Here is a 55,098-nt window from a genome sequence, read left to right on the forward strand (position 1 = left end):
AGCTCGGGTGGGCCGTCGACGTCGCCGGGCTCCGCGCCCGCCGCGACGCGGGCCGGTCGATCGGCCGGCCGCACGTCGCGGCGGCCGCGTTCGACCACCCGGCCAACGCGGAGCGCACCGAGGCGGAGGGGCTGGAGACGTCGACGGACCTCCTCGTCGCCTACCTGATCGACGGTGCGCCGGCCTTCCGCACGCGGACCACCCCGACGGTCGAGGAGGCGATCGCGGCGATCCACGCGGCCGGCGGGGTCGCCGTCTGGGCCCACCCGTTCTGGGACGTGATGGACGGCGAGGAGGTCCGCTCCACCCTCGAGCGCTTCAAGGCGATGGGGCTCGACGGCGTCGAGGCGTTCTACCCGAGCTTCTCGGAGGAGCAGACGCGGCTCCTCCACGCCGAGGCCACGCGCCTGGACCTGATCACGACCGGGTCGGCCGACTTCCACGGCCCCCGGCACCCGAACTTCTCGCGCTTCCGGGACTTCTCCCTGCGCGGCCTCGAGCCCCGGTGGGGCGCGCTGGCCGACTGGTTCGACTAGCCCCAGCGGCTGAGGTCCGCGGCGCCCGCGTCCCACGACGCGCTGCGGGTGACGCCCTCGCGCCGGGCGGTGCGGCCCCAGGCGCTCTCGACCGGGGCCTCCTCGACCGCGACGGCGGTGTCGCGGAGGAACTGCTCGACGGCGGCCACGAGCGCGGCGGCCTCCTCCGGCGTCGCCGAGGCGGGGACGTCGATGCGCGGGGCTCCGTCGGAGGACATGCGCGGAAGCGTAGCCGCCCGGGGCCGCGACCGGCCCGCCCGGCGCGCGCGATCCCGCCGACGGGCGGGGTCCGACCGCGGACGGACCCGTCGGCGTCGCCCGGTCCGGACCCCGGACGCCCGGGCGGTGGCCCGCACCCTGAGGACGCTACGCCCGCAGGAAGCCCCGGACCACGTCGATGTGGTCCGGCAGCGGCAGCAGGAACGAGTCGTGCCCCCACGGCGACCGGACGTCCCGTCGCTCGACGGGGACGCCCGCGGCGGACAGCGTCGCGGCGATGCGGTCGCCGTGCTCGGGCCCGAAACGCCAGTCGCTCGTGAACGTCTCGACGAGGAACCGCGTCCCGGCCTCCCGGACGCGGTCGAGCCGACCCGCGGCGTCGGGGGCGTGAAACGGCGCGAAGTCGTCCATCACCTTCGACAGGTACAGGTAGCTCAGCGCGTCGAAGCGCTCGAGGAACGCGGTCGCCTGGTGGTCGAGGTAGTGCTCGACCTCGAACGACGGCGCGAACCAGTCGTGGCCGTCGCGCGGCGGGGTCGCGCGCGGGCCGTCGATGGCCGATCCGACCCCGCCGACCCGGCGCCGGCGCCCGAACTTCGTCGCGAGCGCCTCCTCCGACACGTAGGTCACGTGCCCGAGCATCCGGGCGGCGGCGAGGCCGGCCCGCGGGATCCGCCCCGTCCCGACGTAGCGCCCGCCCGCGAAGTCCGGGTCGCGCAGGATCCCCTCGCGGGCGGCGGTGGACAGCGCGAGGTTCTGCGCCGTGAGGGCGGAGGAGGCGCAGACGACGACGGCGCGCTCGACCTCCTCCGGCGCCTCCAGCGCCCACTCGAGGACCTGCATGCCCCCGAGCGACCCGCCGACCGCCGCCGCGACCCGGTCGACGCCGAGGTGCCGCACCAGGGCGCGCTGGACGCGGACGAGGTCGGCCACGGTGAACGCCGGGAAGTCCAGGCCGTAGGCCTCACCGGTCGACGGGTCGGTGGAGCTCGGGCCCGTCGTGCCGCGGCAGCCGCCGAGGAGGTTCGCGCAGACGACGAACCAGCGGTCCGTGTCGATCGCCCGGCCGGGTCCGACGAGGGCGTCCCACCAGCCGCGCCGCTCCGGGTCGCCGTGGTGCCCGGCGGCGTGCGCGTCGCCCGTCAGCGCGTGGCAGAGGACGACCGCGTTGGACGCCGCCGCGTCGAGCGTCCCGTAGGTCTCGTACGCGACCTCGACGGGGCCCAGACGGGCCCCGTTGTCGAGGACCAGCGGGGCGTCGGGCGTGAACAGGACGACCCGCTCGGTCCCGGTGCGACCGAGGCCCGGGCCGAGGTCCGGGGCGGACCCGTCGCCGCCCCCTCCCGTGATCGTCCCGTGGGTCACCGGCGTCCGGCGTCAGGTGGCGACGACGGCCGCGGCCTGCGACTTGGCGAGCGCCTGGTCGAGGTCGGCGCGCAGGTCGTCGATGTGCTCGATGCCGACCGACAGGCGGACGGCGTCGGGCGTGACGCCGGCCGCGGCGAGCTCCTCCTCGTTCAGCTGCGAGTGCGTCGTCGAGGCGTTGTGGATCGCCAGCGACTTCGCGTCCCCGATGTTCGCCAGGTGCGAGAACAGCGAGAGCGACTCGATGAACGTGCGGCCGGCCTCGAAGCCGCCCTTCACGCCGAAGGAGACGAGCGCGCCGCCACCGCCGCGGAGGACCTTCTTGCCGACCTCGTGGTAGGCGTTGCCCTCCAGGCCCGGGTGGTTGACCCAGGCGACGGCGTCGTGGGACTCGAGGTGGCGGGCGACCGCCAGCGCGTTCTCGTTGTGGCGCTCGAGCCGCAGGCTCAGCGTCTCGACGCCCTGGAGGATCAGGAACGCGTTGAACGGCGACAGCGCCGCGCCGGTGTTGCGCAGGAGCACCGTGCGGGCGCGCAGCACGTAGGCGATCGGCCCGGCGGCCTCCGTCCAGACGACCCCGTGGTACGACGGGTCGGGCTTCGTGAGGCCCGGGAAGCGCTCCGGCTGGGCGGACCAGTCGAAGTTCCCGGAGTCGACGATCGCGCCGCCGATGGACGTGCCGTGGCCGCCCAGGAACTTCGTCAGCGAGTGGACGGCGACGTCGGCGCCCTGCTCGAAGACGCGAGCGCCGACGGGCGTCGGGACGGTGTTGTCGACGATCAGCGGCAGGCCGGCGGCGTGCGCGGCCTCGGACCAGCGCGGGATGTCGAGCACGTTGAGCCGCGGGTTGCCGATCGTCTCGCCGAAGACGAGCTTCGTCCGGTCGTCGGCCAGACGGGCGACGGCGTCCGGGTCGTCGGCGTCGGCGAAGCGGACCTCGATGCCGTACTGCGGCAGCGTGTGCGCGAAGAGGTTGTAGGTCCCGCCGTAGAGCTGGGAGACCGAGATGATGTTGTCGCCGGCGTTCGCGATGTTCAGGACGGCGTAGGTGACGGCCGCCTGCCCCGAGGCCGTGACGAGCGCCGCCGGGCCGCCCTCGAGCTGCGCGAGCCGCTGCTCGAGCACGTCCCACGTCGGGTTCATGATCCGCGTGTAGATGTTGCCCGGCGTCTTCAGCGCGAAGAGGTCGGCCCCGTGCTGGACGTCGTCGAAGACGTACGACGTCGTCTGGTAGATCGGCACCGCGCGCGCGTTCGTGGCGCCGTCGGGCTCCTGCCCACCGTGCAGCGCGATGGTCTCGGGGTGGTACTGGGGCTGCTCGTCGCTCATCGGTGCTCCGGGGGTCGCTGGCGGGGCGCCACGGGCGTCGGGAGCCGCGGCGTGGCAGGCAGCCTAACGCCATCCGGGGCCCAAACACCAGAAATCAGGTCACATATCTAGTGTTTAACGCGGCCGGCACCGCCACGACGCGTCTCAGCGCACCTGGACCTTCGACGCGTACGCGCGGAGCGCCGCCGTCATCACGTCGGCGTAGGCCTGGTTCCCGGGCACGTTCGGGTGGATCGAGGCCGTCGCCGGGAGGGTCGGGGCCAGACCGATCGGCGTCCCGGGGTCGACCAGCTGGACCGTGTTGATCCACGGCGCAGCGCTGCCCGCGCCGTGCCCCTCGAACGCCGCCAGGACCTCGGTCGTGACCGGGTGCAGGCCGGCGGCGCGCGCCGCCGCGGCGACCTCCTCGTCGACCTGCGTGGCCCACACGTTCGCGAGCTTGCGCTCCGCCTGGGTGAGCGTCGTCGCGAACACCGCGTCCAGGGGCACCGCGGCCTCGGTGAAGAGCTTCGGGTACCCCGCGACGAGCACGTCGGCGCCCGGCGCGACCTGCCGGACCTGGGCGAACGTCGCGTCCAGGTTGCGGCGCACCTCGCCGCGGATCAGCGCCGTCTCGGTCTCGGCGTCCTTCGTGCAGTCGCCGGTCACGCAGCGCGTGAACTGCGGGACGAAGCGGGCGTCGTTGCCCCCGATCGAGAACGTGACGAGCGCGGGACCGGGCATCGCCCGCAGGCCGACGCGGACGCGGTCCAGCTGCGTGCCGCCGATGTCCGGGATCTGCGCGACGCCGCCGTCGCCGGAGAGCCGCACGTTCTCCGTCTTGGCGCCGCTGCAGGCGATGAACTGCGGGACCGGCACGAGGTCGCGGGGGATGAGGTTCGCCCACATCCGGCCGGAGCGCGCGCACGGCTGGTCGTCGTAGGGCTGTCCGACGCCGGTGCCTGCGGAGTACGAGTCGCCGAGCGCGTAGTAGGCGGCGTAGCCCGGCATGCCGGGGGCGCGGACCTCGACCGGGACCGACGGCCGGGCCTCCGCGCCGCCGTCCATGGCCACGACGCGGTAGCGCAGCCAGCGACCCGCCAGCCGGGCCGGCGCGGTGTCCGCGAGCGTGCGCGCCGTCGACGGCCTGCCGATCCGCTCCACGTCGCCGCTGAGGACGTCGACCCGCTCGACGCGGTAGCGGGTCGCGCCCTTCGAGGCCGGCCACTGGATGGTGGCGCCGTCGCCGGCGGGCGTGGCGCCGACGCCGGTGACGACCGCGGGGATCTTCCCGAGCGCCCGGACGATCACCGTCGGACCCGGAGCACCGAACGCGCGGCCGGTGGTGCGGAAGCGGATCCGGTAGCGGTACCGGTGACCGGCCTTGAGGCCCTTGATCTTCACCGTGTTGGTGCGGACGGTGGCCACGGTCCTGTAGCGGCGCGATTTCGAGGCGAGGTCGCGGCCCTCGACGCGCGTGGCCGTCACGCCCTTGCCCGCCGGGCGCATCCAGGTGAGCTGGACGGCGTGCGGCGTGTTCACCGGCTTGGCGAAGACGCCCCGGGGTGCGGAGGACGCGACGGACGGCAGGGCCAGCAGGAGGGCACCGGTGAGGACCGCGCCGGCGGCCGCGACGCGTCGTGCGTCGGTCCCTGGGAGCGGGGACCGCTCATCGCCGTCCGGACCGACTCGGGTTGAACGACGGGGGGCACACGATGAACGCACCGGCTCACCCTAGTGCGCGTCCCCGAGCCGTGCGCCGCATCACACAGCCGGCCCAGGAGACCGCCTTTCCGGCGTCAGCGCCCGTCCGAGGTCCGGGCCCGTCCGGGGTCAGCGCCGGCCCGGTGGGGCACCCGCGAGCGCCGCGTCAGCAGCCCGGGTCGTCGTCGCGGTAGATGACGCGGGTCCACGAGATCCGCCGGGCGGGGGTCGTCGCCGTCGCCGGGACGATGAGGCTCACGATCTGCCCGACGGCACACTCGTCGCCGTCGCCGAACGGCACGTCGATCGCCAGTCCGCGGCCCACGGCGGCGGCGTCCGCGGCGGGGACGGTCGCCGCCAGGACCGTGTCGCCGTCGGGGCGCAGCTTCATCGCCGGGTCCTTGTCCGTCTCGCCGGTCGCCGGCTCCACCGTCGGAGCGTCCTCGTCGTGGCCCGGGACCGCGAGGACGACCCGCCCGCCGGCCGTGACCCATGCGGCGACGCGGTACGTCCCGGCGAGTGCGACGACCCGGTCCGACCGTCGGCTGGTCGTCGCGGTGCGGGGGACGGCCGCCACGTGGTCCAGCCATCGCGACCGCTTCCCGCCCGGGGACTCCAGGTCGAAGGCCGAGACCCGGTCCACCCCACCGCCGGACCTCGGCGACCGCGTGGTCCAGATCGCCGTGCCGTCGGCCAGCCGTGCGGCGTCCCCGGCGTGCCAGGCGCCGATCCGGAAGGCCTCCCCGCCGGAGCAGCCGCGAAGGACGGTGCCCTGGTGCCACATCCGATCGCGGTGGTCGCGGGCGACCGTCCCGGGCTTCGGCGCGCAGGAGCGGACGGCGGACGCCTGACCCGCGCCGGCGGACGTCGCGAGGCCCCCGAGCGTCGCGACCACCGTCAACACGATCCCGCTCCGAAGAGGGCGGCGACCTCCGACCCCACGCTCCCCCGACATGCCCGACTCCCCCTCCGCTCGACCCATCGGAACCCGACGGTAGCCGCAGCGTCCGCCCGCGCGGCGGACTTCGGGGTCAGCACCTGCGGGCGGGCGCCCTCGGTACTACGGCAGCGGGGCGAGCAGCTGCAGCCCGGGGTGGTCGGTCCAGACCTCGGCGCCGGTGAGGATGGTGCGTGTCACGTTCGCGAACGACTTCGAGGCGAAGATGTGCATCACCCGGCCGTCGTTGAAGTCCTGCAGCGCGTCGGGCTTGGCGAACTGCGCCGCCGGCTCGGGATCGAGGTTCAGGTCGGCGCCGACGAACATCAGCGGGTTGCGGTTCACGAGCAGCGCGTCCAGCTGCGCGCGGAGCTCCTTCGCCTGCGCGCGCTTCACGCCGGTGGGGTCGAGGTGCGTGGTGCACACGAGCGCTCCCGACGAATCGGCGCACGTGAGCAGGCGCTTCTCGGGGTTCCCCTTCGCCTGCGCCGCGTACGCGTAGCGGTACGGCGACGTCAGCGTGCGCTGCGGCGCGGCGAGGATCGCGTTGCCGTACTCCCCGCGGTTCCCGCGACCACCGCGGCAGACGGACTTCGGACCGGCCTGGGTGAAGACGTGGTGGTAGCCGGTCTCCTTCGCGATCGTCCTGACCGACTTCGAACAGATCTCGTTCAGCGTGAGCAGGTCCGGCTTGCGCGCCTTGACCGTGGCGATGATGCTGCCCGTCGCGGTACCGCGCTTGTTCTCGCACTTCTGCGCCCGGTCGCAGGCGTTGAGGTGGATGAGCGGCGTGAACCGGCCGGCGGCCGACGCCGGGGACGCGGCGACGACGGGTGCGAGGGCTGAAGCCAGCGCGAACGCGGCGGCGACGCGGCGCAGCGTTCGGGCGGGACTGGACGTGGTCATGGCCCCCATGCTTCCACGCCGTTCCGGGACGGCCCGGGATCCTCACGAACCGTTCACGAACCGGGGATCGGCCCGGCGGGACCCGGGAACGACGACGGCCCGGGAGCTCCCGGGCCGTCGTCGGACCTCTTCTTGCGCGCGGGATCCGGCCCGCGCGGCGCGTTACAGCGGGATGTTGCCGTGCTTGCGCTTCGGCAGCGCGACGCGCTTGGTGCGCAGGACGCGCAGGGCGCCGGCGACCTTCGAGCGGGTCAGGGACGGCTCGATGACGTCGTCGATGTACCCGCGCTCGGCCGCGACGTACGGGTTCGCGAAGCGCGCCTTGTAGTCGTCCATCAGCGTGGCGCGGCGCTCGTCCGGCGTCGGCGAGCCGGCGATGTCGCGCCGGTAGACGATGTTGACCGCGCCCTCGGCGCCCATGACGGCGACCTCGGCCTGCGGCCACGCGAAGTTGAAGTCCGCACCGAGGTGCTTGGACGCCATGACGTCGTAGGCGCCGCCGTAGGACTTGCGCGTGATGACGGTGACCTTCGGGACCGTCGCCTCGGCGTAGGCGTAGAGCATCTTCGCGCCGTGGCGGATGATGCCGTCCCACTCCTGCGAGGTGCCCGGCAGGAAGCCCGGGACGTCGCAGAACGTGATCAGCGGGATGTTGAACGCGTCGCAGGTGCGGATGAACCGCGCGCCCTTCTCCGACGCCTCGATGTCGAGCACGCCCGCCATCTGGTTCGGCTGGTTGCCGACGATGCCGACCGCGTGCCCCTCGATGCGCCCGAAGCCGACGAGGATGTTCCTCGCGAAGTTCTCGTGGACCTCGAAGAACTCGGCGTCGTCCGTGACGAGCTTGATGACCTCGCGCATGTCGTACGGCTTGTTCGGGTTCGCCGGGACGGAGTCGTTCAGCGCGAGCTCCTCGCGGTCCCACGGGTCGTCCGTCGGGACGACCGGCGTGGTCTCGAGGTTGTTCTGCGGCAGGAACGAGAGGAGGTAGCGGGTCTCCTCGAGCGCGTGGTCCTCGTCCTCGAAGGCGAAGTGCGCCACGCCGGAACGGGAGCTGTGCGACATCGCGCCGCCGAGCTCCTCCATCTCGACCTCCTCGCCGGTGACCGTCTTGATGACGTCGGGGCCGGTGATGAACATGTGGGAGGTCTCCTTGACCATCCCGATGAAGTCGGTGATCGCGGGCGAGTAGACCGCGCCGCCGGCGCACGGCCCCATGATCAGCGAGATCTGGGGGATGACGCCGGAGGAGTCGACGTTGCGCTGGAAGACGTCGCCGTAGGCACCGAGGGAGACGACGCCCTCCTGGATGCGGGCGCCGCCGGAGTCGTTGATGCCGATGACCGGGCAGCCGATCTTCCCGGCGAGGTCCATGACCTTGCACATCTTCTCGCTCATGACCTCGCCGAGCGAGCCGCCGAAGACGGTGAAGTCCTGGGAGAAGACGGCGACCGGGCGACCGTCGATCGTGCCGTGCCCGGTGACGACGGCGTCGCCCCAGGCCCGCTGCTTCTGCATGTCGAAGTCGTACGTGCGGTGCCGCACGAAGGTGTCGAGCTCCTGGAACGATCCCTCGTCGAGCAGCTTCTCGATGCGCTCCCGGGCGGTGTACTTGCCCTTGGCGTGCTGCTTCTCGACGGCCTTCTCCGATGCGGAGTGGATCGCCTGGTTCCGGAGGTCGCGGAGCAGCTCGAGCTTGTCCTCGAAGGTCTCGGGCGAATGCAGACGCTGGCTCATGAGGCAGCCGATGCTATCCGCGCGCGGCCCGCGCACGCCGTGCGGGGAGGACGGCCCGGACGGCCGGGGGGCTCCGACCGGCGGTAGGACCGCCGTGCGGCACGGTCCGACGGGCGCGCCGCCGGTCGGGACGCGTGTCAGCATGAGGGCATGCGCAACGCGGCTCTCCGCCCGCTCCTCGTCGTCCTGGCGTCGGGAGGCCTGGCCCTCGGCACGGCGTCGTCGGCGTCGGCCCACGGCGGCACGAAGATCGCCGAGGGCGGCACGGGCGGGGTCACGATCCTGACCCAGGCGGAGGAGACGCAGACCGCCTCCGGCGGCGAGGCCGTCGACATCTCCACGACGCTCGAGGGCCCGGGCACCGGGAAGAGCGCGACCGTCGTCTACTACATCCGCCCGAAGGGCGGGAAGACGTTCCGCAAGACGACGACGCGCGACGAGGCCGGGATCGCGCACACCGACGTGCCGACCGCGGACCGCGGCGACTGGCGGTCGTGGGACGTCTCCGCCGTCGTCGACCTGAGCACCGGCAAGCGCCTGCGCGTCAGCAACGCCGAGGCGAACCCGCCCGGTCCGGAGCCCGCGAGCACCCCCGGTGGCGGCGCGACGGGCGCGGACGACGACGAGCCCGGGACGACGACCGCCACGACCCCCTCGTCGGGCGGGACCTCGCCGGACCCCGGGACGGACGCCGCCCCCGCGACGACCACGGACGGCGGCAGCGCGGACGACGGCGGCACGGTCACCGCCGAGACCGTCGAGGACGTCTCCGGGAAGAGCGACGGCACGCCGGGCTGGGTCGTCCCCAGCGGCATCGTCATCGTGCTCGCCGCGGTCGCACTGGCCGTCGTCCAGCAGCGGCGGCGCACGAAGGACGACATCGCCGACGAGGACTGAGCGCCGGCCGGCGGCCTACTCGAGCAGCCCGCGCTGCGCCGCCCAGTGGCTGACCTCGTGCCGGCTGGTGAGCTGCAGCTTGCGGAGCACCGAGCCGACGTGCGACTCGACCGTCCGCGGGCTGATCTCCATCCGCAGCGCGATCTGCTTGTAGGCGTAGCCCCGCGCCAGGTGGTGCAGGACCTCGCGCTCCCGCGGGGTCAGCGCGTCGAGGTCGTCGGGATCGTCGGCCGGCGGCCCCTCGGCGAAGGCGCGCAGCACGAACGTCGCGAGGCGGGGCCCGAAGACGGGCTCGCCCTCGTCGGTCCGCAGGATCGCGTCGACGAGGTCCGCCGCGCGGATCGTCTTGGTGACGTACCCGGTCGCCCCGGCGCGGATCACCGCGACGACGTCCTCGGCGGCGTCCGAGACGGAGAGCGCGAGGACCCGCGACCGGCTGCCGGCCGCCTTCAGGCCGCGCAGGACCTCGACCGCGCCGCCGCCGGGCAGGTGGACGTCGAGCAGCACGACGTCCGGGGTCGCGGCGAGCACGGTCGCGACGCCGGACGCCACGTCGCCGGCCTCGCCGACGACGTCGCACGCGGCCTGCAGCTCCCCGCGCACGCCCGCGCGGAAGAGCTCGTGGTCGTCGACCACCACGACCGTCGGACGGCGGGCCGGCGCGGCGCGCGGGGGCTGGGTGCTCATGCGGGATCCTCCGGGTGTGCGCCCTGCCGCTCGTCGTCGGTGGGCGTCCCGGCAGGGTCGTGGTCGCCGGGTCGCGTCCGGGACGACTCGTCCGGCAGGGTCAGCACGACCTCGGTGCCGGCCCCCGGCGTCCGCCGGGCCCGCGACCGGTGCGGTCGACCGCGTCGCCGCGGGACGGCCCCGGCCCGCGCGGGCCCTACGGTCGGAAGATCGTCGAACGCGGGGTCTGCGGCGCGATCCACTGCACGCCCTGGGGCAGCACGGGGGTCGGCGCCGCCGCGCGCCACACGAAGACCCGCCACTGCGAGCCCTGCTCGGCGCGGACCAGCCGGAACCCCGCGGGGCCCTGCGGGGTCGGGATCCGCGACAGCCCGTCGCCGTTCGAGAGCCGGTCGACGATCGCGATCGTCTGCGCGACGACGGGCGTCTCCGCCGGGATCTGCCGCAGGGTCGGCGCGTAGTAGGTCGCCGCCGGGTCCTGGTAGTTCGCGATCATCAGGACCTCCGGCCCCGGCTGGCCGCCGAGCGCCGCCCGGAGCGCCCCGCGCCAGTCGTCGCGCTGGTAGACGGGTGTCAGCGCCACGACGACGATCGTCGCGAGCTGGACCGCCCCGACGACGGCCAGGCCGACGACCGCGCGGCGGCCCAGCCGCCACGCCCCGAGCGCCGCGAGCACCGCGAGCGGTGGGATCAGGAGCACGTAGTTGCGGGTCAGGACGACGTCGAAGCCGACCGCGAGCCCGGCGATCGGCAGGATCCAGACGACCACGCAGAGCCCGAGCAGCGCCGTCCCGCGCGTCGGGCGACCGTCGCGCGGCCACGCGCCGGCCACGACCACGACGGTCAGGGCGACGACGAGGATCGCGCCGAGGACGTACTCGGCCGGCGCGTTGTAGCCCACCGCGAACTGCTTCGGCGTCTCGAGCAGTCGGGCACCGAGGCCCTTGACGTTCGAGATCGCCTGGTACATGTCCGTCGACTGCTGGTTCTTCGCGATCGGCGCCAGCGCGGCGACGGCGATCCCCGACAGCGCCGCGGGGGCGAGGAGCGGCAGCAGGGCGCGCAGCCGGCCCGGTCCGCCACCGGCCCGCACGAGGACGACCAGCCCGATGGCCCCCCAGCCGACGAGGAAGAGGATCCCGCCGAAGTAGTGGGTCCACGCGACCGCGACCGCGACGACCGCCCAGAGCCACAGGCGCCGGCCGGACGGGCGGTCGCAGGCCTGCAGCAGGAACACCCAGGCCGTCGCCGCCAGGAGCACGAAGACGCCGTAGCTGCGGGCCTCCTGCGAGAACCACTGCGCGAGGGGGTTGACGGCGAGCAGCGCCCCGGCCGCCAGCGCGATCCCGAGCGGGACCACGGTGCCGGCCGGCCCGGTGCCCCGGCCGAGCGCGCCCTCGACGGCACCGGCCGCGCGGGCGACCCGTCCGCGAGGCCCGGTGCCCCCGGTCGACGCCCGGTCCGCCGACGCACCGTCCCGGGGTGCGGCGGGACCATCCTGGCGCGGGGCGCGCCCCTCCGCCCCGTCGGGCCCCCCGCCGACGACGCGGGTGAGCCGGACCACGGGCCACACCGCGAGCGCGCCGGCCACGGCCGACAGGGACCGGAGCGCGAGCTCGCCCGTGCCGAAGAGCCGACCGACGACCCAGTCGAGGAGGTAGAAGAGCGGCGGCGTGTTCTCCGTCCGCTGGATCGTGGACCACGCGTGGCCGAGCGAGCCGTCGACGATCCGGCCGGTGTAGACCTCGTCGAGCCAGAAGCTCTGCTCCCCGGCCGTCGGGAGCCGGAGCACGAGCGCGCCCAGGACCAGCGCGCCGACGAGCAGCAGGGCGCGACGGGGCGGGGCGCCCATCGGAGGCGCCCGGACGCCTACAGGTCCCCGCCGGCGGTGGGGGGCGCGCCGGCCTCGGCCTCGTCGCCGCCGCCCATGCCCTCGCGGGCGAGGAACTCCTCGACCCACAGCGGGTTGGCCTCGGAGCGCTTCACGGTCGTCAGGAGGTCGCCCATCGTCGAGACCTCCTCGACCTGCTCCTTGAGGAACCACTGGATGAACTGCTCGGACTGGTAGTCGCCGGTGTCCCGGGCGATCTTCGCGAGGTTGGAGATCTGGCCGGTGACGACCTTCTCCTGCTCCAGCGCGACCTGGATCGGCTCCACGAGGTCCGCGAAGCCGTTGCGGGGGCCGGCGACGGCCGGGATCACGACCTCGGCGTCCTGGTCCATCAGGTACTGCACCATCTTCATCGCGTGCCCGCGCTCCTCGACGGCCTGCGCGTAGAAGAACGCCGCCAGGCGGGGCAGGGTCTGCGTGTCGTAGTGCACGGCGACGGCCACGTACTGCTGGCTGGCCGCGAACTCGTGCGCGACCTGCTCGTTGAGCGCTTCGACGAACTCGGGGGCGGGCATGCGCGCAACTGTACCCGCCGCACCGCGACCACCGGCCGTCCGGCTCCCGGCCCGACGGCGCGCCGTCCTCCCGTCCCTCGTCGGTTCCGACACACCCCCACCGGGTATCCTCGGAGGCTCATGGCCGACACCCTCCGCGTGAAGAAGAAGTGCTGCAAGAGCGGCCCGCGGTGCAAGAAGTGCCCGGTCGTGTGGAAGCGGCTGGAGACCGCCGGGCTCGCCGAGCGGCTCGACAAGCGCACCTACGTCCCGGGGGAGAAGATCCCCGGCAAGGCGTTCAAGACGGCTCGCCGGTAGGCGCCCGGGTAGGGTCCGTCCCATGGCAACCTGTCTCGTGACCGGCGGCGCCGGCTTCCTCGGCTCCCATCTGTGCGACGAGCTCCTGTCCCGCGGCAACCGCGTGATCTGCGTGGACAACCTCGAGACGGGCTCGCTGAACAACATCGCCCACATCCGGCGACCAGAGTTCGAGTTCGTGCAACGGGACATCGTCCAGCCGTTCTTCGTCGACGAGCCGGTGGACGTCGTCTACCACGCGGCCTCGCCGGCGTCCCCGATCGACTACCTGCGGCTGCCGCTGCACACGCTGAAGGTCGGCTCGCACGGCACCCACCACGCGCTCGGTCTGGCGAAGAAGCACCGCGCCCGCTTCCTGCTGTTCTCGACCTCCGAGGTCTACGGCGATCCGAAGGTCCACCCGCAGGACGAGTCGTACTGGGGGCACGTCAACCCGATCGGCCCGCGCGGCGTCTACGACGAGGCCAAGCGCTACGCCGAGGCCCTGACCATGGCGTACCACCGCCAGCAGGGCGTCGACACCCGCATCGTCCGGATCTTCAACACCTACGGCGCGCGCATGCGTCCGCACGACGGTCGCGCGATCCCGACGTTCTTCCGCCAGGCGCTGCTCGGCGAGCCGATCACGATGTTCGGCGACGGGTCCCAGACCCGGTCGTTCTGCTACTCCGACGACCTGATCCGCGGCATCATCGCGCTGGCCGAGTCCGACGAGCACCAGCCCGTGAACATCGGCAACCCCGGCGAGTTCACGCTGATGGAGCTCGCGGAGGCGGTCATCGCGGTCTCCGGCTCGTCGTCGGAGATCGTCTTCCAGCCGCTGCCCCGCGACGACCCCAAGCAGCGCCGCCCCGACATCACGCGCGCCCAGTCCATCCTCGGGTGGCGGCCGACCGTCGACCTCGCCGAGGGGCTGCGGAAGACGCTCGAGCTCGCCGGGCGGGACGGGCTGGTCGGGAGCGTCGATTGACGTCGTACGCGGCGGCCATCGTGCCGCTGCGACGGACGGCGCACGCATCTGGCAGGCTTCCCGGTTGGTGCATCAGGCGAGGCGCAGGCCCGAACGGGTCCCCGGGCAGCCCATGAGGCGCGAGCTCCAGGAGCCCGCGTCGGTCACGCCCCTGCGGCCAGCGGTCGACATCAGAGCAGGTCGCCCGGCGATCGTTCAGTCGCTCCTGAGCCGCGACACGCTCCGGCAGTTCATGCGCCTCGCGGCGCTCGTCGCCATCGACGCCGCGAGCGTCTACGCCGCGATCTTCACCGCCCTCGGACTGAAGGCCGCGTGGCTCGGGTCCTTCACGCCGGGCTGGCACGCGCACCAGGCGCGCGAGATCGCCCCGTTCACGATCCTCATCGTGCTCCTGAACTTCGGGCGGATGGGCCTCTACGGCCGGCGGACGGAGCGCCCCGGACTGGGGAAGATCGTCACCGGTCTGTTCCAGGTGATGGTCGTCTCGATGGTCTTCGTGCTGATCAACGGCCAGCGCGACCAGTTCTCCAGCTACTACATCTTCTACGGCTCGGTCATCGTCGGGGTCGTCTACATCGGGCTCCTGCGACTGGTGTACGAGAACATCAGCGCCCGGCTGCTCAGGTCGTCGGGCCAGCAGCGCCGGGCGATCCTCGTCGGCACGAGCGCGCACTCCGACGCCGTCGCCGCCGCGCTCTCGGAGGACGTCGACTCGGCGATCCAGGTCACCGGCATCCTGACGACGGACGCCCCGGGCTCCCGCCCGCTGCGCGCCCGCACGCTCGGCACGGCGGCGGACCTGCCCGTCCTGCTCGGCGCCGGGAACATCGACGAGGTCATCATCACCGACCCCGCGTTCCCGGAGGAGCAGGCGCTCGAGATCGTCGACCAGGCCCACCGGCTCGGCATCCACGTGCGCGTGGCCCCGTCGACGATGGAGATCCTCGTCCACCGGGCCGAGTTCATCCCGGGCCAGACGGTCCCGCTGTTCGAGCTCAAGCCGCCGGTCTCCGAGGGCCTCGACTTCGCGATCAAGCGCACGTTCGACCTGCTGGTCTCCAGCCTGATCCTCGTGGTGCTCAGCCCGCTGCTGCTGATGATCGCCGCGGCGGTGCGCTTCACGAGCACCGGCCCGGTCGTCTACCGCTCCCGCCGCCCGGGCGTCGGCGGCGTGCCGTTCGACTGCCTGAAGTTCCGCACGATGTACGACGACGCGGACGTCCGCCAGCACGAGCTCGAGGCCCTCAACGAGGCCGGCGGCGCGATCTTCAAGATGCGCAACGACCCGCGCGTCACCCCGGTCGGCCGCATGCTCCGGCGCCTGTCGCTCGACGAGCTCCTGCAGCTCATCAACGTGCTGCGCGGCGAGATGTCGCTCGTGGGCCCGCGCCCGCTCCCGCAGCGCGACTACGACCGGCTCGAGGAGTGGCACAAGAAGCGCTACCTCGTGCTCCCCGGTGTCACCGGCCTCTGGCAGGTCTCCGGCCGCTCGGACCTCGACTTCGACGACATGGTCCGCCTCGACTTCCTCTACCTCGAGCGCTGGTCCGTCTCGCTCGACATGACCATCCTCGTGAAGACCATCCCCGCCGTCTTCGGACGACGCGGCGCCTTCTGAGGGCACTCCTCCGGCCGAGTCGTCCACGCGGACGCCGCCGGCCCGCGTGACCTATCCGTCCCCGAGCAGCTCGTCGGGCGCCGACCGCGGCCCCGGACCGGGATCGCGGTGACCCCCGCGATCCCACCGGGGAGGAGGGGCCCGGGTGGCCGGCGTGCGTGCGCCGGCCACCCGAATGCGGTCAGGGGCTGGAGGGAAGCTCCTGCCCGCCGACGGTCCCGTCCTTGCCGGTGGCCGGCTCGACGTCGACGACGCTCGTGTCGCCGGCCGGTGCGTCGTACAGGGACGGATCGAGGTACGTGCCCTGGTCCTTCGCCGACTTCGTCCGCACCGGGGTGATCGCCTGCTTCCGCGCCTGCGGGTCGTTCCGGACGCCGGTCACCGACCACGAGACCTTCGTCCCGCCGTGCTCGGTGCGCACGACGAACGTCCCCGCGTCGTCGACCTCTCGGTCGACGATCGCCTGGCCGAAGCGCCCGATGGGCGTCAGCTGGTAGCGCCACCGCCCGGCGAGGGCGGTGGCGTAGTCGGGGAGGTCCACGGTGGCGCGACCGTCGTCGCCGGTCGTGACGTTGCCGGTGTAGACGACGGTGAGCACGTCGGTCTCGACCGGCGTGTGGGTGAGCGTCCGCTCCTTCGGCGCGCGCGGGTCGTCGATCTGGAAGCCGCTCTTCGTGCCGGTCACCGTGAGGTTGCCGTTGATCTGGACGTTGCCGTTGAAGAGCCCTGCCGTCGTGCCCTGACCGAAGATGCCGGCGCCGCTGCCGTTCGTGACGCCCTCGATCGCGTTGCGGGGGTTGGCGGCGTTGACGTTCTCGCCGCGGACGCCGACGCCGGTGCCGCCGCTGATCCCGGCCTGGCCGAGCACCCCGATGGCGCCGTTCGGGTCGGTGACGAAGCCCCGGACGCCGTAGCCGCCCTCACCGTCGTGCCGGCCGACGACGGCGCCGATGCCGTTGCACTTGCCGGGGTTCAGCTCGCACTTCGCCCCGTTCTGGCGCGCGACGACGGCCTCACCGGTGGAGCTGTCCCCGATGACCGCGGCGGCGCTCACCGATCCGACGACGCCCCAGATCGAATTCCCGCCGACGGTGTTCACGAACACCCCCGGGCCGACGCCCTGGTTGTCGACGTCAATGGCGCGGGCACCGCTGCCCGCGTTGGTGATCTTCGCCGAGAGGACCCCGTCGGTGGTCCCGCTCTGGGTCAGGTTGAGCGGGACGCTCACCGAGGCGTCCGCGCCGGCGGGGCCGGCCGGGCCGATCGGACCTGCCGGCCCGATGGGTCCGATGGGTCCGATGGGACCTGCGGGACCGGCGACGCCCGCCGGGCCGACGGGACCGATCGGCCCGACGGCGCCGGTGTCGCCCTTCGCCCCGGTGGGGCCGGTGTCGCCCTTGGCACCGGTCTCGCCCTTCGCGCCGGTCTCGCCCTTGGCGCCCGTGGGTCCGGCCTCGCCCGTCGGTCCGGGTGCCCCGGCCGGACCCGTCGTGCCCGCGGCACCGTCGGAGCCGGACGGCCCCTTCGGCCCGTAGACGTTCCACGAGATCTTGGCCTGGCCGCGCGGGCAGCGCGCCTTCTTGGTCGTCAGGTTGATGGTCTTGTAGGCGCGCGTCACGCACGCGTAGAGGCGCTCTGGGGTGGCGACCCCGGCCGCGGCACCGGCCGGGGCCGGACGGGCGACGAGGAGGGCCACGACGATCGCGAGCAGTGCCGCCGTGGAGAGGAATGAGTGGCGCCCTCGTACCGGGCGCGAGTGGGAATGCGTCATGTCGCGTGTCTACCACCGCCACGGGCGCGCATCGCCCGCGATCCCGGTCCCGGCGGGCGAGGTTCGGGGGTGGCCCGGATCCGTGAGGGCCCGCACCCCCGATCGTTCGACGTCGACGGCGTCCTCGCGCCATGATGGAGGGGCGCCACGGGCCGTCCGCCCCGGCGCGACGCGCCCACTCCGGTCCCCGCGCGATGATGTGCCGGCACGGTGTCCACTCCCGCCGCGCCGCCCGTACCGATGAGCTCGACGTCCCTCTCCCGCCCGTCCGACCTCAAGGGTCACGGCTTCCTGTTCGAGCAGCTCGTCCAGCGCGAGCTGCGGCAGAAGTACCAGGGCTCGGTCCTCGGGCTGCTCTGGTACCTCGTCAACCCGCTGCTGCTGCTCGGGGCGTACTACCTGATGTTCGGGGTCGTGCTGAAGCCCGGCTTCAGCCACCCGTCGTACCCCCTGTTCATCATGACCGCGATGGTCGTCTGGCTGTTCGTGCAGTCGACGCTGGGGGCCGCGGGCGACAGCCTCCTGAGCCAGGCGGCCCTGCTGCGCAAGGCGCGGTTCCCGCGCGAGATCATCCCCACCGCGGTGGTGACGGTCCAGGCGATGACGTTCCTGGCGCTGCTCGTGGTCGTCTCGGTCCTGACGGTGGCGTTCCAGGGCACCCTCGGCGCGCAGCTCCTGCTGCTGCCGGTGGTCGTGGTGCTCCTGCTGGCGTTCGTCCAGGGCCTGGCGCTGGCGATCTCGGCGCTCCACGCGCACTTCCGCGACGTCCAGCCGATCGTCGGCGCGATCCTCGTCCCGTGGTTCTTCGTGACGCCGATCTTCTACCGGCCGACCGACATCACCGACCAGGAGCTCGCGCGGTTCGCGCTGGAGTGGCTGAACCCCGTCGCGCCGTTCGCCGAGGCCGTGCGCACGATCCTCTACGACGGGAACGTCCCGTCCGCGTCGACCTGGCTCTACCTCGCGCTCGTCGGCGCGGTGGCCCTCGTGGTCGGTGCCGCGATCTTCCGCCGGCTCCAGCGCGACCTGGCGGTGATGCTGTGAGCGGCGGCTACGAGCAGGACGGCGTCCCCGCCGGGACGATCGAGCTCGACGGGGCGACCCGGTCGTTCCGGGTCCAGGCCGACGCCGGCCGCACCCTGAAGGAGCTCGTGCTCCGCTCCGGTGCCCGGCGCAAGGGCATCAAGGGCCCCGACGAGGTCTGGGCCCTGCGCGGGGTCGACCTCCACATCGCCCCGGGCGAGACCGTGGCGATCGTCGGCCGCAACGGCGCCGGCAAGAGCTCCACCCTGCGCGTCCTCGCGGGCATCGTGCCGCTCGACGGCGGGACCGTCCGCGTCGGCGGCCACGTCGCCGCGCTGCTCGACCTCGCCGCGGGCTTCAGCCGCGACTTCTCGGGCCGCGAGAACATCATGATGGGCGGCGCCCTCTACGGCCTCACCCGCAAGCAGGTCGAGGACCGGCTCGAGGAGATGGTCGCGTTCTCCGAGCTCGGCGAGTTCGTCGACCTGCCGCTCAAGGCGTACTCGAGCGGCATGCTCGTGCGCCTCGCGTTCGCGATCGTCGCGTTCCTCGACGCCGACGTCCTCCTGATCGACGAGGTCCTCGCCGTCGGCGACGGCGCGTTCCAGCGCAAGTGCGAGGAGCGCATCGCCGCCCAGGTCGCCGGCGGGTCGACCCTGGTGCTCGTCTCGCACGACCTCCACCTGATCCAGCGCACCTGCGCCCGCACCGTGCTGCTGGAGGGCGGCCGCGTCGCCGCCGACGGGCCGACCGAGGAGATCCTCGACCGGTACGTCGCGCTGCTCGAGGGCCAGGCGGCCCCCGTGCGCGGCACCGACCACCTCGCGGAGGTCGCCGCGGGCACCACCGGGCCGCAGACGCGCCCCGCCGACGACACGACGTCCCGGGAGGACGACGCATGAGGCCCGAGGACGCCCTCGCCCAGGCACGACTAACGGCCGCGGAGCACGCCGCGACGACGATCCCCAAGGGCGGGCTCGAGGTCGAGCGCTCCAGCGAGCCGACCGACGACCAACTCGCCTCGTGGGCCGTCGTCGAGCCGGACCTCCGCGAGGTCCGGTCCACGCGCGGCGGCCCGGTCGGCCGCACCGTCACGGCGCTGAAGCAGGGCCAGCTGCGCCTGATGGCCCAGTACCACGCCCAGGTCATGTCGGTCCAGAACCGGCTGAACGTGCACCTGGCGCTGCGCGCGACCCTCATGCGCGAGGACATCACCGAGATGCGCGCGGAGCTCAAGTACCTCCGCGGGCGCGTCGAGGAGCTCGAGTCCCGGGCCGGCATCGTCCCGCCCCCGGATCCGAACGCGAAGAAGGACGACACCGCGTACGTCGGCCCGGCGAACACCGGGTGGGTCGGCTCGGGGACGGTCCAGGACCGACCGGAGAAGGACGCCCGATGAGCCTCGTCGTCCACCAGGTGATCGGCGGCGCGGGGCCGTACGACGCGATCACGAACCAGGCGCTGCGGTTCCGGAAGCTCTTCGACCGCTGGGGCTGGGGCGGCGTCGACGCCGCGGTCCACATCGACCCGCGGATGGGCCAGAAGTTCGTCCCGATGCGCTCGCTGGTCCCGCACCCGGACGAGGTCATCTTCACGCAGTACTCGGCCTACACGCCGGGGCTGCGCGACATGCTCGAGGCCCACGGCCGGTCGCTCGTCCTCTGCCAGAACATCACGCCGCCGGAGTGGTTCTGGCAGTACGACCCGCTGACGGCGCTGCAGTGCTTCCTGGGCCGCCGCGACGCCGCACGGGTGATGGCCGCGGCGACGGTGCCCGCCGGCGCGTCCCGCTACACCGCGGAGGAGTTCGGGGCCGACACCGTCATCCCGATCCTCTTCGAGCCCGAGCGCTACGGCGCCCCCGGCCCGCCGCGCGAGACGCCGGCGGACGGCGGCGAGATCCTCTTCGTCGGGCGCCTGTGCCCGCACAAGCGCCACGACGCGCTGGTCCGCGCGGTCGCCCTGCTGCGCGCGCGGCACCGCCCGAACGCGACCCTGCGGATCATCGGGGAGCCCGTCAACGACCACTACGGCGCGCAGGTCCGGGAGCTCGGCGAGCGCCTGCTGGGCAAGGACGCGTTCGTCTGGGAGCGCGGCATCACCCAGGAGGACCTCGCGGACCGCTACCGGTCCGCCGACGCGCTCTGCTGCATGTCGGAGCACGAGGGCTTCTGCGTCCCGATCCTCGAGGCGTTCCACTTCGGCCTGCCCGTCGTGGGCCGCCCCTCGGGCGGCGTGGCGGAGGTCGCGGGCGACGCGGCGCTGCTGACCGACGACGAGGACCTCGGCGTCGTCGCCGCCCTCCTGGACGCCGTCCTCGGCGACGCCGAGCTCCGCGGCGAGCTCCTGGAGCGCGGCCGCCGGCGCCTGGTCGCCTACGACGAGACGACGACGGCCCAGGCGCTCCGCGACGCGATCGAGCGCGTCGTCGCGACGTAGGGCGGTACGCTCGCGGCATGTGCGGCCGCTACACCACCGCCGGGCAGCCGGCCGAGTTCGACGCCCGCTTCGACGCCTCCGCGGCGGAGCTCGGGTCGTCGCTCGGCCGCTACAACGTCGCCCCGCGGCAGCAGGTCGGCGTCGTCGAGCGCGCCGAGGACGGCAAGCTCAGCGGCCTGACGGCGCGGTGGGGCCTGCTGCCGCGCTGGGCGAAGACGAGCAAGGACCGCCTGCAGCCGATCAACGCGCGCAACGACAAGCTGCTCGAGTCGAAGATGTGGCGCCCGCTGCTGAACTCGCCGAAGCACCGCGTCCTGATCCCCGCCGACGGCTGGTACGAGTGGATCAAGGCCGAGTCGAAGTCCGAGAAGCCCGCGCCGTTCCACCACACCGTCGACGGCGGCGGCTGGTTCGCGTTCGCGGGCCTGATGAACACCACGAAGGTCGACGATCTGGACGAGCCGATCACCACGGTCACGATCGTCACGACGACCGCGAACGGCCCGGCGTCGCGCGTCCACGACCGCATGCCGGCGGTCCTCGGCACCCGCGAGGAGGAGCTCGCGTGGCTGAACCCCGAGCTCGGCGCGGAGGACGCCATCGAGCTGATCCAGCCGCTCGCGGACGAGCGCGTGAGCCTGGCCCCGGCGTCCAAGAAGGTCAACGCCGTCAAGAACCATGGCGCCGAGCTGCTCGACCCGACGGTCGAGATCGACTGACGCGGCGGAGGACCGCGGAACGGCGTTCGGCGGCGGGCCCGTCCCGCTCCGGCCGCCGGCGGACTCCTCAGGCGCCCGGCTTCGGCAGCGCGCCGGTGTCGACGACCTCGAAGTCGCTGCCCTTCAGCCGGTCGAGCGTGTGGAGGTCGTCGTCGTCCCAGCGGCGGTCCGGGGCGCCCGAGAAGTACCACGCCGACCCGTTGTCGGCGAGCATCCCGCCGTAGCGCTGCAGCGCCGTCGCGATCACCCGGGCCTGCGGCCCGAGGCCCGAGAGGCTCGTCCCGGCCTTCAGCCGCACGCGGAGCCCCATCGGCGGCAGAGACGCGTCGTCGGACGACCCGGCCTGGTGCCGCGCCGAGTAGACGTAGGCCTTGCGGGTCCGGGGCATCGTGAACCGCAGCGCGTGGTCGATCGCGCCGCGGCGGACCTCCTCGTAGCGCGCGAGGCCCGGCAGGATCGGCAGGCCCGCGGCGTCCGCCGACGTCCAGCCCGCCGGCCGCAGGCGGTTGGAGCGCAGGTCGAAGATCGCCCCGGACCCGGCCTTCCACGACCGCCAGCCGGCGACGGGGTGGGCGTCGTAGAGCTCGTAGAGCCGGCAGCGGTCGCGGTCGAGCACGAGGACGTGGCGATCGCCGTCGGCCTTGGCGCCGCCCTCGACCTTCGCGGTCCGCGGGATCGGGTAGCGCCGGCGGTCGGACTCGTCGGCGTGGTCGAAGCGCACCGGCACCCGCTCCTGCCCCTTGCCGACGACGGTCAGCGGGATGCCGATCGGCCCGCCGTCGTACGTGCCGGACCCGAAGTCGGCGTGGAAGCCGCTCCCGGGCTGCATCGCGCCGATCAGCCTGCCGGAGTCCGATGCGACCGGCGCGGCGTCGACGCGCTGGTTCCAGGGATTGCCCGCCGGCAGCACGCGGCAGCGTGGCGCCTCCGCGGGTGGGGTCGCGACCGCGGCGCCCCCGGGCAGTCCGACCACGAGGGCCGCCGTCGCGGCGGCCGCGGTCACGATGCCGGTCACCGTCGATGTGGTCCCGCGTCGCATGCGGCGGACGCTAGACGACGCCCCGCGCGTCGTCGCGCCGCGTGGACGGAGGTGCTGCGGGGCACCCCCGACGCGCACGAGGGGCGGCGACGGACCGTTGTCGGACCGGCCACCCCGCCGGGAACGGGCCGGACAGCGGGCACCGGTTCGGGTAGAAGTCCCGGATGAGCACCGCCGACGACCTCCGGGCGCGCGCCCGCGCACTCCACGACGAGGGGATCCTCAGCGCCGACGGCCTGGACCGCTTCGTGAAGGCGCTCGAGAACGACGAGGCCACGCCGTCGGAGTACATGGCGTTCCTCGATCACATCGAGACCCGGCGCACCCAGGCGCCACCGGCCGACGCTCCAGCGGGCTGAGCACCGCCCCCCGGAACGACGAAACCCCCGTCGAGGACGGGGGTCTCTGCACAGTGCCTCGGGAGGGACTCGAACCCTCAACCTTCGGATTAAGAGTCCACTGCTCTAACCAGTTGAGCTACCGAGGCCCGAACATCGTACAAGATGCTCTCCGCCCGGCGTCGTCCGGTCGGTGCTCCCGGGCTACTTCCCGCTCGACGGGGCCGGCGCCGTCGAGGTGGTCTTCGTCGGCTCGTCCGGGAGGGTCACCGTGCCGCCCGGGGCCGTGCCACCGCCCGCCGCCTGCTGCGCGTCGGTGAGGACCTTCGCGGCCTTCGCGTCGTTCGGATCCTTCGCCAGCGCGATCGTGGCGTCCAGTTCCTTCGTCTGCGACTTGGGCGTCAGCGCGCGCATCTTGTCGATCGTGATCTTCGTCAGGCGCTCGGGGCGCTTGGCCGCGTACTGGGCTTGGAGCAGCGGCACGTAGACGTCGACCGTGACCTTGCGCTTCTCCTTGGTCGCCTTGTCCTCCTGCGCCTGCACGAACAGCGCCTGGGCCTCGGCGTACGGACCGGCCTGGTTCAGCCCGGTCGGGGCGAACACGCCCGACATCGCCCGCGCGACCTGGATGTCGATCGGGTCCGGGTTCAGCGCGACGTACGACCTCCAGGCCTCCGCGGCCTTCACGTACTCTTTGCGCGCCTTGTCCGGCAGCGGCGGCGCCGCCTGGGTGGTCGCGTCGGTCTCCGGGATCTGGTTGTTGCCGGACGAGTAGCGGAGCAGGGCGATCTGCCCCCACGCGGCGGCGTCCTTCGGGTTCGCGCGCACCTTCTTCGTGAGCGCGTCGAGGCGGTCCTTGTTCTGGTCCGACAGCGAGGTGCTGTTCTGCTGGCCGTTGTCGTTGCTGAACAGGCCCGGCCCGTTCGTCCCGACGCCGAAGAGGATCGTCCCGCCGACGAGGACGAGGGCCAGCACCACGTAGACGGCCTGGACGGCGCGCTTGCGGCCCGGGGCCCGCAGGTCGAAGAGCATGGGGCCAGGATAGAGGGCGGGGAGCGTTCACCCGCCACCGGTCCCCGGAGCGACCCCGTGGTCGCGTCGCCGCGGGGCGCGCGGACGGTCCGGCGGTCAGCGGGCGGGCGGGTCCGCGTCGTCGTCCGCGTACGGGTCCTCGGCGTCCAGCGCGTCGGCGCGGGCCTGCCAGTCGTCGTCCTCGGGCGGCGCGGACGCCGGCGGCGGCAGGTCGGCGGGACCGGCGACGCGCGGGCCCGACGGGTCGCCGAGGAGCTCCGGGTCGGGTTCCTCCCCGTCGTCCTCGTCGTCGAACGCCGAGAGGTCGAACTCGTGCTCGGGCTCCTCGTCGTCCTCGAGCTCGTCGTCGTCCTCGTCGTCGTCGCGATAGCCGCTGGTGCCGACCTCGCGCCACTCCGCCAGGCGCCCGCTGACGCCGCCGACGGGGGCGCGCTTCTCCAGGACCATCGCCAGCAGCGTGCTGAGCTCGAAGAGCACCACCAGCGGCGCCATCATCAGGAGCATCGTCACGGCGTCCGGCGTCGGGGTGATGACCGCCGCCACGACCGCCGAGATGATCGCCACGATCCCGCGCTGCTTGCGCATCTGCCGGGCGCTCAGGATCCCCATCCGCGACAGGGCGATGACGAGCACGGGGACCTGGAAGATCAGCCCCGACCCGGCCAGGAACATCGCGACGAACTTGTAGTAGTCCTTGGCCTGGACCAGGATGTCGAAGTTGTCGCTGTTGAAGTTCTGGAGGAAGTCGACGGCCCGTGGCAGCGCCAGGAAGTAGCCGAACGCCAGCCCGCCGTAGAACAGGAACGGCACCCCCAGGAGCAGCGGCACGATCGTGCGTCGCTCCCGTTGGGTGAACGCCGGGATCAGGAACGCGTACAACTGGTAGAGCAACAGGGGCAGCGACACCAGGAGCGCCCCGTACATCGCCACGTTGATCGTCTGGAAGAACGGCTCCGCGACGCCGAGGGTGACCGGCTTGCGCGTCGTGCTGGTCGGCGCGAGCTGCCGCACCTCCGCGAGCGCCTTCGCGGCCGTCGTCTTCGCGAGCGCCTGCGCCGGGGTGTCGCCGTCGCCGGCCGTCGTGCTCAGCTCCGGGAGCGCCGACAACGCCGTCAGTGCCTTCGCGACCGACCGCTCGAAGCAGACCGACTGCTGGCTGTCGTTGTTCGTCGTCCCGGTGCACTGCTTCGCGGTGACCTTCTGCGAGTCCTTGAGCGGGGTGTTCAGGAAGTCGAGGATCGGGCCGTTCTGCCAGAACGCGAACCCGAACGCGACGAGGAAGATCCCCAGCGAGACGAAGATGCGCGAACGCAGCTCGGTCAGGTGCTCGACCAGCGTGAAGCGGTCCTCCGAGGAGACCGGGCCGAGCTTCGCCATCGAGGGCTAGGCGCGCGGCGCGCGGCGCTGCTCGTCGACCGGCTCGCCGGTGACGGTCTCCTCGTCCGTGCCCTTGGGCGCGGCCGGGAGGTCCTTCTTCTCGTCCTCGCCCGTCACGGACTCCTTGAAGTCCTTCATGTTCGAGCCGAGGGCCTTGCCGACGCCCGTGAGGCGCTTCGGGCCGAGGACCAGCAGCACGACCACGAGGACGATGACCGCCGTCACGGGGGTCAGGAAGGCGAGGGGCATGGTGGGATCCTCCCAGGTCATCTCACGAAAGGGAACGTCGGGGTGGGGTCCTGCGGATGCCCCGCAGGCCGCGATCGCACGCGTACGGGCTAGACCGTCGTCCCCCGGGCCGCCGCACGACCGGCGCCCGCACGGCTACAGCCGGCGGTCGACGACGCCGCGCGCCACGAGCCGGAGCGCAGTGGCCCGGGCCTCGTCCAGGCCGGCCGGGAGCGCCTCCACCCCGTCGGCGACCAGCGCCTCGGCACGGGCCTCGGTCTCCGCCGTCGCACCGGTCGCCGCGATCCGGTCGCAGACCTCGGCGGCGTGCTCCGGCGTCGTGATGGACCGCAGGTCGAGCGCCGCGAGCGACGCGTCCCGCTCCCGGGCGATCAGCATCGGGAGCGTCACCGTGCCGTCGAGGAGGTCGGTGCCGCGGGGCTTGCCCGTCTGCTCCGGCGGCGCGACGACGTCGAGGACGTCGTCGAAGAGCTGGAACGCGACGCCGATCGCGGACGCGAACCGGGCGAACGCGTCGTCGTCCTCCCCGGCCGCGAGGGCACCCAGGCGCGCGGCGGCCTCGAACAGCGCCCCCGTCTTCAGGTGGCAGCGGTGCAAGTAGCGGTCCTCGCCGACGTCGGCGTCCCATGCGTCCGCCCGCTGGAGCAGCTCGCCCTGCGCGAGCTCCCGCGACGCACGGGCCAGGACCTGCAGCGCCGCGGCCTGACCGCCGGACGCGAGCGTCGCGAACGCCCCCGCGAACAGGACGTCGCCGAGGCACGTCGCCGCCGCGCGGCCGCTCTTCGCGAAGGCCGTGGGGCGCCCGCGACGCAGGAGCCCGGCGTCCAGCACGTCGTCGTGCAGGAGCGTCGCGGTGTGGGTCAGCTCGACGGCGACGCCGGCGCGGACCACCGCCGCGCGGGCGGCGCTGCCCGGCTCGGCGACCTGCGGCCCGCCCACGACGATCGCCAGCAGCGGACGCAGCCGCTTCCCGCCGGCCGCCACGGTGTCGAAGGCCGCACCGTCGAGGACCGAGTCGCCGGGGGACGCCGCGGAGCGGAGCGCGCGCTCGACCTCGCCGAGCACGACCGGCACGTGGGCCCCGGCGGCCGCGAGGATGGGCACGACGGCGGCCGGTACGCGTTCCTCGGGGGCGCCGTCGACCGTGGTCACCGGACGAGCCTAGTGCCCGCGGGCCGGGCGGTGCCGCACGAGCCGCCCCGGAACGCCGACGGCCGGGCTCCCGCCCGGCCGTCGCCTGCACGTCGTGGTCCCGGCGGCGCCTCGCCGCCGGGGGTCGCCGCTACGGCTGCGACTCCGTCTTCGGGGTCTCGGTGCCCGACGACGAGTCACCGGACTCCTTCGTCAGCTCCTCGACCGTCTCGTGGCTCTCCTCGGCGTCGCTCTTCAGCGAGGCGAGGAAGAACGCCATCTTGTCGATCTGGTCCGCGCCGAGATCGGCGAACGACGGCATCGGCTTGGTCGGGTTGATCAGCGTCTCGCGGATCGCGCCGGCCTTCAGGCGGTCACCGATCTCCGTGAGGGGCGGCCCCGGGCCGTCGTTGCCGTTCTCACCGATCTTGTGACACCCACCGCAGGAGCTCTGGGCCACGAGCTTCCGGCCCTGGTCCCACTTGGTGAGCGTCGCGCCGCCGGCGTCGCGGATCGCCTTGGGCGGCCCGAGCTCGATCTGCGACGGGGCACCCGCCTCCGCACCGAGGTACGAGAGGAAGAACATCGCGCCGATGATGAAGATGCCGGCCGTCGTCGCGACCGGGCGACGCAGCGGGTGGCGCTCCGGGTTGCGGTCGTAGAACGGCAGCAGGATCAGGAGCAGGATCGCGATCGTCGGGATGCCGACGGTCGCGAGACCCACGAGGTACGGCGGCTTGACGACGCGCAGCAGCTCGAAGGCCCAGAAGTAGTACCACTCCGGACGCGGCGCGTACGTGGTGGTCGTCGCGTCGGCCTTGGCGGTCAGCTCGCCGCCCAGGAGCAGCGACAGCAGCATGATCGTCCCGATGACGACGATCATCATCACGCCGTCCTTGACGATGATGTAGGGGAAGAACGGCTTCCCCTGCGCCTTCAGGACGGCGTATTCGCGGAGGTACTCCTCCTTCTCGCGCTGGTTCATTCCTCGTGCTCCTTCAGGCCGGGGCTGACTTTGTCAGCACGGACCCACGGGGGGGCGGTGGTTCCCAGCTTGATGACCAGGTACAGGTGCGCGCCGATCAGCGCTATCAGCGCCCCCGGGATGATCATCATGTGGATCAGGTAGAAGCGCGACAACGTCAACGTCGTCACGTCCGGTCCGCCCAGGGCGAGGTCCGGCGTGAACGGCCCGACGAGCGGGGCGTTGCCGGCGATGTTCATGGCCACGACCGACGCCCAGTAGGCGCGCTGGTCGAACGGCAGCAGGTAGCCGGTGACCGACATCAGGAGCGTCAGCACCAGCAGCACGACGCCGATGACCCAGTTCAGCTCGCGCGGGTACTTGTACGCGCCGAAGAAGAACGTCCTGGCCATGTGCAGGAAGATCAGCACCACCATCACGGTGGAGCCCCAGCGGTGCATGCCGTGCACGAACTCGCCGAGGAAGACCTCGTTGTTGATGTACTTCATCGACTCGTACGCGCGGGTGGCGGACGGCTCGTAGTACATCCCGAGCACGACGCCCGTGATGACCTGGTTGATGAAGGCGACCATCGTCGCGGTGCCCAGGGTGTAGAACCAGTTCGTCCCCTTGGGGATCGGCCGGAACATCACCCAGCGCATCGTGCCCGAGAGCGACGTGCGCTCGTCGACCCAGTCGACGGCGTGGATGCCGCCGTCCTTGACCGCGCCGAGCGGGCCCTGCTTCTTGACCGCGAGGTCCTCGGGACGCGTCGCAGGCTTCAGGCCGGATGGCAGAGAGGGGAGGAGCTTCAACTTCGCCATGAGGATCAGGTGCCCGGGAGCTTGCGCTGGGTCGGGCGCGACGGGAACAGGTACTGCCCGATGCCGTCGAGCGGCTGGCCGGGCGGACGCGGGGAGAAGCGCTTGATCTGCGAGTTCACGGAGAAGCGCTTGCCGACCTGGACGCGCCCGTCGGTGCCGATGCGCGTGTAGAAGCGGTCGAGCGGGCGCACCGGCGGGCCGGCGGCGACCTCACCGCGGAAGTCGTAGACGCCGCCGTGGCACGGGCAGACGAAGTTCTTGGCGGCCTGCACGTAGCGGGCGGGGCAGCCCATGTGCATGCAGCGGGACGAGATCGCGATGACCTTGTTCCACTGGTCCGCGGGCTCCTTGTCCACGGCGGGGTTGCGCTGACGGAGGTAGACCGTCGACTTGCCGACCTGGCCGGTCTTGGGGTCGAGGGTGATCACCCGCGGCACGTACGTGTCCTTGGGGATCTCGTCCAGCGGGCCCATGTCGTGCCAGCCGGTGTCCACCTCCACGAACGGTTGCCCGAGCGCGAAGCCGGCTGCTGAGAGGGCGACGCCACCGATGGCGACACCGGCAGTGGCGTTCGCCGCGAACACCATGAGGCGGCGACGCGTGACGGTCTCCCCCTCGAAGGCGCCGGGGATTCCGCGGTCGAGGGTGTACTTGCTCTGCGCTGGGCGTCGATCGGACACGTGTGAGGCTCCTGCGTCGTCCCACGAGGGAAGCGTGAGGACCGCAGGATCGTACCTTCCCGGGGCCTCGCGCGATCCGCGCTTGGAGTCCGCTCGGCGTGCTAGGGGTTTTGCGCCACGTCCTCGGAGGGCGTCGCGGCCGCGCGGAGCGCGGCGGAATCGGGGATCGCGCCCTCGCGGGCGCCACGGAGGAGGACGGCGGCGGAGCTGTCCGCGCCCCGTCCCAGAGCGGCCGCGGCGGCCGCCCAGAGCTCGTCGGTGCGGGAGGCGGCGTCGTCCGGGGTGCCCGTGCCGGACGCCGGGACCCCCTCGCGCGCCGGGCCGACGGCCCACGCCGGGGCGGCGTGCAAGCGGGCGACCAGCGCCACCACGTCGGCGAGCGTCGCGACGTCGTCCGTCCACCCGCCGACCGCGAGCCGCTCCAGCCCGAGGGCGTAGAGGCGGTCGCCGGCGAGCAGCGCGAGGTCGCGGTCGTCCGTCCGGACCACCCGCGCGCGCTCGGGCGCGTGGTGCAGCAGCTCGGCCTCGCGGGTCGCCTCGGCGGCCAGCGCGAGCGCCGGACCGACGACCGCGGACCGGGGACCGGACGCGACCGCGAGGCCGACGGCGTCGTCGGCGTCCGGTCCGGGGTCGTGGACCACGCCGTCCGGCAGCCCGCCCTCGTCGCGCAGGGCGCCGGCGAGCTCCGCCAGCGTCCCGGACGGCGACGCGGTCACCAGGCGGCCTCGAACGCCGCGGCGGCGGCCTCGAGGGTCCGCGTCACGTGCTCGGGCTCGTGCGCCAGCGACACGAACATCGCCTCGAACTGCGACGGCGGCGCGTAGACGCCGCGGGCCAGCAGGCCGCGACACCACCGCGAGTACGCCTCGGTGTCGCAGGCCTTCGCCTCGTCGTAGTCCGTCACCGGGGTCGCGCTGAAGAACACCGTCACGAGGCCCGTGACGCTCACGACCTGGACGGGGCGGTCGCCGGCGGCCTCGCGCAGGCCGGTGGCGAGCGTCTCCGTCGTCGCGTGGAGCCGGTGGTACGCGTCGTCGTCGAGCATGCGCAGGCTCGCGAGCCCGGCGGCGACGGCCAGGGGGTTCCCCGACAGCGTGCCCGCCTGGTAGACGTCGCCGAGCGGGGCGAGCCGCTCCATGAGCTCGCGGGAGCCGCCGAACGCCGCGGCGGGGAGCCCGCCGCCGAGGATCTTCCCCATGACCGTGAGGTCCGGGGTGACGCCCTCGCGCTCCTGGGCGCCGCCGGGTCCGACGCGGAACCCGCTGATGACCTCGTCGAAGACGAGCAGGGCGCCGGCGGCCTCGGTCGCCTCGCGCAGGAAGGCGAGGAAGCCGTCGGCCGGCGGGACGAGGCCCATGTTCCCCGGGTACGGCTCGCAGACGAGTGCGGCGACCTCGTGCTCGGCGAACGCGCGCTCCACGGCCTCGCGGTCGTTCCACGGGACGACGACCGTCGCGGCGGTGGCCGACGCGAGGACCCCGGCCGACGCGGGGATGCCCTGCGTGGCGAGACCGGAGCCGGCGTCGGCGAGCAGCCCGTCGACGTGGCCGTGGTAGTGGCCGGCGAACTTGACGATCACGTCGCGGCCGGTCGCGGCACGCGCCAGACGGATCGCGCTCATCGACGCCTCGGTGCCCGACGACGTCATCCGCAGCATCTCGACGGACGGGACCCGGGAGGCGATCTCCTCCGCGATCTCGACCTCGGCCGTCGTCGGCGCGCCGAACGTCGTGCCCGCCGCGGCGGCGTGGTGGACGGCGGCCAGGATGTCCGGGTGCGCGTGGCCGTGGATCAGCGGACCCCACGAGCAGACCCAGTCGACGAACCGGTTGCCGTCGACGTCGATCAGGTCGACGCCCCGTGCCCGCTCGACGAACAGCGGGTCGCGGCCGATCGCGCGCATCGCCCGCACCGGCGAGTTGACCCCGCCCGGCAGCACGCGCCGCGCACGAGCGAAGAGCTCTGCCGACTTGGCGTCGGTGAGGGAGATCGGCACGGGCTCAGACCCCGGCGTTCTTCCGCTCCCAGTCCTTGAACTGCTCCGTGAAGTAGAGGAGCCGGATCTTCTTGAACTCGGTGGAGCTGTAGAGCGTCGAGCGGTCCTCGATGCCCGGGACCTCGTTCGCGATCGCGTCGAGGATGGCGTCGCACTCCTCCTTGGAGCGCCCGTGGGCCATCGTGAAGACCTGGTACTTCCAGTCCGCGTACGTCGGGCGCTGGTAGCAGTGCGAGATGCCGCGGTAGGCGGCCATCCGGATCCCGATCTCCTCGATGCGGTCCGGGTCGACCTGCCACACGCCCATGCCGTTGGCGGAGAAGCCCGCGCGGCGGTGGAAGAGGATCGCGGCGACGCGGCGCAGGAGCTTGCGGTCCGTCATGCCCTGCAGGTGCTCGAGCAGGCTCTCCACGGAGATCCCGAGCTCCTTCGCGGCGGGTGCGAACGGCTCGGCGACGATCGGCAGCGAGCCCTGGGTCGCGCGGACGACCTTCTTGTCGAACTCGTCGTACTGCTGGCGCTCGGTCTCCGCCGGCGCGACGGCGACGCCCGCCGTGGCGAGGTCCTTGGTGTCGCCCGCCATGTCGAGGTCCATGCGGATCTTGAACAGCTGCAGCGTCGGGAGCTGCCGGATCGACTCCGCACCGGTGAGCTCCTGCAGCACGTCGAGCGTGCCCTGCAGGCCGAGCTTGGAGTCCTCCTCGACCGCCAGCGTGAACCACATGTTGAAGTCGTGGTTGCGCAGGTAGTTGTGCGACACGCCCGGGTGGTCGTTGATGACCTTCGCCGGACGCCACGGGTTCTCGGGGTCGACCTTCGCCGCCACGAGCATCGAGCCGTACCCGAACGCGCGGGTGTCGTAGATCGGGGTGACCTGGCGGATGATCCGCTCGGTCTCCAGGCGCTGGGTGCGCTTGAGGACCTCGTCCTCGGAGATGCCCACCGTCGTCGCGATCTCGGCGTACGGGCGCGGGACCAGCGGGAAGGAGCCCTGCAGGGTGTTCATCAGCGACTTGTCCGTCGCGTCCAGGGGGACGGCGGACCCGTCCTTGCGGCTGCGGACTTTCGGGACAGCCGTCTTGTCACTGGTGGCCATGGGGGCTCCTCAGGTCGATGCACCCATGCTACGGACAGCGGCGGGGTGCGTGGCTCGCGCCGGTCGCGGCGCCGGAGCGGGCCCCTGCCCCCCGAGGTCCGGCTCAGCCCTGCAGCGCGCGGGCGACCTCGACCGCGAAGTACGTGGCGATCACGCTCGCGCCGGCCCGGCGGATCGCAAGCAGCGACTCCATCGAGACGAGCGCCTCGTCGACGTAGCCGGCCGCGGCGCCGGCCTTGATCATCGAGTACTCACCGCTCACCTGGTAGGCGGCGACCGGGACGTCGACGGCCTCCGCCGTCCGCCGGACGAGGTCGAGCGCGGGGCCGGCGGGCTTGACCATGATGAGGTCCGCGCCCTCCTCGACGTCCTGCACCGCCTCGCGGATCGCCTCGTCGCCGTTGGCGGGATCCATCTGGTAGCTGCGGCGGTCACCGAACGCCGGGGTCGATCCGGCGGCCTCGCGGAACGGCCCGTAGTACGAGGAGGCGAGCTTGCCGGAGTGGGCGACGATCACGGTGTCCTGGTGGCCGGCCGCGTCGAGGGCGTCGCGGACCGCGCCGATCCGGCCGTCCATCATGTCCGACGGGTAGACGACCTCCGCCCCGGCCGCGGCCTGCGACACCGCCGCCCGGGCCAGGAGCTCGAGGCTCGGGTCGTTCTGCACGTTCCCGTCGGCGTCGAGCAGCCCGCAGTGCCCGTGGTCCGTGTACTCGCAGAGGCAGAGGTCGGCGCCGACGACGAGTCCGTCGACCTGCGCGCGGATCTCGCGGCTCGCGCGCTGGACGACCTGGTCGTCGTCCCATGCCCCGCTGCCCTCGGCGTCCTTGTGGAGCGGGATCCCGAACAGCATCACGCCGCCGACCCCGGCCGCCGCGGCCTCGCGGGCCGCCTCGACGGCGCCGTCGACGGTGTGCCGCACGACCCCGGGCATCGCCCCGATCGGGACCGGGCCGTCCTGGCCCTCCCCGATGAACATCGGCAGGACGAGCTGCTCGGGCCGGAGGCTCGTCTCGCGGACCATCGCGCGCAGGGCGGGCGTGCGGCGCAGGCGACGCGGACGGGAGCGCGGGAAGGCCATGTCCCCATCGTAGGACGACGACGGCCGACCACCCGTGGTCCCCGGTCGGTGCGGGCCCGTCCGCCCGGGGCCCTACCGTCCGCCTGGTGCGGCGGACGACCCGGCGGGAGCGATGAACGAGGACCCGGTCATGCGGCGGGCGTTCGAGGGCCAGCGGCGGCTGCTCCAGGGCGACGCCGCCGGCGCGCGGGACGTCTACGCCGCGCTCTGGGCCGACCTCGACGCGGCCGGCGACGACGACCCGATGCACCGCGTGTGGGTCGCGCACGTCACGGCGGACGCCCAGTCCGACCCGGCCGAGCAGGTCCGCTGGGACCTCGTCGCCCTGGCGGCCGCGGATGCCGCGGCCGAGCGCGGCGGCGTCGACGGGGTCAGCATCCGGACGTTCTACCCGTCGCTGCACCTGAACCTCGGCGAGGGCTTCCGGCGGCTCGGCGACGTCCGGCGGGCCCGCGATCATCTGGCCGAGGCCGAGCGCCACCTGCGGGGGCACCCCGCCGACGACGAGCGCGACGGGATCGCCGCCGCCGTGCTCGCGCTCCGCGACCGCATCGAGCACCCGCCCGAGGACGCAGGTGCGGACGGGGATCGCGACGCGGACCTCGACCTCGACCTCGGGCTCGACGTGGACCTCGACCTCCGCTCGGGGCCCTCCGACTGACGTCCCCCCGGGCGCCGTCGGCCGTCCCGGCGAGGACGACGTCCCCGGCGCCGAACGTCGTTGTCGGGCCCGCCGCTGCCACAGTGGGTGCATGCCCGAGCCGTCATCCATCCTGTTCGTCGGCGACGTGATCGGTTCGATCGGCCGCCGGGCGCTCCGGGCGGCCCTGCCCGCCCTGCGCGAGGAGCACGCCCCGACGTTCGTCGTCGTCAACGGCGAGAACGCGGCCGGCGGGGTCGGGATCACCTCGAAGATCGCCGAGGAGATGTTCTCGATCGGCGTCGACGTCATCACGCTCGGCAACCACGCCTTCCGCCAGCGCGAGGTGTGGCCCTACCTCGACGAGGTCGACGAGATCGTCCGGCCCGCGAACTACCTGGCGTCGATGCCCGGCCACGGGTCGTGCGTCGTCGAGACCGGCGGCGTGAAGCTCGGGGTCCTGAACATCATGGGCAACCTCCACCTCGACCCGGGCCGGCACATGTTCACGCTCGCGGAGGCCGAGGTCGAGAAGCTGCTGCGCCGCGGCTGCGACCACGTGCTGATCGACGTCCACGCCGAGGCGACCAGCGAGAAGGTCGCGATGGGCTGGGAGTTCGACGGGCGCGTCACCGCCGTCGTCGGGACCCACACGCACGTGCCGACCGCCGACGCCCGGGTGCTGCCGAAGGGCACCGCCTACATCACGGACGTCGGGATGTGCGGACCCCGCGACTCGGTCATCGGCGTGAAGAAGGAGCTCGCGATCGAGGCGATGCGGACGAAGCTGCCCGTGCGGTTCGAGCCGTCGGAGCGCGACCCGTGGCTCTGCGGCGTCCTGATCCGCGGCGGCGAGCGCCCCCGCACCGCGGCGTCGATCACGCCGATCCAGGTCTCGCCGCAGGTCTGACGACGGCGTGCGGGCCCCGCCGGCCCGTCGTCGCAGGGGCGGGCGTCGGTTCCTAGACCGCGTCCCGCCGTCGCACGTCCGCCGCCCAGGGCGCGTCCTCCTCGGGCACCGGCCCGTGCATCCGCGGGACGACCGCGGGCCGGTCCCTCGGCGCACCTCCGGGCCACGCGATCGGTCGATCGGAGAGCCCCGCCGAGACGAGCAGCGGGACCAGCCAGACGAGGTACATGTAGAACCAGTACTCGGTCGACATCTGGAGGCCGACGATGACGGCGACGGCGATCGCGGCGGTTCCGGTCACGTCGTGGCGGCGCGGGACGAGGGCGATCACGAGGGCGAACCCGATGGCGAGGTACCGCACCGGGTCCCGCAGCCACTCGAGGTCGTAGTCCTCGAAGCCCCACGGCATGAACGGCGCCGGGCGGCCCGCCTGGTAGGCGATGGTCCTGTCGAAGAGGTTCTTGAAGTCGAAGCCGTGCAGGGCGACGACCGAGGCCACGAGCACGAGGGCCGCACCGCCGGCGAGCACCACCACGCCGAGCAGCACCCCGCGGAGGACGGTGGCCGGGCGGGGCTCCCCCTGCAGCGGCCAGAACGCCGGGGGCGCGTGGGCCACCCGGACGGTCGGCGCGACGCGACGGCCCGTCATCAGCACGGGGAAGAGCCCGAAGGGCCCGATCTTCGTGGCCCCGGCGGCGGCCGCCCCGAGACCACGGAGCACCGGCCGGGCGCCGACCAGCAGCACCAGCCCGAGCATGAGGGCCGGCAGCGCGTCGTTCGAGTTGGAGTTCAGGCAGTACGCGGTCCAGGGGCACGCCAGCCACAGGTACGAGTAGAGGAGCCCGCGCCGCACGCCGAGCCGGCGGTCCGTCTCCTGCGACCGGCCCACGAGGAAGAGGACGCCGGCCGCGAGCGTGTCGAACGCGATGGATGCGGCGTGCGCGCTCGGCTCGGCGAACGAGGTGTCGGCCCGGAACGGGAAGACCTGCTCGAACGGCACGTACGCGAGGTAGGTCAGTGGCCCGTAGGTGTTGCCGGTGCCGACGTTCGACGGGAACGCCCCGTACGCCGAGAGGCCGTTCCCGATCTTGTCCGCCCCGACGACGCCCGCGTAGCCGACGTCGATGACGTTGCCGTCGGTGACGTTCAGGACGATCCGGAACACGAGCAGCCCGACCCCGAGGACGATGAGGACGCCGGTCGGGACCAGGATCCGCGCAGGGACGGGTTCGCGTCGCGGACGGTGCAAGGACCGCCACAGGCCCCAGACGAACAGGGACAGCAGCAGGCCGAAGCTGAGCGGCACCGCCCAGTCCAGCCGCGCGTTGTTGAAGAACGCCAGCGGCGCCGTGAACCCCGCGAGCAGCAGCAGCGGGACGGGCGGGCCGCGGAGGGGACGGAACCCGACGAACGGGGCCAGGAAGAGCACGAGCAGCCCGCCCCACAGCCACGGGTTCGTGATCGAGCGGCCGAACGCGCCGTCGATCCCGCGCGCCATCGTCCACTGGACGTACGGGACGTCCCAGGACTCGCGGATCTTCTGCGTCGCGTCGTCGATGACGAGCTGCCCGACCTCCTTGAGGTCCTTCTGCGCCGCGGGCCGCTCGTAGATCGAGAGCTGCCAGAGGTACTTGCCCTTGAGGTAGATCCGGTAGTACCGCTTCGGGTACTTCTTCAGGACCCGCTGCATCTTCGGGTCCGACAGCGCCAGCCGCTCGGCCTGCCGGCCCGTCATCACCCAGCCGCGCGGCGGGCGGTCCATGGTCGTGGGCGACTGGAAGGTCTTGTCGTCGGCCGGGCCCTCGCGGTCGACGGTCGTCCGGAGTCCCGTCGTGCCGGTGCCCGTCGCCAGCGGTCCGGTGGTGGCGGAGGGTCCGCTCGTCGTGCTCTGCGGGGTGGTCGCGACCCCGGGGGTCGCCGCGGCGGCCGGGCCGGCGGCCGCCGCGAGCAGGACGACCAGGGCCAGCAGCACCCCGAGGACGGACGGGACGCCCCGCCTCATCGCTCGGCGAAGCTCCAGAGCTTGTTGCCGACGAAGCTCATCGGCGTGGCCGCACCGATCGCGATCGCCTGGGCGAGGAGCTTCCCCGTCCCGAAGCCGTCGACCAGCACGTGGAGGACGAGGAGGTTCACGGCGAGGCCCGCGAGGCTGACCGCGACGAATCGCGCGGCCTGGAAGCCCGCGTGCCCCGAGGCGTCCTGGAAGGTCCACATGCGGTTCAGGGCGAAGTTGTTCGTCACCGCGACGACGAAGCCGAGCAGCGCCGCGAGCCGGTAGTCCCAGCCCAGGGGCCCGGCGGCCACCGCGTAGACGAGGAGGTTGACGACCGTGCCGGTCGCGCCGACCACGGAGAAGCGCAGGAGCTGGACCCACGCGGCGCGGCTGCGCAGCGCCTGGGCGAGACGGACGCGCAGCGACGGCGCGGCGACGGGGAGCTCGAACTCGGAGGTGCTCACAGGGGGCTCTTCGGCGTGTCGACGCCGAAGTGGCGCCGGATGATGGGGGTCGCGTCCTCGATCGACCAGGCGTCCGGGGCCAGCTCGGGGCGGCCGCGCGGATCGTCCTGGTCGTGGAGACCGTGCAGGATCAGGATGCCAACCGCGTCGTCCGCGCGTAGCGATCCATGGCTCCCGCCGCCGACGTGGTCGATGCCGCCCCAGTCCGGGAACTCCGCCCCGGCGGCCGCGGAGAGCAGCACGTCGCCCGAGTTCACGCACGTCAGGGCGGACCAGCAACGGCCCAGCGGATCGGGGTGGCTGGTGCTCCTCAGCACGCCGTCGACGACGGTGCCCCCAACGATCCCCAGCTGTCCGGACACGACCCACGTGCCGCCGCGCCGGTCCCGGAGGACCTGCTCCTCGGGGACGTCGGCCACGGGCCCATCCGGGATCGGAGCACCGTCGGCGCCGGCGGTCGGGGCCGGGACCCGGCCGGCGGCCGCCTCGTCGTCCGTCGCGGGGCGGAACCGGACCTCGCCGCCCTCCGCGGAGTCCTCCCCGGCCGAGATGACGCCGGTGCCGTCCTCGTCGCGCCAGACGACGAGCTCGACGCCCGGGGCGCCGCGTCCCGCGGCGACCAGCTGCGGCAGGAGCGTCGGGCGCTCCGCGGGGTCCAGGACGTAGACCATCGCCGCGCGGTTGGCCGGGCAGTACGCGATCCGGTCGCGCTTCTTCCGGGCCCCGGGTCCCGTGATCCCGAACGGCTCGAACGCCGCGCGGGCGTCGGTCCGGCGCTCCACGAGCGTGTGCGAGTGGTCGGAGGCGACGACGAGCGCCCACTCGGCGAAGAAGCGGTCCAAGCCGCCCGCGGCCTCGGCGACGCGCGCGATCTCCCGATCGGCGGCCTCGATCGACTCGAGCTGGGCCGCCGGCCCGTGCGCGTGGCTGTGGGTGTCGTTGTCCGGCAGGGACAGCAGGAGGAAGTCGACGAGGTCGTGCTCGACGAGGTGCGCGGAGACGCAGCCGGCGTGCTGGTCCCGCATCCCGGGGTGCCCGAACCGCGAGCGGCAGGGCGTCTCCCGGGTCGCGACGAGGTCCGCGAAGAACAGCTCCTTCGGCCCCATCAGCGGCGCGCGCAGCAGCGCGGCGGAGAGCTTCGTCGCGACGCGGTCCCGGGCCAGGCGGTGGCGGTGGCGGCCCCGGGTGATGAGGAAGGTCGTGCCCCCGGTGCGGATCCCCGCGTCGTCGAGCGACTCGTAGATCGTCTCGACCTCCGGCGCCAGGTGCCGGCCGTTGAGGTGGTAGGTGACGTCCGCGAGCTGGCGGGCGATCCCGAGGCGCCGCGACGCCTGGAAGCTCGACCCGTACTCGACGTAGCGCTCGCGGGAGCGGTCCCACCAGTTGATCGACGGGATCCGGTGGCGGTCCTGCCGCACCCCGGTGGCCAGCGCGGTGGCGCAGACCGGGGTGACCGACGGGAACGCCGCCACCGACTCGTGGAGCTCGCCCTCGGCGACGGCGCGCGCGAGGACCGGCGCGCGGCCCTCGGCGATCGCCTGCCGGAGCATCGCGGGGTCGCAGCCGTCGACGACGGCGAAGATCAGGCGCCGCCGGGGGCGCTGGTCGTGCTCCGCGATGCGCGGATCCTTCAGCGCCCGGCGCCGCTCGACGGGCGGGCGGTCCCGCGCACTAGCGGAGGATCCGCAGACCGGCGTGCTTGGTCGACTCCTGCCGGCGTCCGCCGACGAAGAGCCAGATCCCGGCGATCACGGCGACGATGCCGACCGGCGGGAGCGCGACCGACAGCAGGGCCACGACGGCCGCGCCGAGGGCCCCGCCGACCGACAGGAGCGTCCGCTGCTCGTCCTCGAGCCGCGCGCGGGTCCGTCGCAGCAGGGCCTGCACGGCCACGCCCACGACGAGGGCCGCGAGCCCGCCGGCGATCAGGCCCGGCCACCAGGTGTCGCTGCGGTCGGCGACCGTCGCCGCGGTGACCACCGCGCCGAACACCACCCCGAGGCCTATCAGCACGCGTTCCGCGAGCGGGGACTCCAGCTTCTTGCGGGCCACGAGGGCGAGGATCGCGAGCACGACGGCGAGACCGAGCAGCACCGGCGACTCGACGAACGAGAACGACGTGCCGTCGTAGTTCGCGCCGAGATCGAGCAGCCCGGCTCCCGCGGCGACCGCCAGCGGGAGGAAGGGGCTGACGCCGGCCGCGGCCGCGACGCCGATGCCTTGGAGGAGATCGAGGAGATAGTTCATGGAGGGCGGTACCGTTTCCCGCATGACTGTAGAGGACCAGGAGCCGACTCCCCCGCAGGGCACGCGCAACGCCGCAGCCGCTGCGGCGGGCGGCGCCGGGTCCGGTGAACACGGTGTGACGATCGGCGGCGCGGGCGCCCCCGCCAGGCCGGTCCCGGCGTTCGACGGCCACACGCCGGCGGTCCGCCAGACGGGCGACCTCGAGCGCTACGCCCGCCTCTTCTCCCAGCGGACGCGCGTCATGAAGCAGTCGGCGATGCGCGACCTCATGGCGCTCACCGAGCGCCCCGAGGTCATCTCGCTGGCCGGCGGCCTCGCCGACACGAAGCTCTTCCCCGCGGAGGACCTCGCGAAGGTCCTGTCGCACATGGCGGCCGGCGACTCGGCCCGGGCGCTGCAGTACGGCCCCACCGAGGGCCTGAACGAGATCCGCCCCTGCCTGGCCGAGGTCATGGCGGCGGAGGGCACGATCGTCGACCCGGACGAGATCCTCGTGACCTCCGGCGGCCAGCAGGTGATCGACCTCGTCTGCAAGACGCTGGTCGACCCCGGCGACGTCGTCATCACCGAGGGTCCGACCTATCCGGGTGCCGTCCCGACCTTCTCGGCGTACGAGGCGAACCTCGTGCAGATCGAGATGGACGAGGACGGCATGCGGATCGACCTGCTCGAGGAGGCCCTGGACCGCCTCGCCGAGGAGGGCCGCCGTCCGAAGTTCATCTACACGATCCCGACGTTCCAGAACCCGGGCGGCGTGACGATGTCGCTCGAGCGTCGGCACCAGCTCGTGAAGATCGCGCAGGAGCAGCAGATCCTCGTGCTCGAGGACAACCCGTACGGGCTGCTGCGCTACGAGGGCGACCCGCTCCCGACCCTGCTGTCGCTCGACGGCGGCCGGTTCGTGATCTACGCCGGCACGCTCTCGAAGATCCTCTCCCCCGGCATCCGCGTCGGGTGGGCCGTCGCGCCCGCGCCCGTCCGCCAGAAGATGGTGATCGGCAAGGCCGGCAGCGACCTGAACTCGTCGTCGCTGTCGCAGTTGTTCGTGGCGTACTACTTCCGCGAGCGCGACTGGCGCGACTACGTCCGGCAGCAGGCGGAGGTCTACGAGGCCCGCCGCGACGTGATGCTCGAGGCCCTGACCCGCCACATGCCCGAGGGCACGACGTGGACCCGGCCGCAGGGCGGGCTCTTCGTGTGGCTGACGCTGCCGTCCCAGATCGACACGACCGACCTGCTCGCCCGCGCGCTGCAGCACGACGTGGCGTTCGTCCCGGGCCGCGGCGCGTTCCTGGACGGTCGTGGCGGCAACTCGATGCGGATCAACTTCTCCGGCGTCACGGAGGACGAGATCCGCGAGGGCATCAGCCGCGTCGGCTCCGTCATCGCCGAGCAGCTCGAGCTCTACGCCTCGATCGCCGGCACGCCCCGCCCGCGCGGCGGCTCGACCCGCGGCGGCTCGACCGGCACGCCTGCGGCCCCGGGTCCGACCGGCCCGTCGATCGTGCCGCTCCGGACCGCCGGCCGCCGCCGGGGGACCGCCTGATGCGCGTCGCCGTCCTCCAGGGCGGCCGGTCGCTCGAGCGCCAGGTCTCGCTGCAGTCGGGGCAGCGCGTCGAGGAGTCGCTGCGCCGGCTCGGCCACGAGGTCCACGGGGTCGACATCGACCACGCGTTCGTCCGCAGCCTCGGCGAGCTGCGGCCCGACGTCGCGTTCGTCGCCCTGCACGGCGAGGACGGCGAGGACGGGACGGTCCAGGAGCTCCTCGAGGTCCTCGGCATCCCCTACACCGGGTCGGCCCCCGCCGCCTGCGAGCGGTGCTGGGACAAGGTCGTCGCCAAGCGCACCCTCGCCGACGCCGGCATCGCGACGCCCGACGCCGTCTCGGTGTCGGAGTCGGCGTTCAAGCAGCTCGGCGCGGCCGACGCCCTCGGCCTCGTCGGCGAGCGCATCGGCTTCCCACTCGTCGTCAAGCCGTCGCGCCAAGGGTCGGCGCTCGGCCTCCGGATGGTCCAGAGCGCCGGGGAGGCCCCGGCGGCGCTCGTCGCCGCGCTCTCCTACGACGACCGGGTCCTGCTCGAGCGCTTCGTCGACGGCCGCGACCTGTCCGTGTCGGTCCTCGGGGGCGAGACGCTGCCGATCGTCGAGGTGCAGCCCGGGGACCTCGACCCCTACTCGGCCCGGTACACGATCGGGCAGAGCACGTTCACGTGCCCGGCGGACCTCGACGCCGCGACCCTCGCCGCCGCAGAGTCGCTGGCGCTCCGGGCGTTCGAGGCGCTGGGCTGCCGCGGGTTCGCCCGCGTCGACCTCCTGGTCGACCGGACCACCGGCGACCTCACGGTGCTCGAGGTCGACGCGGTGCCCGGGCTCACGCACACGAGCTACCTGCCTGTCGCCGCGGAGGCAGCGGGCATCGGCTTCGACGCGCTCGTGGAGCGCCTCGTCGGCCTGGCGCTGCAGCAGGCGCCGACCGCGGCGTAGCGCGCCCTGCAGGATCCGTTGCAGGGGAACGCCGGGGCGCCACCTGCAAGGGATCCTGCGCGGCGGTCCTACCCCTGCTGGCCGAAGTCGTCCGGCGAGACGTCGTCGAGGAAGCTGCGGAAGCGGTCGACGACGTCGTCGGCCTCCTCCGAGCCCTTGTCGAACTCGATCGCCGACTCCTCGACGACGTCGTCCGCCGCGTAGATCGGCGCGCCGCAGCGCACGGCGAACGCGAGGGCGTCAGAGGGCCGCGAATCGACCTCGACCTCCCTCCCGTTGAGGTCGAGGGTGATGGTCGCGTAGAAGGTGTTGTCCCGCAGCTCGGTCACCGCGACCTTCGTGCACTTGACCTCGAACTGCTCGAGGACGTCGACCATCAGGTCGTGCGTCATTGGGCGCGGCGTGGAGGCGCCCTGCAGCCGCATCAGGATGGCCGCGGCCTCGGGGTGCCCGATCCAGATCGGGAGGAAGCGGTTGGACTCGGCGCACTTCAGGAGCACGATCGGCTGCTTGCCGACCATGTCGAAGCTCACGCCGTAGATGGTCATCTCCTGCATGCTCGTACTCCGCGGGGAGGGTGCGGTGGACCAGAAGGCCGACTCGGCATCCTGCTCCACGAGTATAGGCCGGGGGTCGGGCGAGCCCCGTGGGCGGGGTCACGGCGGGCGGATCCCGTGGCCGTGCGCGCCCCCGGAACGAGCAACGGCCCGCAAGGCGGGCCGCTGGGCAGTGGGCGATCCTGGATTCGAACCAGGGACCTCTTCCTTATCAGAGAAGCGCTCTAACCGACTGAGCTAATCGCCCCGAGGACGGGGAAGACTACCGCAGAATCTCGCACGATGCCTCGTGGCCCGCCGGTCGCGATCGCCCGCCCTCACCGGCGATCAGGCGTCCAGGCGCTCCATCAGGCGCCGGGCCGCGCCGGCGTCGCGGAGGGTGATCTCGATCGCGAAGCCGTCGCCCTTCGGCCTGACCTCCACGTCGTGGCCCATCCGCCGGCCGAGGCGGTCGCTGAGGTCCGTCGCAGCGGCGACCTGGTCCGCCGGCGCGACCTCCCGGGAGCGCTTCGCCCGGCTGCCCGTCCCCTCGGTGCGGGCCTTCTGCTCGAGGACGCGCACGGACCACCCCTGGTCGGCCGCGGTCTGGGCGAGCACCTTGCGGGCCTCGTGGCCGTCCGCCAGGAGCACGGCACGCCCGTGGCCCTCCGTCAGCCGCCCCTCACCGATCAGGTCGAGCGTCTCGTCGGGCAGGTCGAGGATCCGCAGCAGGTTGGAGATCGCCACGCGGGACCGACCGACCATGCGCCCGACGGCCTCACGGGTGAGCCCCATGTCGTCGACCAGGGCGGAGATCGCCCGGGCCTCCTCCACCGGGTTGAGGTCCGCCCGGGCCATGTTCTCGACGAGCGCCGCTTGGAGCGTCGTCGCGTCGTCGCGCTCCTGGACGAGCGCCGGCAGCTCGCCGAGGCCGGCGAGCTGCGTCGCCCGCCACCGGCGCTCCCCCGCCACGAGCTCGTAGCGGCCCCCGGGCATCGGGCGGACGAGGACGGGCTGGAGCATCCCGCGATCGGCGATCGAGTCCGCCAGCGCCTGCAGGGCGTCCTGGTCGAACGTGCGGCGCGGCTGGTTCGGGTTCGGGACCACGAGCTCGACCGGGAGGGTCCGGAGCTCCGCGCGGCGCTCCCCGCCGGGCTCGGACTGCTCGTCGGCGGAGAGGATCGCGGCGAGGCCGCGGCCCATCCCGCGCTGCTTCGGCTTAGCCACGGGCCACCATCTCCTTCGCGAGGTCGAAGTACGCGGTCGCGCCGTTGGAGTGCGGGTCGTGATGGATGACGGGGATCCCGTAGCTCGGGGCCTCGCTGATCCGCACGTTCCGCGGGATCACGGTCTGGAACACGAGCTCGGGGAAGTGCTCCCGGACCTCGCGTTCGACGTCGTGCGCGAGCCGCGTGCGCGTGTCGTGCATCGTCAGGAGCATGCCCGCGATCGCGAGCCGCGGGTTCAGTCGCCGCTGGATCAGGCCCAGCGTGTCGAGCAGCCCGGCGAGTCCCTCGAGCGCGAAGTACTCCGCCTGCACGGGGACGATCACCCGGTCGGCCGCCACGAGGGCGTTGATGGTGAGCGGGCCGAGCGACGGCGGGCAGTCGAGCAGGATGAAGCGGTAGTCCTCACGGATCGGCTCCAAGGCGTCCCGGAGGCGCCCGTCGCTGCCGGACTCGCGGGCCAGCTCGACGGTGGCCGCTGCGAGATCCGGGTTGGCCGGCAGCAGCGACAGCCCGTCGATGGAGGTCGGGATCACGGCGTCGGAGGCCGGCGCATCACCCCGGAGCACGTCGTAGACGCTCGGCTCCGAGTGCTTGTCGATCCCGAGCGCCACCGTGGCGTTCGCCTGGGCGTCGATGTCGATGAGGAGCGTCCGGTACCCGGCCTCCGCGATGCAGGCGGCGAGGTTGACGGCGGTGGTCGTCTTCCCCACGCCGCCCTTCTGGTTCGCAATGGCGTAGATCGTTCCCAAGGGCCTCCGAGGGTACCGGGCGCACCCCCGGGACGACCGCTGCGAACCCGCTCCTAGCGCGTTTCACGTGAAACGTTCGCGCCGTGGTGCGCGGGGTCGCACCCTCGACGCGGGCCGACCTCAGGACCACACCAGGGTCGCGACCGACGATGCCGCCCGCCGCCGGCCCCGCACCTCGACCCGTCGCGCGCGACGTGGCCTGACGGGCCAGGCGGAAGCGGAGGACGCACTCCTGCCCAGACGCCGATGAGACCTGCGCCATGCGACGACGGTCGACATCGGCGTCGCCCCGGGGCCTCTCGAAAGGCGCCAGATGTTTCACGTGAAACACCCGAGGTCCATCGTCCGCGGCGCGGCGCGCATGCCGACACAGCACCCCGAGGCCTCCGTCGACGGTCTCGGGCGAGGGTTCGTCCCTCGCCCCCCGGGGCCGAGCACCGTCCGTCGGCGTCGTCCACACGGGCCGGAGGCGCGACGAAAATAAGCGTGGCACGCACCGACACGGGGTACCGCCTGTGTGCCCGTCCCGGTCCTCCGAGCCCCGAGCAGCGGCGGACCCGAGCGCGGGTCGTCACCGCGGGTGTCGCGGGCGGGCTCTCCCTCGCGGCGACGGCCGCCGGCGTCGCGGCGACCACCGGCGGCCCGGACACGGACCGCGCGGACCGCGTCGCCACCGTCGCGGCGGCGACGTGCCGCACCGTCCGTCCCCCCGGGCGACAGCCCGTTGCAGTTCGGCGACTACGCGTCCGGAGGGCTCCGGGTCCGGTTCGGCGAGAACGCGTCCGCGGGAGCCATCGCGGAGATCGTCACGCCCTCGGGCGCCCGGGCCCGCATCCTTCGCCGCGGGGTGACGATCTACGGGCTCGGGGGCTACGTGAACGACCTGGACGGCGACCATCGCCGCGAGAGCGCGATGGAGCTCTCGGTGGGCGGCGAGAACCTGGTCTCGATCGTCTTCTCCCGCGAGCTCTCGCGCCTGCGGAGGCCGGTCTCGTACCGCGACCTCCACCCGCTCGAGATCCGATGGACGCGCGAGGCCCGTCCGGTCAACGGCCTCCGGCGCGTGGCCGACTGCGACGGCGACCGGCGACCGGAGCTCGTCGTGCAGACCTCCGAGGACCGCTGCCCCGGCGGGTGCTCGGAGACCGGTCCCCGGACGAGGCGGCTCCGGGCCTACGTCGTGTCCGGGCGCGACGCCCGGGCAGGGCGCGTCCGCGTCGGTGGACGGCGCGCCCCCCTGGCCCACACGGTCGACGAGGACTGACGGACCGGCGCTCCTCAGCGCAGCGGCTTGCGCAGCGCAGCGCCGGCCTGGCGCGGGAAGCCCTTGGGCGTCGGGCCGCTCTTGATCAGGACCACCAGCTGGCGGCGCGTGGCCTCGGGCCACGGGGCGACGGGGAGCTGCTCGGGCGGAGACATCCGGAGCTGCTTGGCGACCGACCGGGCGACGGTCTCCTCCTCGCCCTCGATCGACCCCTTCCAGGCGACGAGGCGGCCGCCGGGGGTCAGGAGCGGGCACGCGTACTCGATGAGCACGCCGAGCTGGGCGACGGCCCGGGCGGTGACCACCTCGGCCCAGCCCTGCCCCTCCCACCAGGCCTCCGCGCGGGCGTGCACGCCCCGGACGTTGGTCAGGCCCATGCGCTCGGCACACGACACCGTCCAGGCGACCTTCTTGCCGACGGTGTCGAGCGCGACGACCTCCATGTCGGGACGTGCAGCGGCGAGCACCAGCGCCGGCACCCCGGCACCGGTGCCGACGTCCACGACCCGGGAGGCGCGGGACAGCGCGGGGACGACGAGGCCGGACAGCCCGTCGGCGACGTGCCGGTCGACGGCCTCGGCCGGATCGCGCACGGTCGTGGCGGCGTGCTCGTCCGTCGCGTAGACGTCGAGCAGCACGCGCAGCTGGTCGACCGCCCGTCCGGCGAGGTCGTGCTCGGCGGCCAGCTCGTCGAGGCGCGCCTCGACCGCCGGATCGAACCGGGGGGCGTCCGTCATCGGCCGGCCCGCTGCAGGGCGGTCACGCGGTGGGGCGCGTGACGACGAGGTGCCGCTCGGGCTCGTCGCCCTCGCTGTGCGTGCCGACGTCGCCGCGCTCGCGGAGACGCTCGTGGACGAACCGCCGCTCGCTGGCGGTCATCGGATCGAGGGCGACGGGCTCGCCGGAGCGCAGGGCGCGGTCCGCGGCCTCCTCGGCGACGCGCTCGAGGATCGCCTCGCGGCGGGTCCGGTAGTCGCCGGCGTCGACCGTGACCACCCAGTCCCCGCCCGGGGCGTGCTTGGCGGCGATGCGGGTCGCGAGGTGCTGGACGGCGTCGATGACGTGGCCGTGGCGACCGATGAAGGGCGCCACCTGGTCGCCGCGGAGGGTCGCGGTGATCCGCGGGCCCTGACGGGTGACCTCGACCTCGTCGCCGGCGTCGATCGCCGCGGCGACCCGTCCGACGAGCGTGCCGACCTCGGAGGCGATGCGATCACCGATGACGTCGTCGGACCCCATGCCTAGCGCCTCCGGCCGGACTTCTTCTTCTTGCGCTTGCGCGGGGGAGGCGGCGGCGCGGGGCCTCCGCCGGCGGCCTTCACGGCGACCGCGCCACCCGCGTCGACGTCGTCCTCGGGCACCGGCTCGTGCTTGACGTGGCCGAAGACCTGGATCAGGCCCCACTGCTGCACCAGGGTGAAGACGTTCGTGGTGATCCAGTAGAGGAACAGGCCGGACGGCGGCTTGATCGGGATCAGGAAGAAGACGAAGATCAGCGGCAGCGCCAGCATCAGGCGCTTCTGGTTCTTGTCCGCGGTCGGCGGCATGTTCACGATCGACGACGCCATCTGCGAGCCGACGTAGAGGACCAGGAGGAGCACCAGGAGGCTGCCCGTCGCGACCGCCGTGATGTCGTGGATGCCGATGAAGCTCTCGCCGAAGCCGCCGATCGAGCGGCCCATCTCCTTGAACCGCGCGACGTCCGTGTCGAACGTGCTCGAGTCGTAGTGGAAGCCGGTCGAGGGATTCGGGACCTCGCTGCAGCCCACGTCGTGCGGCAGCCCCAGGCTGCGACCACCACCACAGATCTCGAACTTCAGGTCCGTGCGGAGCATGTAGTAGAACGAGATCAGGAACGGGATCTGCACCAGGAGCGGCAGACAGGACCCGAACGGGTTGACCTTGTGCTCCGAGTACAACTTCATCGTCTCCTGCTGGAGACGCGCCTTGTCGTCCTTGTACTTCGTCTGCAGCGCCTTCATCTGCGGCGTGATCGCCTGCAGGCCGCGCATCGACTTGAAGGACTTGACGCCCAGCGGCAGCACGCAGAGGCGCAGCAGGATCGTCAGCAGGATGATCGACAGACCCCAGCCGATGCCGATCTGATCGTGGAAGAACTCCAGGATCGGCAGGAACAGGTTGATGAGCCACTGGATCGGGGCGATGATGGCTACGGGCATGGAACTCGTTCGGTCGATCAGGACGAGGGAGAGGAACGGCGGGGGCGGAACAGCCGCTGGGCCGACACGGGATCGTATCCGCCGTGGCTCCAGGGGTTGCACCTGAGGATCCGCCACGCGCCGAGCACGAGGCCGCGGAGGACGCCCTCGGTACGGATCGCCTCGGCGGCGTAGTGGCTGCAGGTCGGCTCGTACTTGCAGGACCGCGGCAGCGCCGGCGAGATCACGCGCTGGTAGAGCCGGATCGGTGAGATCACGACGGTGCGCAGGACGGACATCAGCCCGGGGACTCCGCGGCGGCCGCCGGAGCGGCCTTCTCGACCAGCTCGCCGAGGGCGCCGGCCATGCCGGACAGGCCCTCGCGGTCGGCCAGCGCCAGCGCGTCGGGTCGGGCGACGAGGACGAGGTCGACCGCCGAGAAGCGGTCGGTGTGCTCCCGCATCGCCTCGCGCAGCAGGCGCTTGACGAGGTTGCGCTCGACGGACCCGCCGACGCGACGGGACACGCTGAGGCCGACCCGCGGATCGCGGGCCTCGTCGGCGTCGTCCCGCGGGAACAGGTGCAGCACCAGGTGGCGGTTGCCGTACGAACGCCCCTTGCGGAACACGCGCTCGAAGTCGGCGCTGCGGGTCAGGCGACCCCGCTTCGACCGCGGCGCGGCCGGACGGGGATCAGGCATGACTCAGACGGTGAGCTTGCGACGGCCCTTGGCGCGACGGCGCTTCAGGACCTCGCGGCCGGCCTTGGTGGACATCCGCTCGCGGAAGCCGTGGGTGCGGGCGCGCTTGCGCTTCTTCGGCTGGTAGGTGCGCTTCATGGTGAGAGCTCGGGTCGAGGGACCTGCGCTTCAGAGCAGGCACGACGGCCTGCCCGGCGCGGGCACGGAACGAGCAGTCTAGCGACCGGACGGCCGCCGAGCGGAGCGGTCATAGAGCACCCCTCGGACGGACCTCCGGGGGGTCCGAGAGGTCTTTGCCGCTCTTTCCGGGAACTCCGGCCACGAGGGCCGGAACTGGTCCGTCGCGCCGACGGACCGCTGGTATATTCGCGGCTCGCCGTCACCCCGGGTGACGGCCGCCTCCGGGCCCGCTCCGCGGTCCCTCCTCCGTCTCTCTCTCCGTCGCTCGTCGAGCGGCCCTGTCGTCCTGCCCGTGAACCACTCCGACCTCGAACGCGCCTGGATCGCCATCGTCGACGATGCGCGGGTCCAGATCGGAGACGGGGCCTGGGACAGCTGGCTCGCGGTCCTGCGCCCGGTGTCGACCGACGGCCACCAGCTGTGGGTCCAGGCGCCGCCCCACGCGCGCACGTGGATCGAGGCGCGCCTGGTGCCGCTCCTCAGCGACAGCGCGAGCCGCGTGCTGCGCCGGCCGCTGCTCGTGCGGCTCGCCACGGACGAGCCGAGCCCCGGGTCGTCGACACCGGGCGGTCAGGGCGGAGCCGGAGCGGCCACCGCCGAGGGCCTCCCCGCCGAGCGGCCGTTCACCCCGCGGTTCCGGTTCGAGGAGTTCGTGCTCGGACCGTCCAACCGGTTCGCGCACGCCGCGGCGCTGACGGTGGCCGAGAGCCCGGGCGTCGCCTACAACCCCCTGTTCCTCTACGGGCCGCCCGGGACGGGCAAGACGCACCTCCTGCACGCGATCGGCCAGTACGCGCGGCAGCACCACGAGGGGCTGCGTGTCCGGTACGCCACCGCCGAGACGTTCACGAGCGAGTTCACCGGCGCGCTGCGCAGCAAGGGGATCACGGCGTTCAAGGAGCGGTACCGCGAGCTCGACCTGCTCCTGATCGACGACGCGCAGTTCCTCATGGGCAAGAAGGCGACGGAGGAGGAGTTCTTCCACACCTTCAACGCCCTCCACGAGGCCGGCGCCCAGATCGTCATCACGGCGGACCGCGTCCCCGACGACATGGGGCAGCTCGAGCAGCGGCTGCGCGACCGCTTCGCTTCCGGCCTCGCGGCGGAGGTCGAGCCGCCCGACCTCGCCACGCGCCTGATGGTCCTGCGCAAGCGCGTCACCGGGCAGGCCATCGAGCTGACCGACCCCGGCGCCCTGGAGGAGATCGCCCGGCACGTCAGCACCAGCGTCCGCGCCGTCGAGGCCGCGCTCGTCCGCGTCGTGGCCTACGCCTCGCTGACCGACCGGCCCCTGACGTCGGGGCTCGCGCAGGAGGTCCTCGGGTCGCTGTACCCGGGGCGCACGCGGACGCCGGGCCAGCGCACCGACGACCCGGTCCTCGAGCCCGTCACCACCTCCCACGTCCTCACCGCGATCTCCCGGACGTTCGGGATCTCCGAGGACGACCTGCTCTCGCGGCGCTCCGACAAGCGCCTGTCGTGGGCCCGGAAGCTCGCCATGTACCTCGCGCGTGAGGAGACGGGTGCGTCGTACCCGTCGCTCGGGCGCGACTTCGGCGGGCGGAACCACACCACCGTCATGTCCGCCTGGAAGAGCGTCGGCGAGCGGATCGACCGCGATCCGAACGCACAGGTCGACCTCGCACGTGTGCGTTCGCTGCTCCAGGTTGTGCGCGAGGGCGAGGGCACCGGCGGCGACGGTCCACAGGACGACCGCCGTGGCTGACAGACTGCACAGCGCCCTGTGCGTGGTCGCCGCTCCGCGGATCCCGGTCACGACGGGGGATCCGGGTCTCCGGGATGCTCCCCGCACAGGACGCACAGGGCTTCCTACGACTCCTGATCACTCTTCTCTCCCGAGGACTCCAAGGTGAAACTGCACACCGCCGCACAGGACCTGCTGGGTCACCTCCAGTCGCTGAGCCGCATCGCGTCGGGCCGGCTGGCGAACCCGACGCTGTCCGGTGTCCAGATCGCGGCGACCGGCGACGGCATCGAGCTGCGCGCCACCGACCTCCAGGTCGGACTGCGCATCAAGCTCGAGGGCGACGTCGAACGTCCCGGCACCGTCGTCCTCCCGGCGCGGCTGCTGCTCGACATCACCCGGCAGGCCCCCGGTCCCCGGGTGACGCTCGAGCTGCGCACCGAGGAGCAGGACGTCGAGGTCACCGCAGGGTCGGCGGTCTTCCACCTGCGGACGCTCCGCGGCGAGGACTTCCCGCCGCTGCCCGAGCCCTCGGGAGCGGCGGGCGTCGACGTCTCGGCCGCGGCGTTCGTCGCGACGACGGCGAAGGTCGTCCGCTCGGCGGCCAAGGACGACACCCGGCCGCTGCTGGCGTGCGTGCTGGTGCGGGCCGAGGGCGAGGTCCTGACGATGGTGGCGACGGATTCGTACCGGCTGTCGGAGAAGAAGACGACGCTCGAGAGCCCGCTGGAGGGCTCCTTCGAGGCCAACGTGCCGGCGCGGGTGATGCAGGAGCTCGAGCGCCTGGTGCCGGCGAGCGGCGCCGAGAGCCTCACGGTCGCCCGCGGCGAGAACCAGGTGCTGTTCACCGTCGGCGAGCACGTGCTGAGCTCCCGCCTGGTCGACGGCACCTTCCCGCAGTACCGCTCGCTGATCCCGGAGACGTTCGACCACGAGCTCCGGGTCTCCACGAGCGAGCTGCGCGAGGTCGTCTCCCGCGTGTCGCTGCTGGCCCAGAAGGCCGCGGCGCTCAGCCTGGCGTTCAGCGAGGGCGAGCTCGTCGTCTCCGCCCAGACGCAGGACGTCGGCGAGGCCCGCGAGGCCCTGCCCGTCCCGTTCCACGGAGAGGCGTTCGCGATCGGCTTCAACCCGGAGTACCTGCGGGACGGCCTCGACACGATCGACGGCGACGAGGTGCTGCTGCGCCTGACGAGCCCGATCCGTCCCGGCCTGCTGCAGACGACCGACGATCAGGGCTTCCTCTACCTGATCATGCCCATCCGCCTGAACTCCTAGGACCGGGGCATCACGGACCCGGGAGTCGTGGCGGCCGTGGACCGCGGGGCCGCCACCCGGCCCGGCGGGCACGGCCTGCACCTGGGCCGGCTCCGGGTCCGGGACGTCCGCACCTACGTGGAGGCGGACGTCGAGCTCGGACCCGGGCTGACCGTCGTCGCCGGACCGAACGGGGCCGGCAAGACGAACCTCCTCGAGGCCGCCTACCTGGCGTGCACCGGCCGGTCGTTCCGGCAGGCGTCGGACGCCGACCTCGTCCGCCGCGGTGCGGAGGCCGGGAACGCGTCCGCGACCGTCGTCACCCGGTCGGGTCCGAGCGTGTTCTCCGTCGGCGTCGACCCGCAGGCCCCGCGCGGGCGGCGGCTCCGCGTCGACGGCACCCCGGTCGAGACGCTCCTCGACCACCCCTCGCGTCCGCGGATGAGCGTCTTCCTCCCCGACCGGATGGTGCTCGTCAAGGGCGGGCCCGCGCTGCGCCGTGCGCACCTGGACCAGCTGCTGGCGGTCCTGCGGCCATCGTCCTCCCCCGTCCGCCGCGCGTTCCACGAGGCGCTCCGCCAGCGCAACGCGCTGCTCGGCTCGCTGAAGGCCCGCGGGGTGGGCGTCGAGCGGGCCGGGCAGGAGCTGCAGCCGTGGGACGCGACCCTGGCGGCGGCCGCGGCGGGTCTGACGACGGCCCGGCGCGAGACCGCCGAGGCGATCCGCCCGGCGGTCAACGTGCGTGCCGCGCAGCTCGGGCTCGCCGGTGAGCTCGAGATCTCCTACCGGCCGCGGGCGTCCGAGGACCCGGAGGAGGTCGTCGCCGCGCTGGCCGAGCGCCATGCGGGCGACCTCGAGCGCGGCTTCACCCACCACGGTCCCCACCGCGACGATCTCGCGGTCCGCCGCGACGGGCGGCTGATCACGCGGTTCGGGTCCCAGGGCGAGCAGCGGCTGTCGCTCCTGGCGCTGCTGCTCGGCGAGGCCGACGTGATGGAGGAGGCCACCGGCTCGCGCCCGGTCCTCCTGCTCGACGACGTGATGAGCGAGCTCGACGCCGACCGGCGGGCCCGGCTGGTCGGCCTGATCCGGGAGCGCGGGCAGGCGTTGGTGACCGTGACGGAGGCCGGGCACGTCCCGGGCGCCGGCGACGAAGGCGTCGGGCTGGTCGACGTCGTCCCGGGGTCCGCGGTGGTGGCCCGTGTCGCCGCCGGGGCTCCCGCGGACGCGCCCCCGGCGGACGAGGACGCCGCGTGAGCCGCGGACGCAGGAGGTCCAGCCCCCACTCCGCCGCCGCCGGCCTGGAGTCGCTGCTCGACGACCTCGCACCGGAGGACACCGGGGACGTCGGGCTGGCCCGCGTGCAGCGGGCGTGGCCGTCGGCCGTCGGTCCCGCGATCGCCGGCGCGGGGCGACCGGTGGCGTTCGCCGACGGGGTCCTGCACGTGGCCTGCGAGGACGCCACCTGGGCCCACGAGCTCGAGCTCCTCCAGCGCACGATCCTCGACCGGCTCGCCGCCGCCGGGGTCGCCGACGTGACCGCCGTCCGGCCCCGCGCGGGAGGGTCGTCCGGTCCCGGGCGGGGCCCCGCCGCCGCTCGCCGCCGCAGCCGTCCCTGACGGCCCCGGTCCTGGGGGGGACCGTCCGATATCCGGCTCGTGGCGTCAGGCGGAGCGTGAGAGGGTCCTCAGCGGCAGATTCGCCCTCACGCGCGCCCGTGAAAACCAGGGGCCCTGTGGTACCCTTCAGGCTGATTCGCGTGCTTCGCCTCGGTCCGCCCTCGTAGGCGCCTGGACCGGGGCGTTTCGCTGCATGGAGGCTCATGACGACTGACGAGAACCCCACCCCCGACGAGCCGGCGAAGGAGATCGACGTCGACGCCGGGGCGGGCGAGGCCGGGACCGGGGCGGGCGACGCCGCCTCGATGCTGGAGGCCGCCAAGGAGGCCGCGAGGGCGAAGAACGCCGAGGCGACGAAGGCGGCGAAGGCCCGCACCGCGACCGACGCGACGTACGACGCCGCGGACATCACGGTCCTCGAGGGCCTCGAGGCCGTCCGGCACCGCCCCGGCATGTACATCGGGTCCACCGGCGTCCGCGGCCTGCACCACCTGGTGTGGGAGATCGTCGACAACTCCGTCGACGAGGCCCTCGCCGGCCACGCCTCGACGGTCACGATCGTCGTCCACCCCGACAACTCGGTCACGGTGTCCGACGACGGCCGCGGCATCCCGGTCGCGATGCACGAGACCGGCAAGTCGACGGTCGAGGTCGTGCTGACCGTCCTGCACGCCGGCGGCAAGTTCGGCGACGGCGGCGGCTACAAGGTCTCCGGCGGACTCCACGGCGTCGGCTCGTCCGTCGTCAACGCGCTGTCGGAGGAGTTCGACGTCACGATCCGCCGCGACGGGTTCGTCTGGACGCAGTCGTACGTGCGCGGTGTGCCGACGGCCGACCTGGCCCAGGGCGAGGCCCTCCCCGAGGGCGCGCAGACGGGCACGACCATCCGGTTCCTGCCGGACACCGAGATCTTCGACACGACCGAGTACGACTGGTCGACGCTCGAGAGCCGCCTGCGCGAGACCGCGTTCCTGACCCGCGGCCTGCGCATCGTCATCGAGGACGAGCGCGAGGGCGGCAAGCGGGTCGACTTCCACTACGAGGGCGGCATCGCCGACTTCGTCGAGTACCTGAACGAGTCGAAGGACCCGATCGGCAAGAAGGTCATCGCCTTCGACTCCGAGGACGAGAAGGAGGGCGCGGCGGTCGAGATCGCGATGCAGTGGAACTCGACCTACACCGAGTCCGTCCACTCGTTCGCGAACAACATCAACACGCACGAGGGCGGGTCGCACCTCTCGGGCTTCCGTTCCGCCCTGACGCGCACGATCAACGCGTGGGCCCGGGCGAACAACGAGCTCAAGGAGAAGGACGTCAACCTCTCCGGCGAGGACGTCCGCGAGGGCCTGACCGCCGTCATCTCGGCCAAGCTCACGAACCCGCAGTTCGAGGGGCAGACGAAGACGAAGCTCGGCAACCCCGGCATCGAGGGCTTCGTCCAGAAGGTCGTCAACGAGAAGCTGCAGGAGTTCTTCGAGGAGAACAAGGCCGAGGCCGTCGCGATCGTCCGCAAGGCCGTGCAGGCGTCGCAGGCCCGGTCCGCCGCCCGCAAGGCGCGCGACCTCACCCGCCGCAAGAGCGCGCTCGAGAACTCCCGCCTGCCGGGCAAGCTCGCCGAC

Annotated in this window: 57 protein-coding genes and 2 tRNA genes (2 of these 59 cut by a window edge); 21 read left to right on the top strand and 38 right to left on the bottom strand. The window is 73.1% G+C overall.

The genetic code is table 11. The annotated features are described in order from the left end of the window. A protein-coding gene (locus PATMI_RS0105500) for a PHP domain-containing protein (protein WP_026910156.1) crosses the window boundary here: on the top strand, positions 1–536 show its 3' portion. It extends 355 nt beyond the left edge of the window; 536 of the gene's 891 nt are visible here — the last part of the coding sequence; its start codon lies beyond the left edge, outside the window; it ends in the stop codon at positions 534–536. On the opposite strand, the gene PATMI_RS27640 is transcribed toward PATMI_RS0105500, so the two are convergent. The 7 genes from PATMI_RS27640 to PATMI_RS0105535 form a co-directional block, all read right to left on the bottom strand. Then, complete coding sequence (locus PATMI_RS27640; RefSeq protein WP_036725292.1) at positions 533–754, bottom strand: DUF8022 family protein; 222 nt, start codon at positions 752–754, stop codon at positions 533–535. The two genes, PATMI_RS0105500 and PATMI_RS27640, sit on opposite strands and share 4 nt — an antisense overlap. Before the next feature lie 148 nt (positions 755–902). Continuing rightward, on the bottom strand, positions 903–2,120 hold the full coding sequence (gene metX / locus PATMI_RS0105510; protein ID WP_026910157.1) for a homoserine O-acetyltransferase MetX: 1,218 nt from the start codon (positions 2,118–2,120) through the stop codon (positions 903–905). A 12-nt stretch (positions 2,121–2,132) separates the two neighbouring features. Further along, positions 2,133–3,449 carry an O-acetylhomoserine aminocarboxypropyltransferase/cysteine synthase family protein gene (locus PATMI_RS0105515; RefSeq protein ID WP_026910158.1) on the bottom strand — a complete coding sequence of 439 codons (1,317 nt, stop codon included), beginning with the start codon at positions 3,447–3,449 and terminating at the stop codon, positions 2,133–2,135. 144 nt (positions 3,450–3,593) lie between these two features. Next, a complete protein-coding gene (locus tag PATMI_RS0105520; protein WP_169738330.1) occupies positions 3,594–4,970 on the bottom strand; it encodes an SGNH/GDSL hydrolase family protein in 1,377 nt (458 codons plus the stop codon). Positions 4,971–5,298: 328 nt separating this feature from the next. Beyond that, on the bottom strand, positions 5,299–6,036 hold the full coding sequence (locus PATMI_RS0105525) for a hypothetical protein (RefSeq protein WP_157260626.1): 738 nt from the start codon (positions 6,034–6,036) through the stop codon (positions 5,299–5,301). 156 nt (positions 6,037–6,192) lie between these two features. Next, positions 6,193–6,975, bottom strand: a complete 783-nt coding sequence (locus PATMI_RS33950) for an endonuclease/exonuclease/phosphatase family protein (protein WP_157260627.1) — start codon at positions 6,973–6,975, stop codon at positions 6,193–6,195. A 162-nt stretch (positions 6,976–7,137) separates the two neighbouring features. Then, positions 7,138–8,712, bottom strand: a complete 1,575-nt coding sequence (locus tag PATMI_RS0105535) for an acyl-CoA carboxylase subunit beta (protein ID WP_051471090.1) — start codon at positions 8,710–8,712, stop codon at positions 7,138–7,140. A gap of 150 nt (positions 8,713–8,862) precedes the next feature. Between PATMI_RS0105535 and PATMI_RS27650 the strand changes: the two genes are divergently transcribed. Continuing rightward, the gene (locus PATMI_RS27650; RefSeq protein WP_036725299.1) at positions 8,863–9,609 is read left to right on the top strand and encodes a hypothetical protein; all 747 of its coding nucleotides are present in this window, start codon (positions 8,863–8,865) and stop codon (positions 9,607–9,609) included. A 15-nt stretch (positions 9,610–9,624) separates the two neighbouring features. On the opposite strand, the gene PATMI_RS0105545 is transcribed toward PATMI_RS27650, so the two are convergent. From PATMI_RS0105545 to PATMI_RS0105555, 3 genes are all read right to left on the bottom strand, one after another. Continuing rightward, entirely contained in the window at positions 9,625–10,296 is a 672-nt protein-coding gene (locus PATMI_RS0105545) for a response regulator (protein ID WP_026910162.1), read from the bottom strand. A 196-nt stretch (positions 10,297–10,492) separates the two neighbouring features. Further along, positions 10,493–12,148, bottom strand: coding sequence for a hypothetical protein (locus PATMI_RS0105550; protein ID WP_026910163.1), 1,656 nt, complete (start codon positions 12,146–12,148; stop codon positions 10,493–10,495). A gap of 17 nt (positions 12,149–12,165) precedes the next feature. Then, positions 12,166–12,702, bottom strand: a complete 537-nt coding sequence (locus tag PATMI_RS0105555; protein ID WP_026910164.1) for a ferritin — start codon at positions 12,700–12,702, stop codon at positions 12,166–12,168. A 120-nt stretch (positions 12,703–12,822) separates the two neighbouring features. Between PATMI_RS0105555 and PATMI_RS37245 the strand changes: the two genes are divergently transcribed. The 3 genes from PATMI_RS37245 to PATMI_RS0105570 all read left to right on the top strand — a co-directional run bounded on the left by PATMI_RS37245 (position 12,823) and on the right by PATMI_RS0105570 (position 15,587). Then, entirely contained in the window at positions 12,823–12,999 is a 177-nt protein-coding gene (locus tag PATMI_RS37245; protein ID WP_169738331.1) for a hypothetical protein, read from the top strand. Positions 13,000–13,021: 22 nt separating this feature from the next. Continuing rightward, positions 13,022–13,969 (top strand): UDP-glucuronic acid decarboxylase family protein, encoded by a 948-nt coding sequence (locus PATMI_RS0105565; protein WP_026910165.1) that lies wholly within the window; start codon positions 13,022–13,024, stop codon positions 13,967–13,969. Between the two features lie 112 nt (positions 13,970–14,081). Further along, positions 14,082–15,587: a sugar transferase gene (locus PATMI_RS0105570; protein ID WP_026910166.1), complete on the top strand. Its 1,506-nt coding sequence runs from the start codon at positions 14,082–14,084 to the stop codon at positions 15,585–15,587. A 181-nt stretch (positions 15,588–15,768) separates the two neighbouring features. Here the strand turns inward: PATMI_RS0105570 and PATMI_RS37835 are convergent, their stop codons facing one another. Then, positions 15,769–17,358 carry a collagen-like domain-containing protein gene (locus PATMI_RS37835; protein ID WP_084269702.1) on the bottom strand — a complete coding sequence of 530 codons (1,590 nt, stop codon included), beginning with the start codon at positions 17,356–17,358 and terminating at the stop codon, positions 15,769–15,771. Between the two features lie 240 nt (positions 17,359–17,598). Between PATMI_RS37835 and PATMI_RS0105580 the strand changes: the two genes are divergently transcribed. From PATMI_RS0105580 to PATMI_RS0105600, 5 genes are read left to right on the top strand one after another with little or no spacing between them, the layout of a single operon-like run. Continuing rightward, complete coding sequence (locus tag PATMI_RS0105580; RefSeq protein ID WP_026910168.1) at positions 17,599–18,402, top strand: ABC transporter permease; 804 nt, start codon at positions 17,599–17,601, stop codon at positions 18,400–18,402. After that, positions 18,399–19,283, top strand: a complete 885-nt coding sequence (locus PATMI_RS27660; RefSeq protein ID WP_051471091.1) for an ABC transporter ATP-binding protein — start codon at positions 18,399–18,401, stop codon at positions 19,281–19,283. The genes PATMI_RS0105580 and PATMI_RS27660 overlap by 4 nt, the downstream gene beginning before the upstream one ends. Further along, positions 19,280–19,780: a hypothetical protein gene (locus tag PATMI_RS33960; RefSeq protein ID WP_026910169.1), complete on the top strand. Its 501-nt coding sequence runs from the start codon at positions 19,280–19,282 to the stop codon at positions 19,778–19,780. The genes PATMI_RS27660 and PATMI_RS33960 overlap by 4 nt, the downstream gene beginning before the upstream one ends. After that, the gene (locus PATMI_RS27665) at positions 19,777–20,820 is read left to right on the top strand and encodes a glycosyltransferase (protein ID WP_026910170.1); all 1,044 of its coding nucleotides are present in this window, start codon (positions 19,777–19,779) and stop codon (positions 20,818–20,820) included. The genes PATMI_RS33960 and PATMI_RS27665 overlap by 4 nt, the downstream gene beginning before the upstream one ends. A gap of 17 nt (positions 20,821–20,837) precedes the next feature. Continuing rightward, positions 20,838–21,539, top strand: a complete 702-nt coding sequence (locus PATMI_RS0105600) for an SOS response-associated peptidase (RefSeq protein ID WP_026910171.1) — start codon at positions 20,838–20,840, stop codon at positions 21,537–21,539. 67 nt (positions 21,540–21,606) lie between these two features. Here PATMI_RS0105600 and PATMI_RS27670 read toward each other — a convergent pair whose 3' ends face one another. Continuing rightward, a complete protein-coding gene (locus tag PATMI_RS27670) occupies positions 21,607–22,578 on the bottom strand; it encodes a hypothetical protein (RefSeq protein WP_051471092.1) in 972 nt (323 codons plus the stop codon). A 164-nt stretch (positions 22,579–22,742) separates the two neighbouring features. On the opposite strand from PATMI_RS27670, the gene PATMI_RS0105610 reads away from it, so the two are divergent. Then, positions 22,743–22,937 (top strand): hypothetical protein, encoded by a 195-nt coding sequence (locus PATMI_RS0105610; RefSeq protein WP_026910172.1) that lies wholly within the window; start codon positions 22,743–22,745, stop codon positions 22,935–22,937. Between the two features lie 54 nt (positions 22,938–22,991). Here PATMI_RS0105610 and PATMI_RS0105615 read toward each other — a convergent pair. The 12 genes from PATMI_RS0105615 to hemB form a co-directional block, all read right to left on the bottom strand. Then, a tRNA-Lys gene (locus PATMI_RS0105615) sits at positions 22,992–23,065 on the bottom strand. Positions 23,066–23,120: 55 nt separating this feature from the next. Next, positions 23,121–23,948: a tetratricopeptide repeat protein gene (locus tag PATMI_RS0105620; RefSeq protein ID WP_026910173.1), complete on the bottom strand. Its 828-nt coding sequence runs from the start codon at positions 23,946–23,948 to the stop codon at positions 23,121–23,123. A gap of 96 nt (positions 23,949–24,044) precedes the next feature. Next, entirely contained in the window at positions 24,045–25,325 is a 1,281-nt protein-coding gene (gene tatC / locus PATMI_RS0105625) for a twin-arginine translocase subunit TatC (protein WP_026910174.1), read from the bottom strand. A gap of 6 nt (positions 25,326–25,331) precedes the next feature. Further along, a complete protein-coding gene (locus PATMI_RS0105630; protein ID WP_026910175.1) occupies positions 25,332–25,574 on the bottom strand; it encodes a twin-arginine translocase TatA/TatE family subunit in 243 nt (80 codons plus the stop codon). A 135-nt stretch (positions 25,575–25,709) separates the two neighbouring features. Next, complete coding sequence (locus PATMI_RS27675; RefSeq protein ID WP_051471093.1) at positions 25,710–26,726, bottom strand: polyprenyl synthetase family protein; 1,017 nt, start codon at positions 26,724–26,726, stop codon at positions 25,710–25,712. Between the two features lie 130 nt (positions 26,727–26,856). Continuing rightward, positions 26,857–27,690, bottom strand: a complete 834-nt coding sequence (locus tag PATMI_RS27680; protein ID WP_084269706.1) for a c-type cytochrome — start codon at positions 27,688–27,690, stop codon at positions 26,857–26,859. Beyond that, a complete protein-coding gene (locus PATMI_RS27685) occupies positions 27,687–28,493 on the bottom strand; it encodes a cytochrome b (protein ID WP_026910176.1) in 807 nt (268 codons plus the stop codon). The genes PATMI_RS27680 and PATMI_RS27685 overlap by 4 nt, the downstream gene beginning before the upstream one ends. A gap of 5 nt (positions 28,494–28,498) precedes the next feature. Then, on the bottom strand, positions 28,499–29,173 hold the full coding sequence (locus tag PATMI_RS0105650; RefSeq protein WP_026910177.1) for a QcrA and Rieske domain-containing protein: 675 nt from the start codon (positions 29,171–29,173) through the stop codon (positions 28,499–28,501). A 101-nt stretch (positions 29,174–29,274) separates the two neighbouring features. Next, the gene (locus tag PATMI_RS0105655; protein ID WP_026910178.1) at positions 29,275–29,889 is read right to left on the bottom strand and encodes a hypothetical protein; all 615 of its coding nucleotides are present in this window, start codon (positions 29,887–29,889) and stop codon (positions 29,275–29,277) included. Continuing rightward, positions 29,886–31,169 carry a glutamate-1-semialdehyde 2,1-aminomutase gene (gene hemL, locus PATMI_RS0105660; RefSeq protein WP_051471094.1) on the bottom strand — a complete coding sequence of 428 codons (1,284 nt, stop codon included), beginning with the start codon at positions 31,167–31,169 and terminating at the stop codon, positions 29,886–29,888. Before hemL ends, PATMI_RS0105655 begins: the two co-directional genes overlap by 4 nt. A gap of 4 nt (positions 31,170–31,173) precedes the next feature. After that, positions 31,174–32,265, bottom strand: a complete 1,092-nt coding sequence (gene ahbA / locus PATMI_RS0105665) for a siroheme decarboxylase subunit alpha (RefSeq protein ID WP_051471095.1) — start codon at positions 32,263–32,265, stop codon at positions 31,174–31,176. 103 nt (positions 32,266–32,368) lie between these two features. After that, positions 32,369–33,346, bottom strand: coding sequence for a porphobilinogen synthase (gene hemB, locus PATMI_RS0105670; RefSeq protein ID WP_026910181.1), 978 nt, complete (start codon positions 33,344–33,346; stop codon positions 32,369–32,371). Positions 33,347–33,458: 112 nt separating this feature from the next. On the opposite strand from hemB, the gene PATMI_RS27690 reads away from it, so the two are divergent. Together PATMI_RS27690 and PATMI_RS0105680 are read left to right on the top strand one after the other, a co-directional pair. Beyond that, positions 33,459–34,007 carry a hypothetical protein gene (locus PATMI_RS27690; protein ID WP_051471096.1) on the top strand — a complete coding sequence of 183 codons (549 nt, stop codon included), beginning with the start codon at positions 33,459–33,461 and terminating at the stop codon, positions 34,005–34,007. A gap of 91 nt (positions 34,008–34,098) precedes the next feature. Next, positions 34,099–34,896, top strand: coding sequence for a TIGR00282 family metallophosphoesterase (locus tag PATMI_RS0105680; RefSeq protein WP_026910182.1), 798 nt, complete (start codon positions 34,099–34,101; stop codon positions 34,894–34,896). A 52-nt stretch (positions 34,897–34,948) separates the two neighbouring features. Here the strand turns inward: PATMI_RS0105680 and PATMI_RS0105685 are convergent, their stop codons facing one another. Genes PATMI_RS0105685 through PATMI_RS0105700 form a run of 4 tightly spaced genes read right to left on the bottom strand, consistent with a single transcriptional unit; the run spans position 34,949 to position 39,600 of the window. Continuing rightward, on the bottom strand, positions 34,949–36,898 hold the full coding sequence (locus tag PATMI_RS0105685) for a hypothetical protein (RefSeq protein ID WP_026910183.1): 1,950 nt from the start codon (positions 36,896–36,898) through the stop codon (positions 34,949–34,951). Further along, positions 36,895–37,353, bottom strand: coding sequence for a GtrA family protein (locus PATMI_RS37250; RefSeq protein WP_051471097.1), 459 nt, complete (start codon positions 37,351–37,353; stop codon positions 36,895–36,897). Before PATMI_RS37250 ends, PATMI_RS0105685 begins: the two co-directional genes overlap by 4 nt. Beyond that, positions 37,350–38,987: an alkaline phosphatase family protein gene (locus PATMI_RS0105695; RefSeq protein WP_342673045.1), complete on the bottom strand. Its 1,638-nt coding sequence runs from the start codon at positions 38,985–38,987 to the stop codon at positions 37,350–37,352. Before PATMI_RS0105695 ends, PATMI_RS37250 begins: the two co-directional genes overlap by 4 nt. Before the next feature lie 37 nt (positions 38,988–39,024). Next, on the bottom strand, positions 39,025–39,600 hold the full coding sequence (locus PATMI_RS0105700; RefSeq protein WP_026910186.1) for a DUF4126 domain-containing protein: 576 nt from the start codon (positions 39,598–39,600) through the stop codon (positions 39,025–39,027). A 22-nt stretch (positions 39,601–39,622) separates the two neighbouring features. Here PATMI_RS0105700 and PATMI_RS27695 point away from each other — a divergent pair, with 22 nt between their 5' ends. Further along, the gene (locus tag PATMI_RS27695; protein WP_084269712.1) at positions 39,623–41,146 is read left to right on the top strand and encodes an aminotransferase-like domain-containing protein; all 1,524 of its coding nucleotides are present in this window, start codon (positions 39,623–39,625) and stop codon (positions 41,144–41,146) included. After that, on the top strand, positions 41,146–42,084 hold the full coding sequence (locus PATMI_RS27700) for a D-alanine--D-alanine ligase family protein (RefSeq protein WP_036725309.1): 939 nt from the start codon (positions 41,146–41,148) through the stop codon (positions 42,082–42,084). Before PATMI_RS27695 ends, PATMI_RS27700 begins: the two co-directional genes overlap by 1 nt. 68 nt (positions 42,085–42,152) lie before the next feature. On the opposite strand, the gene PATMI_RS0105715 is transcribed toward PATMI_RS27700, so the two are convergent. From PATMI_RS0105715 to PATMI_RS0105730, 4 genes are all read right to left on the bottom strand, one after another. Next, positions 42,153–42,632: a bifunctional nuclease family protein gene (locus PATMI_RS0105715; protein ID WP_245604106.1), complete on the bottom strand. Its 480-nt coding sequence runs from the start codon at positions 42,630–42,632 to the stop codon at positions 42,153–42,155. Positions 42,633–42,814: 182 nt separating this feature from the next. Beyond that, a tRNA-Ile gene (locus PATMI_RS0105720) sits at positions 42,815–42,888 on the bottom strand. A gap of 80 nt (positions 42,889–42,968) precedes the next feature. Continuing rightward, positions 42,969–43,847: a ParB/RepB/Spo0J family partition protein gene (locus PATMI_RS0105725; protein WP_026910188.1), complete on the bottom strand. Its 879-nt coding sequence runs from the start codon at positions 43,845–43,847 to the stop codon at positions 42,969–42,971. Beyond that, positions 43,840–44,598 (bottom strand): ParA family protein, encoded by a 759-nt coding sequence (locus tag PATMI_RS0105730; RefSeq protein ID WP_026910189.1) that lies wholly within the window; start codon positions 44,596–44,598, stop codon positions 43,840–43,842. Before PATMI_RS0105730 ends, PATMI_RS0105725 begins: the two co-directional genes overlap by 8 nt. A 724-nt stretch (positions 44,599–45,322) precedes the next feature. Here PATMI_RS0105730 and PATMI_RS0105735 point away from each other — a divergent pair. Then, on the top strand, positions 45,323–45,862 hold the full coding sequence (locus PATMI_RS0105735) for a hypothetical protein (protein WP_026910190.1): 540 nt from the start codon (positions 45,323–45,325) through the stop codon (positions 45,860–45,862). 14 nt (positions 45,863–45,876) lie between these two features. Here the strand turns inward: PATMI_RS0105735 and PATMI_RS27705 are convergent, their stop codons facing one another. The 6 genes from PATMI_RS27705 to rpmH are packed head-to-tail and all read right to left on the bottom strand — an operon-like array spanning position 45,877 to position 48,859. Continuing rightward, positions 45,877–46,599: a 16S rRNA (guanine(527)-N(7))-methyltransferase RsmG gene (locus PATMI_RS27705; protein WP_051471101.1), complete on the bottom strand. Its 723-nt coding sequence runs from the start codon at positions 46,597–46,599 to the stop codon at positions 45,877–45,879. A 22-nt stretch (positions 46,600–46,621) separates the two neighbouring features. Further along, positions 46,622–47,101: a Jag family protein gene (locus PATMI_RS27710; protein WP_051471102.1), complete on the bottom strand. Its 480-nt coding sequence runs from the start codon at positions 47,099–47,101 to the stop codon at positions 46,622–46,624. Positions 47,102–47,103: 2 nt separating this feature from the next. Then, entirely contained in the window at positions 47,104–48,042 is a 939-nt protein-coding gene (locus tag PATMI_RS0105750) for a YidC/Oxa1 family membrane protein insertase (RefSeq protein ID WP_026910191.1), read from the bottom strand. Between the two features lie 17 nt (positions 48,043–48,059). Then, on the bottom strand, positions 48,060–48,320 hold the full coding sequence (gene yidD, locus PATMI_RS0105755; RefSeq protein WP_026910192.1) for a membrane protein insertion efficiency factor YidD: 261 nt from the start codon (positions 48,318–48,320) through the stop codon (positions 48,060–48,062). Then, the gene (rnpA, locus tag PATMI_RS0105760; protein WP_026910193.1) at positions 48,320–48,721 is read right to left on the bottom strand and encodes a ribonuclease P protein component; all 402 of its coding nucleotides are present in this window, start codon (positions 48,719–48,721) and stop codon (positions 48,320–48,322) included. Before rnpA ends, yidD begins: the two co-directional genes overlap by 1 nt. Before the next feature lie 3 nt (positions 48,722–48,724). Continuing rightward, positions 48,725–48,859: a 50S ribosomal protein L34 gene (rpmH, locus tag PATMI_RS0105765; protein WP_026910194.1), complete on the bottom strand. Its 135-nt coding sequence runs from the start codon at positions 48,857–48,859 to the stop codon at positions 48,725–48,727. 334 nt (positions 48,860–49,193) lie between these two features. Between rpmH and dnaA the strand changes: the two genes are divergently transcribed. The 5 genes from dnaA to gyrB all read left to right on the top strand — a co-directional run. Continuing rightward, complete coding sequence (dnaA, locus tag PATMI_RS27715; RefSeq protein ID WP_051471103.1) at positions 49,194–50,627, top strand: chromosomal replication initiator protein DnaA; 1,434 nt, start codon at positions 49,194–49,196, stop codon at positions 50,625–50,627. A gap of 144 nt (positions 50,628–50,771) precedes the next feature. Beyond that, positions 50,772–51,881 carry a DNA polymerase III subunit beta gene (gene dnaN / locus PATMI_RS0105775; RefSeq protein WP_026910195.1) on the top strand — a complete coding sequence of 370 codons (1,110 nt, stop codon included), beginning with the start codon at positions 50,772–50,774 and terminating at the stop codon, positions 51,879–51,881. A gap of 27 nt (positions 51,882–51,908) precedes the next feature. After that, the gene (gene recF / locus PATMI_RS27720; protein ID WP_051471104.1) at positions 51,909–53,117 is read left to right on the top strand and encodes a DNA replication/repair protein RecF; all 1,209 of its coding nucleotides are present in this window, start codon (positions 51,909–51,911) and stop codon (positions 53,115–53,117) included. Then, positions 53,114–53,479, top strand: coding sequence for a DciA family protein (locus tag PATMI_RS33965; RefSeq protein ID WP_026910196.1), 366 nt, complete (start codon positions 53,114–53,116; stop codon positions 53,477–53,479). Before recF ends, PATMI_RS33965 begins: the two co-directional genes overlap by 4 nt. Positions 53,480–53,682: 203 nt before the next feature. After that, a protein-coding gene (gyrB, locus tag PATMI_RS0105790; RefSeq protein WP_169738332.1) for a DNA topoisomerase (ATP-hydrolyzing) subunit B crosses the window boundary here: on the top strand, positions 53,683–55,098 show its 5' portion. 1,170 nt of this gene lie beyond the right edge of the window; the window shows 1,416 of its 2,586 coding nt (coding positions 1–1,416); the start codon lies at positions 53,683–53,685; its stop codon lies off the right edge, out of view.

Source organism: Patulibacter minatonensis DSM 18081 (assembly GCF_000519325.1).
Lineage (GTDB): Bacteria > Actinomycetota > Thermoleophilia > Solirubrobacterales > Solirubrobacteraceae > Patulibacter > Patulibacter minatonensis.

What these genes read in the sequence shown, in the direction of transcription:
- PATMI_RS27705 (WP_051471101.1), bottom strand. Translation starts at nt 46,599, where the DNA reads ATGACGGACGCCCCCCGGTTCGATCCGGCGGTCGAGGCGCGCCTCGAC.
- PATMI_RS0105750 (WP_026910191.1), bottom strand. Translation starts at nt 48,042, where the DNA reads ATGCCCGTAGCCATCATCGCCCCGATCCAGTGGCTCATCAACCTGTTC.
- PATMI_RS27665 (WP_026910170.1), top strand. Translation starts at nt 19,777, where the DNA reads ATGAGCCTCGTCGTCCACCAGGTGATCGGCGGCGCGGGGCCGTACGAC.
- PATMI_RS33960 (WP_026910169.1), top strand. Translation starts at nt 19,280, where the DNA reads ATGAGGCCCGAGGACGCCCTCGCCCAGGCACGACTAACGGCCGCGGAG.
- PATMI_RS27680 (WP_084269706.1), bottom strand. Translation starts at nt 27,690, where the DNA reads ATGAACCAGCGCGAGAAGGAGGAGTACCTCCGCGAATACGCCGTCCTG.
- PATMI_RS0105550 (WP_026910163.1), bottom strand. Translation starts at nt 12,148, where the DNA reads ATGGGCGCCCCGCCCCGTCGCGCCCTGCTGCTCGTCGGCGCGCTGGTC.
- PATMI_RS0105565 (WP_026910165.1), top strand. Translation starts at nt 13,022, where the DNA reads ATGGCAACCTGTCTCGTGACCGGCGGCGCCGGCTTCCTCGGCTCCCAT.
- PATMI_RS0105580 (WP_026910168.1), top strand. Translation starts at nt 17,599, where the DNA reads ATGAGCTCGACGTCCCTCTCCCGCCCGTCCGACCTCAAGGGTCACGGC.
- PATMI_RS0105700 (WP_026910186.1), bottom strand. Translation starts at nt 39,600, where the DNA reads ATGAACTATCTCCTCGATCTCCTCCAAGGCATCGGCGTCGCGGCCGCG.
- PATMI_RS0105680 (WP_026910182.1), top strand. Translation starts at nt 34,099, where the DNA reads ATGCCCGAGCCGTCATCCATCCTGTTCGTCGGCGACGTGATCGGTTCG.
- PATMI_RS27710 (WP_051471102.1), bottom strand. Translation starts at nt 47,101, where the DNA reads ATGGGGTCCGACGACGTCATCGGTGATCGCATCGCCTCCGAGGTCGGC.
- PATMI_RS27695 (WP_084269712.1), top strand. Translation starts at nt 39,623, where the DNA reads ATGACTGTAGAGGACCAGGAGCCGACTCCCCCGCAGGGCACGCGCAAC.
- tatC (WP_026910174.1), bottom strand. Translation starts at nt 25,325, where the DNA reads ATGGCGAAGCTCGGCCCGGTCTCCTCGGAGGACCGCTTCACGCTGGTC.
- PATMI_RS27690 (WP_051471096.1), top strand. Translation starts at nt 33,459, where the DNA reads ATGAACGAGGACCCGGTCATGCGGCGGGCGTTCGAGGGCCAGCGGCGG.
- PATMI_RS0105685 (WP_026910183.1), bottom strand. Translation starts at nt 36,898, where the DNA reads ATGAGGCGGGGCGTCCCGTCCGTCCTCGGGGTGCTGCTGGCCCTGGTC.
- PATMI_RS27685 (WP_026910176.1), bottom strand. Translation starts at nt 28,493, where the DNA reads ATGGCGAAGTTGAAGCTCCTCCCCTCTCTGCCATCCGGCCTGAAGCCT.
- ahbA (WP_051471095.1), bottom strand. Translation starts at nt 32,265, where the DNA reads ATGGCCACCAGTGACAAGACGGCTGTCCCGAAAGTCCGCAGCCGCAAG.
- PATMI_RS0105570 (WP_026910166.1), top strand. Translation starts at nt 14,082, where the DNA reads ATGAGGCGCGAGCTCCAGGAGCCCGCGTCGGTCACGCCCCTGCGGCCA.
- PATMI_RS37835 (WP_084269702.1), bottom strand. Translation starts at nt 17,358, where the DNA reads ATGACGCATTCCCACTCGCGCCCGGTACGAGGGCGCCACTCATTCCTC.
- yidD (WP_026910192.1), bottom strand. Translation starts at nt 48,320, where the DNA reads ATGTCCGTCCTGCGCACCGTCGTGATCTCACCGATCCGGCTCTACCAG.
- PATMI_RS0105545 (WP_026910162.1), bottom strand. Translation starts at nt 10,296, where the DNA reads ATGAGCACCCAGCCCCCGCGCGCCGCGCCGGCCCGCCGTCCGACGGTC.
- PATMI_RS27650 (WP_036725299.1), top strand. Translation starts at nt 8,863, where the DNA reads ATGCGCAACGCGGCTCTCCGCCCGCTCCTCGTCGTCCTGGCGTCGGGA.
- PATMI_RS0105515 (WP_026910158.1), bottom strand. Translation starts at nt 3,449, where the DNA reads ATGAGCGACGAGCAGCCCCAGTACCACCCCGAGACCATCGCGCTGCAC.
- PATMI_RS0105610 (WP_026910172.1), top strand. Translation starts at nt 22,743, where the DNA reads ATGAGCACCGCCGACGACCTCCGGGCGCGCGCCCGCGCACTCCACGAC.
- PATMI_RS0105600 (WP_026910171.1), top strand. Translation starts at nt 20,838, where the DNA reads ATGTGCGGCCGCTACACCACCGCCGGGCAGCCGGCCGAGTTCGACGCC.
- hemB (WP_026910181.1), bottom strand. Translation starts at nt 33,346, where the DNA reads ATGGCCTTCCCGCGCTCCCGTCCGCGTCGCCTGCGCCGCACGCCCGCC.
- PATMI_RS0105535 (WP_051471090.1), bottom strand. Translation starts at nt 8,712, where the DNA reads ATGAGCCAGCGTCTGCATTCGCCCGAGACCTTCGAGGACAAGCTCGAG.
- rpmH (WP_026910194.1), bottom strand. Translation starts at nt 48,859, where the DNA reads ATGAAGCGCACCTACCAGCCGAAGAAGCGCAAGCGCGCCCGCACCCAC.
- PATMI_RS0105715 (WP_245604106.1), bottom strand. Translation starts at nt 42,632, where the DNA reads ATGACCATCTACGGCGTGAGCTTCGACATGGTCGGCAAGCAGCCGATC.
- PATMI_RS33950 (WP_157260627.1), bottom strand. Translation starts at nt 6,975, where the DNA reads ATGACCACGTCCAGTCCCGCCCGAACGCTGCGCCGCGTCGCCGCCGCG.
- PATMI_RS0105555 (WP_026910164.1), bottom strand. Translation starts at nt 12,702, where the DNA reads ATGCCCGCCCCCGAGTTCGTCGAAGCGCTCAACGAGCAGGTCGCGCAC.
- rnpA (WP_026910193.1), bottom strand. Translation starts at nt 48,721, where the DNA reads ATGCCTGATCCCCGTCCGGCCGCGCCGCGGTCGAAGCGGGGTCGCCTG.
- PATMI_RS27670 (WP_051471092.1), bottom strand. Translation starts at nt 22,578, where the DNA reads ATGCGACGCGGGACCACATCGACGGTGACCGGCATCGTGACCGCGGCC.
- PATMI_RS27700 (WP_036725309.1), top strand. Translation starts at nt 41,146, where the DNA reads ATGCGCGTCGCCGTCCTCCAGGGCGGCCGGTCGCTCGAGCGCCAGGTC.
- PATMI_RS37245 (WP_169738331.1), top strand. Translation starts at nt 12,823, where the DNA reads ATGGCCGACACCCTCCGCGTGAAGAAGAAGTGCTGCAAGAGCGGCCCG.
- PATMI_RS0105630 (WP_026910175.1), bottom strand. Translation starts at nt 25,574, where the DNA reads ATGCCCCTCGCCTTCCTGACCCCCGTGACGGCGGTCATCGTCCTCGTG.
- PATMI_RS27640 (WP_036725292.1), bottom strand. Translation starts at nt 754, where the DNA reads ATGTCCTCCGACGGAGCCCCGCGCATCGACGTCCCCGCCTCGGCGACG.
- PATMI_RS0105620 (WP_026910173.1), bottom strand. Translation starts at nt 23,948, where the DNA reads ATGCTCTTCGACCTGCGGGCCCCGGGCCGCAAGCGCGCCGTCCAGGCC.